This is a genomic window from Acidobacteriota bacterium (assembly GCA_022340665.1).
Lineage (GTDB): Bacteria > Acidobacteriota > Thermoanaerobaculia > Thermoanaerobaculales > Sulfomarinibacteraceae > Sulfomarinibacter.
Genome location: JAJDNM010000029.1, coordinates 1 through 57,671, shown reverse-complemented (window position 1 = coordinate 57,671; position 57,671 = coordinate 1). Strand labels below are relative to the sequence as shown.

Here is a 57,671-nt window from a genome sequence, read left to right as displayed (position 1 = left end):
GCCAACAGGTGTTCGAGTTCGCGCCGAAGACGCTGACCCGACAGGCGTTCGAAAACGCCCTCCTCGAGGGCCGTGGCAATCAGGTTGCGGGTGTCACTGGCGATGTCGAAACCGAGCCGGCGCGCGTATCGCACGGCACGGAGCGCCCGGGTCGGATCGTCGATGAATGAGAGTGAGTGGAGCACTCTGATCTCCCGACGTTGGATATCCTTGCGGCCGCCGAAGAAATCGACGAGATCGCCGTAACGTTCACCCGAGAGCGCAACCGCAAGGGCGTTGATGGTGAAATCACGACGGTAGAGATCCTGGCGAATCAAGGAAGTCTCGACCTCAGGGAGCGCTGCGGGCGTGCGGTAGAACTCGGTGCGTGCCGAAGCTACGTCGACCCGGAGGCCGTCGGGGAGTGTGACGACAGCGGTCAAAAACGGCGCATGCGGATGGTGGCGGCCGCCCAGCATCTCCGCCAGTGCTTCGGCGAACGCGATGCCGTCGCCCTCGACGACCAGGTCGATGTCCTCGTTCGCTCGTTGGAGCAGCATGTCACGGACCATGCCGCCGACCAGGTAAACCGAGACGCCGAGGCGGTCGGCGACCTCCCGGGCCGCGGACACCAGACGCTGGACCCAAGGGGGCGAGAAATCTCGCAGAAGGCGGGTGATGGGCTGGCTGACGGGGCGGGTCCCCGCCATTCGGTGGTCAAGCGTGGAACCGGTATCGTATTGCTGCTCGAAAAGACGGCGGAAGAGCTCCATCCGGGTGACGATGCCGGCGGGTCGACCAGCATCTTCGACGACCACGAAACGGTAGGAACGTTCAAGGAAGATGTCCCGGAGGTCATCGAGCGGGATGGCTGCCGATACGACCGGTAGCTCAGGCTGCATCACCGAGCGCACGGGTCGGTTGCCCATCTCGTGGCTGAGGGCGTAGTCCAGGGTTTGTCGTGTTACGAGGCCGATCAACTCACCGGTTCCGCTGTCACGGACGGGAAGGGCATTGACTCGAAGCTGGTTGATCCGGTTCTTGGTCTCCTCGACGTTGTTTGTGTCATCGATTGAAAAAATCGTGCGGACGGCGATGTCGATGGCGGTCGCCGGCGGCGGCATTTCGACTGCGAGTGTTTCGAGCAACGTTTCCCTGAGTTCAACGGGCATCATACCGGTGACTCGCGCCGACGCTGCAGTCGGATGGCCACCGCCCCCGAACCGCTGAGCCACCTTCCCGATGTGAAGGTCCGGGAGACGGGACCGCAGGATCAGATTGATGTTCGGCGGTCGTACGAGCATGACTGCACCGACAGCGATCTCGAAGATCTCGACCCATCGGTGTACGACGAATGCTGCCTCCTCGTGGTATTCATCCACCTCGATCATCGACAGCGCGACGGGGGTCCCCGCCACCATGACTTGCTCGGTGGCCTCGACCATCCGGTTGAGCAGCTCCAATTGCTCGGGTTGGAGAGCCTTGAGAACCCACCGTCTCACCCATCCGAGCGAAGCGCCCCGTTCGAGAAGCCATGCGCTGATGCGGAGATCATCGGCCGTGGTCTCGCGGTAGGAAAGACCACCGGTGTCCTCGTAGATACCCATGAGAAGGAGAGTCGCTTCGTCCTCGGTCGGTTCGATGCCGCGCTCGCGAAAGAGTTCGGCGACGATCGTACAGGTTGCGCCGACCGGGCGTTCGAAAACCTGATCCGCGTCGAGATCGTTGTCGTCATCCTCCGTGTGATGGTCGATCACGGTGATCCGACATCGGTTTCGCTGGATAAGATCGTGGACCTCACCGAGGCGCGACGGGCTGCGGGTATCGACCACCACTACATGCTCGATACCTGCGGTCCGTGCAGCTCGCAGCTTGAACTCAGGGTAACTGAGGTCCGTATCAGCGAGGAAACGCCGCACTGCCGCCTCCTGAGAACCCGGAAAAAGCACCTTGGCGCCAGGATACAGTCGAACCGAGCACACGGCTGCGGCGAACGCATCGAAATCGGCCGAGAGGTGGGTTGTAATGATCTCCACGCGCCCATTGTATTGAAGTCGGAGCGGCTTTACGGCTCGACGGCGATACGGCCGATCGGCTTTCCAGCGATGTGGTGCTGTAGAGATGGAGCGACGCGCGTAGATTTTGCCGGATGACCTCACCCGTAATGCTGTTTGGCCGTGGGTGGGTGGAGGGTGGAACCAGTCGAGCCGATGTAGAACCCAAAAAGGTGTCTCAACGTAAGTCAATCATGCGCTTGGCATCTCTTGGCCTGCTGATAGCGTGCGTTGCCGGGTTGGCCGACGCCGAAATACCGCCACTCACGGTTCCGGTCGGTGTGATGGTCGAAGGCATCGAATGCGCGTCCAATCCGACCCAGACGTACACCCTTTACGTCCCTTCGACATATTCCAGTGATCGTTTGTGGCCGGTGCTACTGGTCTTCGACCCACGCGGGCGATCCCTGCTCGCTGCCGAGCTGTTCAGGGATGCTGCCGAGGCCTACGGCTGGATGATCGTCAGCTCCGACAACACCCGATCCGACGGACCGATGGAGCCCAATACCATCGCCCTCGAGGCGCTGTGGCCGGAGATCCACTTGCGCCTGCCGACGGATAGTAGCCGAATCTACGCCGCCGGCTTCTCGGGTGGGGCCGCAGTCGCATATTCGCTTTCGAGGGCGACGCAAGGGTTGGCGGGGATTCTGGCGTGCGGCGGGCGGCATTTTCCAGAGATCCTCGAGGGTGACGACGTGCCGATCTTCGCTACCGCCGGCTCGCTCGACTTCAACTACAGGGAGATGCACCTCCTCAACGAGTTTCTCGAGGCCCAGGGCAACCCGCATCGCCTGGCGATCTTCGAAGGCTCACATTCCTGGATGCCACCCGAGTTGGCACGGGAGGCAATCGAGTGGTTCGAGCTTGTTGCCATGCAACGGGGTGAGCGAAGCGTCGATGCAGAGCTGGTGGGCACGCTGTTAGCCAAAGACATGGAGGCCGCGAATCTGTTGGTTGACGAAGGTCGCGATTATGACGCTGCGCGGAGGTATCGCGAGATCGATCGAACCTATGGGGGTCTTGGGGTGTCGACGAATGCTGGCAGCCGCGCACGGAAGATCGAGGCCGAAGCGACCTATCGGGATCAGGCCAAGACCATTAAGAAAATCCGAAACTTCGAGCGCCGCTGCGACGAGCGGGTCAGTATCGGCCTGCATGCCCTTCGCAGCTCGGAAATTCCACAGCGCGTTGCCCAGCTCGCCCAACGGTTTCAGATAAGGCAGCTGCAGCACGAGGGAGAGCAAAAGGACGCCAGAGGGCTCGCAGCTCAAAGGTGTCTCAACGCGCTCTACGGCGGAGTCTCGTTCTACCTGCCTCGGGATACTGCGGGCGAGGGTCGGTACGCACATGCGGCCACGTCGTACGAGCTGGCGGTGATGATCCGCGATGACAACCCGGTCGTCTGGTACAACCTCGCCTGCATGCGAGCTCTTCTCGGACATGACGAGGCGGCGATGGAGGCACTCGCGCGAGCGTTCGAGACGGGATTCAATCAATTCGAGCTGATGGCGACCGACCACGACCTCGACGGCCTTCGCGATCGCGAGGATTTCAAGCGGCTCGTCGCACCGGTTGGTGCCGAATAACCACAGAGGCACAGAGACTCAGGGTCCACCCACCCGCCCAATTCGAATTTCGAATTTCGAATTTTCCACCCGCCCACCCGAGAAAACGCAGAGCCACCCCTCCGCCCGCCCACCCAAAGTCGCAGAGACGCAAAGAGAGCACGTCGGTTCTGATTCTCTCCCTCTTCATGGTGGTGGGTGGGCGGGGGACTTTGCGTCTTTGTGCCTTCGCGTCTTTGCGTTAAGAAGCGACAGAAACTCTGTGCTTCCTCTGTGTCCTCTGTGCCTCCGTGGTTTTTCGGGTGTCTACGCTTCGCGGAGGATCTTCAGAGCCCGTTCCCGTTGCGCGAGCGATTTTGCCTTGCCCTGGAAGATGGAACCTCGGCCACCGCCGTGGCCGCCGAGGGCCTCTGCGACTGCCGGCCCAGCGCCTTCGGCCTGCAGCCCGGACTCTGCGCCTGTTGCGACGACGAACAACACGCCGTCTTCGGTCTCCGAGGTGAGAAGAACACGTTTCTCTGGTGCCTTTTCGGCGACGGCGCGTGCCACCGATTGCAGAAAGGCCATGTCGCGTTCCGACCAGTGGGCATCAACCGTTGCCGACGATTTCAAACACAGGCTTTGGGCAGTGGAATCCGCGAGCGCGGCGGAGAGTCGGCGATTTGTGCGAGCCAGGGCCTTCTCGCGTTCGAGCCGGAGCTGAACGACATCGGGCAGCTCTTCGTCTCCCGTGTCGAGCAGTGTCCTCAGGCGCAGGTTGCGATTCTCGTGCGCGGTCAAGCGTCGACGCACACGGTCGCCGGCAACGAAGAAAACCCGCGTGCCGCCTCGCATCGGTTCGGTCCCGAGCAGGCTGAGCGAGCCGATCTCGGCGGTCGATCGGCAGTGGGTGCCACCGCAGGTGTTGAGGTCGAGACCCTCGATATCCACCAGACGAACCTTTCCCGAGAGTCCCTCCGGTAGAAGCCGCGATCTCACTCCAAGACGCTCGAAATCTGCCGCCTCGGCACTGCCGTATGTCACGCGACGGGCAGCCCTGATCTCCTCGGCGACTTTTTCTTCCAGGTCTCTGAGATTCTGCCGTGTGAGGTCCGGTACATCAAGTTCGATGTCGCTTGTTTCGGCTCCGAGGTGAAACGCGGTGGTGCGCCAGCCGAAATCTCGAAGGGCGACAGCGGTCAGCACGTGCTGAGCCGTGTGCTGTTGCATATGGTCCCACCGGCGCCGCCATTCGATTTCGATCCGCACCGGTCCGGGTTCGACCGGTTTGTCGAGGAAGTGGCGGATTTCACCGTCACAGGTCTGGACGTCGAGGACCTTGGCACTTCCGAGGTGCCCGCGGTCCGCCGGTTGCCCGCCGCCCTCCGGGTAGAAGATCGTTTCCGACAGCACGGTGTAGGGACGACCATCCTGGGCATCGGCTTTCACGACCTCAGCCTCGAGCTCGGTAAGATACGGGTCTTCGAGGTACACACGAAGCGTCATCAATGCCCCTCCCGCTGCACGATCGCTCTCGGACCGAGCGCGAACCCGTTGCGCCGGGGATCGCCGACACCAGAATATTTTCCGGTCGCGGGTTGGTAGAGTACTGCGTTGACACCGCCGAAAAACGGGGCATCGTTGACGGGACCGGCCAGGTAATCGAGGCGGAACATGTGTTCGAAGCCGAAGCTCTGGAGCTCGTCGGCGTCGGCATGGGAGATCGGGTCCGCGATCTCAATACAGATCCGGTCCGGTTCGTGAGCACTGTTCCACAGTGCGCGTGGAGCCGTGACGGCGTCCCGGATTCCCATCTGTCGGTCGAACACGTTGCTGATAACCTCGACGACCGAACCGGGGATACGGTCGGATCCGGCGCTGCCGAGAATCAGCAGTGTTCCCTCGTGGCGAACGATGGTCGGTGCCATGTTGGACGCGTAGAGCGCCCGCGGGCGCAGATAGATGGGGCTGGCCTCATTCTCGAAATCGAAGAACTCGAGGCAGCTGTTGTATGGGAACCCGAGGCCTGGAGTTGCGACTTTCGCACCGTACTGGCGGCACAGGGTCTGAGTCATGGCGACCGCGTTACCCCAGCGATCCGCGACCGAGATGTGGGTGGTGTGGTTGCCCATCCTGGCCGCGGAACCGGAAGATTGAACGAGATCCTCAGGGAGTGCCCGGCCGGGAGTGATCAGGCTGGCGCGTTCCCTCGCGTAGGCTTTGGAGAGCTGGCCGGCAAGGCTGGAAGCGTGTTGCGCTGGGCCGGAGGCGGACCTCAGGAAATCGGCGCGGGCCAGCCGAGAGGCCTCGATCATTACGTGCAGGCGTTCGACCGACGGCGTGCGTAGCAGATCGAATTCTAGTTGTTCAATGATGTTGAGCATCGCCACGACCTCGCCGCCGCCTCCGGGCCACGGGTAGGACAAGACTTCCGCGCCGCGATACTCCGAGGATAGCGGCTGCAGCTCTGCCGCCTTGGTCGACACGAGATCGATCGGACGGAGGTATCCGCCGAGGCTCGAGAGATCAATCAGCATGCTCCGTGCGATGCTGCCGCGATAGAAGGAGTCTGGGCCCTCTGCAGCAAGCACTCTCAGGGTGGTGACAAGATCGGGACGGCAGACCAGATCGCCCGGTGTGCCCACTCGTTCCCCGGCGTCAAGTGCGACGAATCTGAGGTAGCGAGAGGCCATGATGTCGTCGAGATAGCTGTTGGCCCACGAGATAGAATTGGGGCTGAGGCGATATCCATTCACAGCAATCTTGATTGCGGGCGCAGCCACCCGTGCAAAGCTCATGGTGCCGTGCCGCTCGAGAGCGTGGCTCATGGCAGCGAGAGCCATTGGAACTGCCACTGCCCTGGCGCCGAATCGTTCCTCGGAAGCCTGAATTTCTGCCAGCGCTTTGCGGTCGGCTCCAACGGGCACGATGGCCGAGCCATCTACTGCGATCGACCGGCCGTCGGCGAACGAGATCAGGATATAGGTCATTCCGCCAAGCCCGGATCCACCCGGATCTGCGACCCCGAGAGCGAGAGCCGCCGCCACCGCGGCATCGATCGCGTTGCCCCCGGACTCGAGAATTGTGACGCCCGCTTGGGTCGCTTCAATCGACCCGGTGGATACCATGCCTAGGTCCGAATGGGCCTCGGGGGCGTAGAGGGGCGCGACGACCGAGGAGTCGTCACTTCGACCGCCGTGAGCGCAACCCCCGATCGGTAACCCAACGGTCAGGGCAAGGGCGCCACGGGCGAGGAGGTTGGCTGCCTTTACGGATGCACGAACTGCGCGAATCATCGGGTGCTCATTGTTCCACACTGAGGGTGTCGTGTCAGTGGGGGACGCCCTGTCCTGCCACGACCCGTGGCCCGAGTGCAAAACCGTTGCGTCGGGGATCTCCGACGCCGGTGAAGCTCAAGGTCTGAGGGTCATAACCGACAGCATTGACGCCACCGAATTTGGCCATTGTGTCGTCGTCGGGCGGTGGAAAGCGAAGCACGGTCATCGCTTCGTACCCGATTTGTTCGAGGTCATCGACATCCTGCTCGGAAACCCGGCCGGCAACCTCGACAAATGCCCGCCTGCGGGACATACCTCCCCACAAAACCCTGGGAGCACATACCGCGTCGCGTATCCCCATGCCGCGGTCGACAACATTGCTGATGACTGCGCTGACCACGGTGGAAATCCTGTTGCTCCCGGGTGTGCCGAGGGCGGCGACCAGCACCCCATCATGCAAAACGATGGTCGGCGCCATGTCAGTCGTGCACGGGCTGTTGGGCTGCAGATAGCCCGGGCACTGCGGTTTGTCGGCGTTGTAGTTTTCGAGAAAGCTGTTGTAGGGAAAACCGAGACCAGGCGTAGCGATTTTCGCGCCGAATGAGCGGCTGAGAGTCTGGGTGAGGGATACGATGTTGCCCCATTGGTCGGCAACCGAAACCTGGGTGGTGCTCTCACCGGGCTGGTCACATTCCGGAGGGATCGGGGTCGCCAGCGACTCCGCGGGGATCATTCGCGCCGGGGTGATCAGCTTGACGCGTTCGCGAGCGTATCTCTTGCTCAAGGGGTGGGGGCCAAAATGGTTCCTGAGATTCGCGGCCACTCGGGAGTCGGCCGCGGCAATCCGAAACGACTCGATCATGACGTGGAGCCTCTCGACCGAGTCCGCGGCCAGGAATTCGCTCGGATACGTTTCGAGCAGGTTGAGAGCGGTCACCACACCTGCACCTCCGCCCGGTGGCGGAAAGGTGTAGACGTCGAAGCCCCGGTAGGTCGTGTGAAGTGGCTGCACCTCGCGGATGCGGACGGTCGCCAGATCCGATCGACGGAGGAAACCGCCCCCACGAATCATGTCTTCCTCGATTCTCTGGGCGATATTCCCGAAGTAGAAGCTGCGGACGCCTTCCTCCGCTATGGCACGAAGGGTTGCGGCGAGATCCGGGCGGCAGTGCCGATCTCCGCGCTCACCAATCGTGCGTCCATCCTCCATTGTGAGGTAGCGCACATAGGGCGGCGAATCCATGATGTTGTCGTAGTACTTCTTCGTCCACATGACCTGGATATCGGTCAGCGGATAACCGTGCTCTGCGGCTTGGATGGCGGGCTCGAGGAGGGTGGCCATCGGCATGGTGCCGAATCTTTCCCTTGCGTACTCGAGCGACGCGAGTGTGGTCGGGACGGCGATGGCCTCGTAACCGTATGTTCGCCCGCTCGCTTTGAACCTCCTGAATCTCTCGATGTCAATTTTCAGGGGCGCCTTCGAGGTCCCATCGACCGCAAGGGTGCGGCCACTCGCCAGGTGGACCAGCATGTTGGTTGCGCCGGCGATGCCGGAGGCGTCGAAATCGACGACGCCCAGCACCAGAGCCGCTGCAACCGCCGCGTCGATCGCGTTGCCTCCCCGCTCGAGGACGTCGACCGCGGCCCGGGTGGCCTCGGGCGAGCCAGTAGCTACCATTCCGAGGTCCGACCGTTCTTCGATTGCGCAGAGTTCCGGCGGTAGGCGATTGATTGTACGGGCGGACGTGACCATTGGCACCGCGGCCACGCCTGCCATGGCTACGGCGACGAGCATCCAGGTTTGTCGTACCCCTGACGATTTCAACCTTGGTATCAACTTTCTGTTTGTTGCTCCGGCACCACTGTCGATCATGGTCACCGGGGCGATCGATATTGCCGCGAGGCCATTGTACGACCACTTCTTTCTGACAATCGACGGGCGGATCTCTTGACAAAGTGCGCATCAGAATGTATTAGTATCCTATGACAATAATTCACTAGGACACTAGTGCAAAGGAGCAGCGATTGACTCTCCAGATTCAACTCGACGTCAAGAGCGGCGTTCCTTTCTACCGCCAGATCATCGATCAGGTGAAGGCTGCGATCGCAACCGAGACGATTGCCGCCGGAGACCGGTTGCCGACCGTCCGTCAGCTCGCCGTCGACCTCTCAATCAATCCGAACACGGTCAGTCGAGCGTATACGGAGCTCGAGCTCACCGGTCTGGTGGAAACACAGATGGGGTCCGGTACCTACGTGGGGAACCGGCCGGTCGAACAGAACGACCTCGAACGACGGAGGGTGCTCGACCAGCTCTGCCAGGAATTCCTGTCGCGGGCCTCGACCCACGGCTTCAACCTCGATGACGTTCTTCACAACCTCGAGCAGCGCCGGAAGCGCTGAGAAAGGGAGGCGACTATGCATAAGATGGGCCAGATGAAGCTCGACGTACTCGAGCGGTTCGCAACCTCGTTCCGGGCCGATTTCAGGTTTGCTCCTCTCAACATCATGATTCTCGTCGTGCTGTGTTTTCTGGGACTTGTCGTCCATTTGGCGGTAGTGCCGTTCAGCCTCGAGGCGGTGATATCGATGATCGGCGTGGCGATCGTTCTCGCCACGGTTTTTCGCCTTTTCCAGGTCTGGGAGTCGGTCGTCATTGCCACCACGGGGGCGGCACTCTACGTCTATCTCCAGCACCGCCCTGACGCGTGGATCCTGGTCACCTCGGTGGTTGTCGCCGGCCTGGTGAGCCCGTGCATTCAGATGGCATATCAGTGGGAGAAGGCGGTGGTCCTGCGATTCGGTCGATTCCGGGGTCTCAAGGGATCGGGCCTCTTTTTGATCTTCCCGGTGATCGACAAGGTCGCGAACTACGTTGACCAGCGGATCCGCGTTACCGACTTCAAGGCCGAAACGACCCTGACCAGGGATACGGTGCCGGTCAACGTGGACGCGATCGCATTTTGGATGGTTTGGGACGCGCAAAAGGCGGTCCTCGAGGTGGAAGATTTTGAAAGCGCGGTCACACTCTCAGCTCAAACGGGCCTCCGTGACGCCATTGGCCGGCACGAGCTCGGTGACATGCTCTCCCACCGCGACCGGCTGGGTAAGGAGATCCAACAGGTGCTTGACGCAAAGACCAATGCCTGGGGCATCACCGTCCAATCGGTGGAAATCCGCGACATCATCATTCCAAAGGAGCTCGAGGACGCCATGAGCCGGCAGGCGCAGGCCGAGCGCGAGCGGCAATCGCGGATCATTCTCTCGAAGGCCGAAGAGGAGATCGCCGAGAGCTTCGAGAGGGCGTCAGAGCACTACAGGCGCAACCAGGCGGCGCTGCATCTGCGGGCGATGAATATGGTGTTCGAGGGCCTCAAGAAGAAGGGTTCGATGATCATTGTTCCGTCGACCGCGGTCGAGACCATGGGCCTCGGAGCGATGGGAGGATTGACAGCGTTCGACCGAATTCTGGAAAGCGGAGACCGGATGAGCGACGAAGCACCGACTTCGTTGGAGTCCGAAGGTGATTCCGGGGAGGTGTGACATGCTCGTCGAAATTCCGCCGGAACATCGCCGGCAGACGGTCTATGCGGGAGTGATCCTGCTGATCATTCTGGCGGCGGTGGTGTTGATCTGATCGATCAACTCGACAGGACGCTGTCCTGCGAAATTTCAGGACTCCTGTTGCCGCTCCTGAACGGAAGCGCGCGGAGAACCGCTGCGCCGATGTCCTCGAGCGAGGTGTACCACACTGGAAGAGCGAGCAGGGTGAAGACGGTTGACGTCGCCAGCCCGCCGATGACCACGACCGCTATCGAATCGATATACGCACCTGCGACTGTGGCTCGTGAAACCACCAGCGGGATGAGGCCAAAAATGGTGGTGATGGCTGTCATGATGACCGGGCGAAGGCGATCTCCGCAGCCCTCGATAAGCGCCTGGCGCCGTTCGACGCCGGCGGATCGAAGTGAGTTGACGTGGTCGACGAGCACGATACCGTTGTTGACCACAATGCCAATCAGGATGATGATCCCCATAAAGGCGATCGGGTTGAGGTCGAAGCCTCCCAACCACAGGCTCCAGAAGGCGCCAAAAAATGCGAGCAACAGGGTAATCAGAATAGCGAAGGGCTGGGTGAAGGACTCGAATAGAGCGGCCATCAGAAGGATCACGGCCACCAACGACAGCACCACTCCGCGGAGCATGGTACCCAGGGCCTCGTCGCGGTCGTGTCCCCACTGGCCGAAGTCCCACGAGTAGCCTTCCGGTACGGCAAAACCCTGCATCCGTTCTTCGACCAACTTCTTTGCCTCTTCGGTCGTCACGGCGTCCTTGTCGAATTGCGCCGTCACCCATTGCGTTGTCTGACGGTTTTCTCGCCGGATCCGCTCCGGAGTCCGGGCCACCGTGATCTCGGCGACCGAGCTCAACGGAACGTAGCCGCCGGATCGGCTGGGCACCGGCAGGTCGGCGAGCGCATCGATGCCAGGTTGCGCCTCTTCGGGGAGGCCGAGGATCATCTCGATCTCGCCGTCGGGTCCCTGAAGGCGCCTCAGACGCCGGCCGCGAAACGCGAAACCTACGGCGTCGGCCACGCTGCGGGGACTGACCTCGAGGCTGTTCGCGGCGTCGGCATTGACGATGAGCCGCAGTTCCTTGGTGCCGCGCATGGTCGGCCCCCAGATCTCCTCCAGGTGGTCAAGACCCCGCATGCGCTCTTCGACGTTCATCGAGAGTTCTTCGAGAAACTCGGGGTCGTCTCCGTGGAGTGCCACCGAAACCATGCGGCGATCCTCGCCACCGCCATGACGCCACCAGTTGTCGCGATCGCCGACCTCGAGAGTGACACCAGCTATCTCGGGGATCCCGTCACGGAGCTGTGTTCGCAGGCGCTCGATTGTCTCCGGATTGGCCGTGTCTTCGGGCAGGTAGACGCGGGTCATGCAGAAACCGTGTTCCGTATACCACGAGTAAACACTGTCAAAACCGAGCTCCTCTTCGCGGCTGTAGACCCACTCCTCCACTTGATCAACATAGCCCTCCAACACCTCCTTGGAGACGTCATCGTGGACCTGAAGGAAAATCGATACCTGGCGATTCTGCTCCGGCATGTCTCCGGTTTTCTCGATCTTCATCAGAGGCCAGACGGCCGAGCCCGCGATCACGAAGAGGCACGCGAGCGTGGTCACCCTGTGATCGAGGGTCCAGTTGAGCACTTGCCGATAGGCGGGCACCACCTTCCTGACGACGATGCCGGGTTTCGGCTCCTCGGCTGGCGCGAACCGGGCCGCGGCCAGCGGAATGAACGTGAGCGAGATGAACAGCGAGCAGGCAACCGCGAGGCAAATCGTCAATGCCACCTCGCCCATCATGATGACCATGGTGTTGCGCTCGGAAACGAAGAGCCACGACCAGACAAAGATCGATGTAGCGGTGGAGGCGACCACCGCCAACGCCACCTGCCGCGTGCCGAGCCGCGCCGCAACGGGCGCGGCTTTGCCCATGCTTTCGTAGCGGTGGATGTTTTCGATCACCACTACGGCGTTGTCGACCAGCATGCCAACCCCAAGCATCAGCCCGAGCAGGGTCAGCACGTTGAAGTTGGCCCCGAGCGCGTACATCGCGCCGCATGTCACGAGCAGAGAAAACGGGATCGCCGTAGCGACGATCAGCGTTGTGCGAAAACGACGCAGGAAGAAATGGAGGACGGCTATTGCCAGAATCCCGCCGTAGATTCCCGCATTGCGAAGGCCCTCCAGGGAGTTTCGGATTGCGTCGCCCTGGTTCTCCCAGATCAGGAGATTGATTCCCTCGAGCTGAGGGTCATTCTTGATCTCGTCGATGCGCTCGAGAGCCTTGTCGACGACTTCGATCGTGTTGGCGCTCGGTTCCTTGTAGACATCGATGCCGACCGCGAACGAGCGGTCCAGGTGCCGCCCGTAGTCAAGGCGCGGCTCCCGCAACTCGACGATCGCCACGTCTGCGATGCGAAGACCGTCATCACCAACCCGCAACGCGCCGATTTCCTCAGCCGACTCGAATCGGGTCAGCGTACGGACCTCGTAGCGAACCACGTCGCCGCGAATCACGCCTGCATCGACATCCTGATTGGCTGCGTTGACCGTATCGAGCACTTTTCCCGCGTCGATACCATGCCGCCTGAGGGCGTCGAGGTCGAGGTCGATCCGGACCTGTTGCTGTTCGACGCCGTACAGCTCGACGCGAGCGACACCCTTGATCCTTTCCAACGGCCGACCGATGCGGCGGTCGAGGAGGTCCCATGACTCCGACAAATCACGCTCGGCGGAGATGCGTCCCGCCAGAACCTGGGCCGAGCCGCCGTCGGTGTCGCCGCGAATCGAAATATGGCCGATGGTGTCTGGCAGCTCGGGGCGGGCACGGTCGATGGCCTCGCGCACTTCCATTTTCTTGATGTCGACGTCGACGCCCCAGTCGAACATGACTTCCATGAAGACCTGACCGGCCGAGGTGTTGGCCAGGATCCGTTTGACGTCGGGGATAGTCGCGACCTCTTCCTCGATCGGTTCCACGACCTCGCGCAGTGCTTCGAGGGGGTGGGATCCCGGGAACGGAATCTGGATATCGATCTCGGGCTCCTTGACCACCGGCATGAAGTCGAGGGGCAATAGGAAGACCGACACCGTACCGAGGACCGTCAAGCTCAAGAGAAGCATCAACGTCGCGACGGGGCGGTCGAGAGGAATGTCGGTCAGGCGCATGGCGGTTTCCAAAGTACTGAATTCCGAATTCTGAGTTCTGGAATACCACCCGGCGCCCCGAGAAGTTCGAGGCGACCGGAGTACCAACTCCGAATTCCGAATGCCGAATTTCGCAATCTCATGCTGGAGCCTCTTCTTTCTCTTCCACCTTCCCCCGGACGGGCGCCTTGCCAACGACCTTGTAGATACAAGGTATGACGATAAGTGTCAGCACCGTCGCGACAGTCAGGCCGCCGATCACCGTGATGGCGAGCGGCGCACGAAGCTCATCGCCTGCTCCAAGACCGAGGGCCATTGGAAACAGTGCGAGCACGGTCGTAGCCGTAGTCATGAGGATTGGCCTCAGACGTTCACTCCCCGCGCCCACGAGCGCGTCATCGACCGCCTGGCCCTCTCGGCGTCGGCGGTTGACTGCGTCGACCAACACGATGGCATTGTTGACGACGATGCCGGCCAGCATGATGGCTCCTATAAGCACCAGGACACTGATCGAGGTGGACGTCAGAAGGAGCGCTACCACCACACCGACCACTCCCAGTGGCACTGCCATCAGGATAACGAATGGATGGATCAGGGACTCGAACTGCGATGCCATGACGACGTAGACCAAGAAGGTGGCCAGTGCCATCGCCAGCCACAATGAACGGAAGCTGACGGAAAGCTCTTCGTTCTGACCCGCGAGCTCGGGCCTCGCGCCCGCCGGCAACACCAGACTCGAGACGGCGGCATCGACCGCAGCCAAGGCTCCGCCGAGGTCACGAGTGGTCGGCAGCGCGGTCACCTCCGCAACCCGCGCGCCCGAGTACCGATAAATTGCAGCAGGACCGCGACCGACAACGACCTCGGCTACCGCGGACACCGGCACCGTTGTGCCTCCGGGGAGGAGGATTCGAAGGGCCTGGACTCCAGAAGCCAATGACCGGAACCGTTCGCCGGCGCGAAGTCTGATGTCGATCCGCTCCTCGCCCTCTCGGAACTCACCGACGACGTCGCCTCGAATCTTGGTTCTCATCGCAGCGCCGACGTCGTTGGCTGAGACGCCGAGCGCGGCAGCTCGTTCTCGATCGAGCTCGACCAGAATTTCCGGGCTCCCGGGCTCGGAGGTAGTCGCCACGTCACGGACCTCGGGCAGTTCCTCGAGAACCTCCCGAACCGCTTCGGCAGCCTGGTCGAGTTCAACCAGGTCGTCCGAATACACCTGCACCGCGATCGGCGGCCGGACCGACAGAACCGCCGGTCGCACGAGCTCGGCGTCTGCACGTGGGAAGCGGGCGATGACGGTGCGTACGCGTTGCACGGCAGCTGCCTCATCTTCGGCATCGGCATCGCCCGCCATCCGGAAGTTGATCTGTGCGAGGTTTTCGCCCAGGGTGCGTCGGCCCGACGCCGCCGATGGCAGGCTGCCCACCATGGAAAAGACCGAAGCGAAGGCGGGGTCGTTCACCAACATGGCCTCGATCTGATCCACCATCTCAGCCGTGGCCTCGAGAGTTGCACCTTCGGGCAGCCGTAGCTGGAATGCAAACTCGCCCTGGGCAAGGTCGGGGACCAGGTCCGTGCCGAGATAGGGAATGGCCAGCACCGATGCTGCGAACATCGCTACTGCTGCTGCCAAGACAAGCCATCGCCGTTCGAGTGCCGATGTCAAAGCGCCAGGATACGAGCGAGCGACAACATCGAAGGCGCGTCCGAGGGGAGCAGCGGCGACCTCGAACGTTCGGCTGAAAACCCACCAACAGAATCCGATCGCCAGTGCCGCGAGAAGGATGAGGAATCGAAGGGGAAAGGCAGCGACAGTGACGATCTTGCTGGTCAACGATTGTCCATCACCGATCGGATCGAGCTGGAATCCGGCAAAGTGAAAAGTGAAGGGCAGTGGCGCGTCATCGCTCTGGCGGCGTCCGGCGAGGCGTCCGGCGCTCTCGAAACCCTTGCGGGCTGTGAATCCCGAAAGTGCGGGAATCAGCGTCAGTGACACGACCAAGGAGGTGGCTAACGAGAGACAGACGGTGATTGCCTGGTCCCGAAAGAGCTGCCCGGCGACTCCCTGGACGAAGACGATGGGAAAGAACACCGCAATTGTTGTCAGGGTGGCCGCAGTGACCGCTCCCGCTACCTCCGAGGCGCCGGTGATGGCGGCTTGCGCACGCTCGAGGCCCTCGCCGCGGCGGCGATCGATGGCTTCGAGAACCACGATCGAGTTGTCCACCAGCATGCCGACGCCGAGGGCGAGTCCGCCGAGGGACATGATGTTGATCGAGACGCCGGCTCGGTCCATGAAGAGAAAGGTGGCAATCACAGACACCGGAATTGTGAGGGCGATGATCGAAGTCGCGCGGAGGTCGCGGAGGAAGAAGTAGAGCACGAGAATTGCCAGTACGCCACCGATCCAGGCCGCCGACCACACCATGTTGATCGCCGACGTGATGTAGGCGGAGAGATCGGTAAGCGTTTCAATGTGGAGGTCCGGTGGCATCTCGCCGCGGAGCTCTTCAAGCCTCTCCTCGACCGCTCTGGCGACCGCGACAGTGTTCGCGGTCCCCTGGCGGTGCAAATCTATCTCGACTACCTCACGTCCACCGAGCCGAGTGATTTCATCGCGATCGCGGTGTCCGCGAAAGACGCGCGCCACGTCCTCGACCCGTGTCCGGCCGGTTGCAGTTTCGCGTACTACAGTTCGCCGAATCTGCTCCAGGTTCTCGAACTCGTGCATGGTGCGGACGAGGTAGATCGCGTTGAAGTCACGAAGCGTGCCCCCGGGCTGATTCACGTTTTCTTGCCGCAGGGCCAACGCGAGATCGGCCGGTGTGAGTCCGAGTGCAGCCAGTCGATCCTCGTCGGCCTCGACCACGACTTCTGCGTCCAGACCACCGCGAACCTTTGCTGCGGCGACGCCGACCACCGATTCGAGCCGTGGTTTGAGCCAACGATCTGCCAGCTGACGGAGCTCGTCGAGATCTCGATCGCCGTAAAACCCGAGCCGCATAATGGGTTCGAGCGAAGGGTCGAATCGCAGCACCCTGGGGATCTCCGCTTCGCGGGGCAGTTCCACCAAGCCGAGGCGTTCGCGGACTTCCAGGCCCGCGGTATCCATCGACTCTCCCCACTCGAACTCCAGGACGACCTCGGAAAGGCTCGAACGTGACTGCGAACGCATCTCGCGCACTCCGGGGATGACTCCCACCGCTTCTTCGATTGGTCGTGTGACGAATTGTTCGACGGTCTCCGGCGCAGCATCCTGATACTCGGTCTGGATTGTGAGGGTGGGGTAGGAAAGGTCCGGCAGCAGGTCGACGGGCAGGTTTTGGACTGCCAACAGGCCAAAGGTCGAGATCGCCAGGGTCGCCATCAGGACGGTGACCGGCCGATTGACGGCAAAGCGCGGCAGCACGGCTCAGATCCCGATCAAGGTCGAGGAACCACCGAGCATCAGCCTGCCTGCTTCACGTTCTCAGACGCAGACTGGTCTTCGGTCATGAGGCGGATTTTGGCTCCATCCGAAAGAGCGGGGGCGCCGACGACGATCACCTGATCGCCATCGGCAAGCTTCACGTCGTCATCTTTGGAACCAGTGATTTCGACACGGTCTCCGGTTTCGAAACCAAGCTCGACTTCAATCTGGTCAACGGTGGTGCCGTCGCCGGAGACTCGGTAGAGGTGCCAGCGGCGCCCTTCGGCGACCAGCGCCGACCGCGAGACGACCAGGGAGTCGGCGTGGGTGTCGGTGACGATGTCGACGCGGACGAAGGCTCCGGGCCTGAGCCCGGAATCTCCTACCACAGCGACGGTGACCTTCACGGTGCCCGTCGCAGGGTCTACAGCGGGTGCGATTCGTTCGATGATGGCTCGCGCCTGGGAGCCAGTTGCATCCGCAGTCAAAAGGACCTCCTGGCCGGGGGCGAGGCGAGTGACGTGGCGCTCGGGAATGTTGATGTCGGCATAAAGTGGATCGAGGTCGGCGAGGTCGTAGACGGGAGTGCCGTCCGACACGGTGGCGCCGACGTCGAGATGGCGGGTCACCACGACCCCGGCTATCGGCGCGCGGATTACAGTACGAGACAGCTCGAGCTCGGCCAGTTCGAGAGCGTGGGCGGCGTCCTCTGCATCTCGCCGGCTCGCTTCGTACTCGTCGACGCTGACCAGGCCCTGCTCGTAAAGGCCGGAAAGCCGCTGGTGGTCGCGGCGGGCCGTCTCCTCGGTGGTACGGGCGCGAGCAGCGGCAATCTTCTGTTCATCGTCCTCGAGAAATGCGAGCGCCTGTTCCACGACGACCCGATCGCCCTCCTCTACGGCGAGGCGGCGCACGACTCCACGCGTCCTGGCGATGACGGTCGCTCGGCGATCGGCTCGCAGAGTCGCAGAGGTCGAGTAGAGTGAAGAAATCGGCTCGCGGGATATCAGCCCGGCACGTACGGTGATTGCCGGCTCTTCCTGGCCTTCCTGTTCGCTATCACCGTGCCCGTTGGCCCCGTGGCCGTTTGCATCGCCACCGCAACCGCCGGCGGCGATCGCCACGACAAGAGCAAGAAAGGCTGGCGCACCTCGAACGAACAGAGGTGTTGATCTGGGTTGGTTCATCACCGTGTTTTCCTTTGGTTCACGGGTCGATTCGTATCGCTCCCGGCAGCCCCACGGACAGTACGGTAAATGTCCATCGGAGTTGCGTTATTCCTCCGCCCGCCCACTCGGCAGACGGTTCCATGGGTTCTCCCTCTCACGTGCCGACGCAAAGACGCTCAAGCTCATCATTATGCCTGTTCCGGGTACTGGCGATTCCCCGTAACGCCGTTTTTCCGAAACGCCTTCTCAAAAAAGAACCCGGCCGAAGCCGGGTTCTGGTTGATCGAAAGAAACGGGCGATCAGTACATTCCGCCCATTCCGCCCATGCCGTCCATGCCGCCAGGCGGCATCCCGGAATCTTTCTTCTCCTCGGGAATCTCGGCGACCAGCGCCTCGGTGGTGAGGAGCAGACCGGCGATCGAGGAAGCGTTGAGGAGGGCATTCTTGGTGACCTTGGCCGGATCGATGACGCCAGCCTTGATCATGTCGGTGATTTCGCCCGTAGCGGCGTCGTAACCGATCGCCTTGCCCTTGCCGCGGATTTCGCGCACGATCACCGCGGCCTCGTCGACACCGGTGTTGAGGATGATCTGCCGGGTCGGCTCCTCGAGCGAGCGCAGGAGGATCTTGACACCGGTCTGGATGTCGCCCTCGGTCTCGTCGACCAGCTTCTCGACGTCGTCCATGGCGCGCAGCAGCGCGACGCCGCCGCCGGGCACGATGCCCTCTTCGACGGCCGCCTTGGTGGCGTGCAGCGCGTCTTCGACGCGGGCTTTCTTCTCTTTCATTTCGGTTTCGGTCGCGGCTCCGACCTTGATCTGCGCCACGCCGCCGACCAGCTTGGCCAGGCGCTCCTGGAGCTTCTCTCGGTCGTAGTCCGAAGTGGTCTCGTCGATTTGCCGCTTGATCTGGCTGACGCGACCGAGCACTGCCTGGTGCTTGTCCTCGTTGTCGTCGTCGACCACAATCGTGGTGTCGTCCTTGTTGACGACGATCTTCTTGGCGTTCCCGAGATCTTCCCAGGTCACGTTCTCGAGCTTGATGCCGAGATCCTCGGAGATCATCTTTCCGCCGGTGAGGATCGCGATGTCCTCGAGCATGGCCTTGCGGCGGTCGCCGAAGCCAGGGGCCTTGACGGCACAGATGTTGAGGGTGCCGCGAAGCTTGTTCACCACCAGGGTGGCGAGCGCCTCGCCCTCGACGTCTTCGGCGATGATCAGGAGGGGCTTGCCCTGCTGAGCGGTCTTCTCGAGGATCGGCAGCAGGTCCTTCATGTTCGAGATCTTCTTTTCGAAGATGAGGATCACGGCGTCCTCGAGCACGCACTCCATGCGCTCGGCGTCGGTCACGAAGTACGGCGAGAGGTAGCCGCGGTCGAACTGCATGCCCTCGACGACCTCGAGGGTCGTCTCGAGGCCCTTGGCCTCCTCGACCGTGATCACGCCGTCCTTGCCGACTTTTTCCATCGCCTCGCGAATGATCTCGCCGATCTCTGAATCAGCATTGGCGGAGATGGTGCCGACGTGGGCTACGGCTTCTCCCTCGACCGGCTTGGCAAGCTTGCTGATGGTGTCGACCGCGACCTTGGTGGCCTGGTCGATGCCACGCTTGAGGTCCATCGGGTTGGCACCCGCGGTCACGTTGCGCATGCCCTCGCGATAGATGGACTGGGCGAGAACGGTCGCGGTGGTCGTGCCGTCACCGGCCACGTCGGAGGTCTTCGAGGCGACCTCACGGACCATCTGCGCGCCCATGTTCTCGAGTGGCTCGGGGAGTTCGATCTCCTTGGCCACCGTCACGCCGTCCTTGGTGATGGTCGGCGAGCCGAACTTTTTCTCGAGCACCACGTTGCGGCCCTTGGGGCCAAGCGTGACCTTCACTGCGTTGGCGAGCTTGTTGACACCCGCGAGCAACTTGCTGCGGGCCTCCTCGCCATAAACGATTTGTTTTCCAGACATATTCGCCTCCTACTTACTTTTCGATGATGGCGAGGATCTCGTCTTCACGGACGATGGTGTGTTCCTCGTCGTTGATTTTGATGTCCTGTCCCGTGTACTTGCCGATCAGGACGCGATCGCCCTTCTTGACCGTCATTGGCAGGCGCTTGCCGTCGTCGTCCATCTTGCCGTCGCCGACCGAGACGACCTCAGCCTCCTGGGGTTTCTCCTTGGCGGTGTCGGGGATGATGATTCCGCCGCGCACCTCTTCCTCGGTTTCAACCCGCTTCAAAAGCACTCGATCACCCAAAGGTTTGACCTTCATGTGACTCTCTCCTTTCGAGTTATTGCGATGTTTTGGCACTCTCGTCGTGAGAGTGCTAGCGTGAATATAAGGGTTATTCGCGCGGATGTCAAGACCCAATATTGATATTCCTTATAAAAATAGACTAAGATTTCGAAAACCCGGCATCGCAACTGTTTTTGAGTGTAACTGGCTAAGATATTCCTGAAAACCTGAGAGGTCGTTGACCGTACACGATGACAGGCGACGACGCATCGGAAATCGTTCAACTGTTGCCTCAGACTCGGCGACGGAGTATTTTTGGCGAGAGTGAGACCAAGAACGACGGACTCGGCTGCGCACGAGAGACTCTCGGTCGGCAACGCGATGCGTTCCGGCGGCAGGCTCCGCGATTTCGGGGGCGGCATTTTCGGAATTCGGCGGGGTGAGGGCGGGTTGGCGTGGCTGTTCTTTTTTGAATTCCTGATCCTGACGACGGTTCACTTCGCGAGCAAATCCGTCCGGCAGGCGACCTTCATTGATTCCCTCGGTGCAGAGAACCTCCCGTGGGTCTATCTCGCGGTCGCCGCAGTCTCCCTTCCGGTCCTGGTGCTCTATTCGCGCGCGGCCATGCGCGTGCGTCTGCCGATGCTGATCCTGGGCGGCACCCTGCTGCACGTCATCGGGCTGGTCCTTTTCTTTTACCTCTTCAGCATCGGACGAGGATGGGTCGCGGCGCTCTACTACGTGTGGCTGGGGATGGCGTTCGCGATCGCCGTGTCGCAGTTCTGGACGTATGCGAACCAGGTCTTCGACGCAAGGCAGGCTCGGCGTCTGTTCTCCTTCATCGGTGCGGGCGGTCTGCTCGGAGCCACATTGGGCGGGCTGCTGGCTGCGGCGGTGACCCGCGTCGCGGGCACTCGCTACATCCTGCTCGCCGCCGCGGCGCTGCTGCTCGTCCTTCCCATCCTGCTGGTCCTCATCGAGCGGCGCCGGGCACACCCTGACAGGCCTCCACGGTCGATTCGCAAACTCCGATATGACGAGGCGCGTGGCGGGCTCAGCACCCTGAGAGGTTCGAGGCTGCTGGCAATGATCGCCCTCCTGATGGCTGCCTCGGTCATGATTGGCCAACTCGTCGGCTGGCAATTCAACTGGTATGTCGAACTGCACACCAAAAACCTCGACCAGCGGACGTCGGTCTTCGCGTACGCCTTCATTCTGATGGGTCTTGTCGGCTTTCTCTTCCAGCTGATCTTCACTGGCCGCATCCACCGGGTCCTGGGGGTGAGCGTCGGAATGCGCGTGTTGCCCGGCACGGTGGTTCTGGCTCAACTGGCGGTGGTGCTGGCCATCGTTTTCTCGCCGGCCACGCTCATCGTCTATCCGCTCGTGTGGATCCTATTCCTCGGCGAAAACAGCCTCCGACACTCGGTCGATCAGGCCACCCGGGAGCTTCTCTTCATGCCGGTCGCGGAGGAATTGCGGATCAAGGCGAAGGCGTTCATCGATGTCTTCATCCAGCGGTTCAGCAAGGGCGCCGCGGCGATTCTGATCCTGGTAATCCTGACCTTTCTGTCTGCCACCTGGGTGAGCGTGGTGACTCTGTTTCTCGCCATCGGCTGGCTGGCACTGACGATCCGCACCCGGCGCGAGTACGTGACCGCCTTTCGAGAAGGCCTGAAATCCGGCGTCATCCAGACCGATGCGACGATCGATTCCAGTGACGTGACAACCGTGACGACTCTGGTCGAGGCACTCGGAAGCTCGGATCCGCGCAAGGTCCTCCACAGTCTCGATCTCCTGTCGTCGAGCGGTGAGGGACGACTCGTCCCGCCGGTGCTGCTCCATCATGACAGCGCGGAGGTGCGCCGCAGGACACTCGACATCCTGGCTGAAACGGGCCGCGAGGATGCAGCCGATCTGGTGGAGCGCGCCCTCGGCGACAGCGATGCCGAGGTCCGCACCGGCGCCATGCGGACCCTCGCCCAGCTCCGGAAAGAGTATGCCGCCAGCCTGATGCTGAAGCACCTCGAAGAGAAAAACCCGCGTCTAAGGGCGTCTGCCGTTGCCGGCCTTCTCGGGGGAGGAGAGGGCGAGGCCCGGGAGAAAGCCGAAAACGTGCTTTCCGAAATGGTCGCGGATGACAATCCCTGCGTCCGGGCCGAGGCGGCCGGCGCTCTCGGCCAGGTCGACGATCCTACGGCGAGTGACATCCTGGTTCTGCTTCTTTACGATCGTGACCTGAAAGTGATCCAGGAAGCGATTCACGCGGTTCGCCAGCGGGTCGCGCGTAGCGGACCGAATCCCCTCTACGCAACCATCCTCATCTCCTTGACGGGAAATCGGAGACTCAAGCACGAGGCCCGCGAGGCGCTGGTGGCCCAGGGCGTCGTGGCTATCGAGCCGCTACTGCTCTTCATGCGATCTGACGACGAGCAGATCTGGGTTCGCCGGGCGGTACCCAAGACGATCGCTCTGATCGGATCTCAAAAGGCGGTGGATGTCCTGCTGGAGAGCCTTGACGCCTCCGACTCGATGCTGCGCACGAAGATTATCGAAGCATTGAGCTATCTGCGGTCCCGCTATCCCGACCTCAAGTTCAGTCGGCGGAAAATAACCCGTGAGCTCAGCAAAGAGGCCTCGCGCTATCTGCAGAATCTCGCCGACCTATGGGCGGTGTCGTCGCTTCATGAAGCGCGATTGGACGGGCCGCTGGCCGTTTGGAAGGTCGATGGCCGCGTGCCGACGCTGCCGCAGCAGCTGCTCGCTCAACGATTGGTCGACTCGGTCGGCAACATCTTCTCTCTACTCGAGCTGGTCGAGAACCCGGAGGATGTGCGGGCCGCCCAACGGAGCCTCCTCACGGGCAACAACAAGCTTCGGGCGCGCTCGCTCGAGTACCTCGACAACACGCTTTCAGGTTCATTGCGCCGCGATCTGTTCGCGGTGATCGATGATGCCCCGCTGGAGGACAAGCTCAGGCGTGCACATCAGATATTCGGGACTCAGGTTCAATCTCCGGAACAGGCACTTCATCGGATGATCCAGATCGACCCGCGGCGCGACCCGAGCGCCATCGGCATCATCCTCGCGGCTCTCTACAACGTGTGGGACGAGGAGATCGAAAAGCTCTACCCGGAGGTGGCGGCGCTGGCAGAGGAAACGGAGGACCAGATGGTCAAGGAGACTGCCGCCTGGGTTACAAACAAGGTCAAGGCCGGCCCGAGAACCCGGGGAGTGATCGCGAGGGGAGGAGACACCGATATGGGCCAGATGGCACAGATCGAGATGATGGTCTTTCTACAGGGGGTCGATCTCTTTGCCCACTGCAACGCGGAGCAGGTCCTCAGGTTGGCGGCGATTGCCAGCGAGCACACCTATGACAAGGACGAGGTAATCTTCCGCCGCGATGAGCCCGCCGACAGCCTCTTCTGTGTGGTCGAAGGGAAGGTGCGGCTGGGTGCCGACGAGGAACACGGGGTGGTGATCGGGCCGAGCGGACGTTTCGGTGTTCTCGATATCCTCAGCGGTCACACCCGGTCGGGCGATGCAGTTGCGACCACCGAATCACGAATGCTGATCATAGAAGCCGAAGACTTCTTCGATCTCCTGTCCAACAATATCGAGATCGTCAGAGCCCTTTTCCGATCCGTCATAGCCCTCGGTGATGACGCGAACGAGAGATTGCTGTAGGGGCTGAACGGCAGAACGGGTTCCGTCACCCGCCCACCCAAGGCGAAACGGCTATACGGCCATACGGGTTCCGCCGTCCACCCAGGCACCGCCATACGGCACGGGTTGTTGACAAACTCATTGCCAAGATCGATTGATTTGCCGTCAAGCCGTCAAGCCGTCAAGCCGTCAAGCCGTCAAGCCGTCAAGCCGTCAAGCCGTCTGGCCGTTTGGCTTTCTCTGCCGCAACGCGGTATTTTGCCGCGGTCGGACTTTCCATCAGTTGAGCACATGCGATAATTTGCCTCGATAGGAAGGGGGTGGATTTCCATGCAAACACCCGATCCGATTCGCTGTACCTACTGCGACACGATCCAGGGATGGTCGGCCGAACAAACCGATCGTACGATGATGGGCGAAGTCCATACGTGTCCGAGTTGCGGCCAGACGACCCACACCTGGGATGACCGCACGAGCCACCAACTCGAGGCCGAAACAGGCATGAGCTGGGTCGAGACGGAACCACTTTATTAGATCGGAAAGCTCGACCGGCAAGAAAACCGGACTTGCAGATTTTACTCGAACGGCAGCTCGATTGATCGAACGACGTGGAAGTGGATGTGATCGTCGGCCGGCGCCGACTCGCCGAATACCCGTTCGAGTCGCGGTGAAATCTCCTCCGGATCGTCAACCGCCACAACGACCCGAAGGCGGTTGAAACAGCCGGTGGTTCGGTCGACCATGGCCGCCGCGATGACTGCCGGCAGAGCTTCGTCGGCACGACCGTTCGGGCCGACGACTTCGAGCACATAGACCAGGAGCCGCCCTCCGACATCGATCCTCGAAATTCGGATGTCCTCCTCTTGATCGAACTCAGTGTGAGTGCACTCGATCCACTCCAAGACGTCATCCGGACAACCGCATCCGAGAGTCGATCGGATGAACGTGCGCAGGCGGGCGATCTCGCTGGTCACTCCATCAATTGTAGCTCGCCGACGAAGAGCTCGTGCACCGGAATCGACGCCGGGCGTGGTGGACGTGGCATGAGGGAATTTGCGATCATCGAATTTCAGGATGTGTCGTGCATCAGCCTGGAGACGAGCGGTTTGTGGACGAAATCACGCCGCGGGTAGGAGAATTAATGCGACAATAGGGTGGCGCCAGGCACGGGCGAGACTCATGATGCGCCGACATCGGATCGAGTTCGTGTCAATGACGGGATGGGCTGCCGGTCGGATCGGCGGCGTAGTGGAGGAAGTGTGGAGCCCAAAAACACGAAGGTGTTGGCTGCTGGCATCGATCGTGTGACATTCGAGCAGCTGGCACCAGTGATGCAGCGCGACGCCGTGGAGGTCGATTGGGTGGCAACGCCCGAGGAAGGGGTCGACCTCGCATCCGGGAACCGGTACGACGTCATCATCATGGATGCTGCGGTGCCAGCCGACTGGCCGCTTGAACTGGTAGTGAAGTCGTTCAGGGCCAAGTCTTCGACCAGCCGCACAGCGGCGATTCTTGTCCTGGCTGAACCAGATCAGGTCGACGTGGCGCGCGCTCTGAGAAGCCGAGGGGTGAATCGCGTCATGCTGGCGACCGACCCTCCGGAGATCATCTGCGACCAGGTAGCAGCACTTCTCGAGGTCGCGCCTCGAGTTCACGTCCGGCTGACGACCAACGTAGAGGCCGCACTCGGTGAGGCCGGAAGAGAGTTGTTCTGCCAGACCGTTAATCTGTCGTCGACAGGCATGTTGATCAGAACTCGCCATCGACCCACGCTCGGCACCCCCGTGGAGTTCAAAATCAACCTCCCGGAAGAGCTGGGTACCATTTGTGGTCGTGGTGACGTCGTGCGCCACGCGACCAAGGCTCACGGCGGCGTCGAGGGCATCGCCATCCGTTTCGTCGACTTTGCCAACGGCGGTACCAGCCAGTTGCAGAAGTATCTCGAGGGACTGACGACCGAGCCGGATCCCGAGCCTGAGTTGGTCAATCCCCGGCTGAGGCCGAGCAAACCTTCGGTTGCCGGCTCCTCTCAAAACGGGGGAAAACGCAAGCGAGCCGCAGACGACATCATCATCGAGTATGAGTGAGCGCTCGTGAGACCGGTCCCGGTCGGCCAGTCGTTTCTGCTGGAATCGCCATTCACCACACACGAGCCTTCGGGAATGCTGAGGATCAGGACGGAATTCCGACCTCGAAAAAGATTGCCAGGTAGTGGAGCGCGCTTCCAGCCAATACAAACAGGTGCCACACGGAGTGGCCGTAGGGAAGCCGGCGCCAGCCATAGAACGCCAGCCCGAGGGTGTAGGTAACGCCACCCGCGACGATCAACACGAGTGTCCGCGCGTCGACTGCAGCGACCAGAGGTCGGATCGCGATCACCACCAGCCACCCCATCGTGATGTAGAGGGTGATTGACAACCATCGCCATCGACCGTGTGCGAACGTGTTGAGGAGAACTCCGATCGTGGCCAGAGCCCAGATCGTCGCAAACAAAGACCAGCCCCACGCACCACCCACAGCAACCAGTGCCAGCGGTGTGTAGGTCCCCGCAATGAGAAGGAAGATCGCCGAGTGGTCGAAGACGCGCATCACTTTCTTTGCCCGCTCCTCCCGAAGGGCGTGGTACAGCGTGGATGCCGCGTAGAGCAGCACCAGGGTCGAGCCGAACACGGCGCACGACGCGACTCGCAACGCCCCTCCCGTGATCGCCGCGTAGGTGACGAGGATGGCGAGGCCGCACACGCTCAACAACCAGCCCACACCGTGGCTGATGCTGTTAGCGATCTCCTCACCACGAGAGTACTGGGCTGGTGCCGGTCGGGTTGTCAATTTGGGAGCTCGTTCGTCAACCTCGACCGGCGGCATCTCCGCTGTGGTTTTGAAGATCGCCTTATCTGTTTTCACGTCGCCCCCGTCGATCGAGATGTTGGTGCGTCGATGCCCGGCGCACCACAAGAGTCTACCGCAGATGAGGCGTGCCGGTTCGCGACCCTCCGGAATCGGAGAGAAATGGGAGATCTGCCTGCTGGCGATGTCATCGGCGAAATCGGGGCGGTTCATGAGCAGCGGTGGCCCGAGTTCGATTCAATAGAGGCTTGATCGGCATCAACGGTATGATGGTAGGGAGTGCCGAAATGATGGTGAAGGCAACGTGATCGACAAGAGGTCATTGGTTCTGGTGGCCGGAATCGGCAAGGGTCCTTTCGAGTCCCTCGCGCCGGTGCTCGACCGGCAGAGGCTCGAGGTCGTGAAGGTGGAGCGACCCGAGATGTCGGTAGATCTGGCGCGCGCGAAGTCCTTCGACCTCTTGATCTTCGACGCCGTCGTCAGGGAGGGCACGCTCGGGCAGGTCGTCGAGAACCTTCGTCACGAGACGTCGGCGAGCCGCCAGGCTTCCCTTCTCGTCCTGGCGACTCAGGGAAATGTCGATCTGGCGTACGGGCTCATCGACCGTGGCGTCAATCGGGTCATGCTCCTCGAGGATCCGCCCGAGCTCATCGGTTTGCAGGTGGCGGAGTTGCTTCACATCGCTCCGAGGGCCAATTTGCGATTCTCGACCCACCTCCGGACCGCGGTGTCTGGCGATGGTGTCGAGGTTCTGGGGGAGGCCGCGAATCTCTCCGCATCCGGGATGCTGATAGAAACGAAAACCCCGTTCGAACCAGGAGAAAGGGTCACCATCACGCTTAACCTGGGCGGAACGCATGGCTCGGCCACGGCCGAGGCGCTGGTCGTCCGTCAGGCGGTCGCGGAACGCGGAGGTGTCGACGGGATCGGGGTCCAGTTCCTGAACTTCGCCGGCGATAGCAGAAAGAAGATCGATGCGGTCCTCGATCAGGCCCTGACCGACCCCGAGATCAACTGACCTTCTTGATCACCACCAGGCTCGTATCGTCTTGCGGAGACGCGAAATTCACCATCGCATCGTGGATCGCGTCGACGATCTGCCGCGGTGGCATTTCCTTGACACTTCGAATGGACTCTTCGAGGTGCCGGGGTGCGAACAAACGGTCGCCATTCGCATGCTCGGAAAGGCCGTCCGTCCCCAGCAGCAGAATGTCGCCGGTGCCCAGGAGGCTCACCTCGTTGACGTCGAATCGCATGTTGCGGGGCGATCGCGCGTCGCTTGCGCTTTCATCGATGTCCCCCTCGCTCGGGAACACGCCGATCGGGAGGACGTTTTTCATGCGCTCCGGGTCGATTTCCACCAACCTGTCGTACCTTGCCGAAAAGATGAGGGGCTTCGGATGGCCGGCTGAAATGAACCTGAAGGTACCGTCATCGCAGATCTCGCCGTAGATCATGGTGATGAACTTGTTGACGCTCGATGATTTGGCGAACCTGGAATTGAGGACCTCGAATAGCTTGGCAGTGACGTGCCCTTCTGTCTCGAGTTCGTAGAGAACTCCAGTGAGAAACGCCTGATGGAGCATCGCGGCCAACAAGGCGTCGGTCATTTCGTGCCCGGACACGTCCGCCACCAAAATGCCTACCTTCTCGCGGCAGCGATCGAGGTTTTCGGCAACCTCGGTGTTCCCGGTCGCGAGGGCCCTTTCGATGCGCGCATCGAGGTTGTAACGGTCTTTGAAGTCGAGGACGATGATGTGATCGCCACCCAGGATTCCGTTCAGTGGAAAGGACCGGCCGGAGATCTCGATGTTGTTCAGACCCACACTCTCCGGGATCTGGTTGACATAACTCATCATCGATTTGAAGTTCGCCAGCTCGCTTTCGAGCAGATTGACCCGCCGTTCATCTATTGTCGCTACAGACGTCATGTGTTTCTCCCTGGCCAGCGACCGACCATCGGCACGCTTCGGCCATTCGTCGTTAAACGCGCTTCGGGACCTGCCTATTCCAGTGTCCGTCGTCTATTTGCAGCACGTCGCCGAAAACCCGCCGAGCCAACCGTGAAGACACGTCAATTGGCTGAAGTGAAGACGGGGTGAACTCCGTGTTGACAATCCTTTGCAGAAATTGGGTAGAATGCGAATTCACAGATCGACAGGCGCCCAGAATATCAACCCAAAACAGGAAGTACTGGAGGATTTCACAATGAAGAAGATGCTCACGATCTGGGCATGTATTGCCGTGATTGGCGTTCTGGGGTGTTCGCGCCCCGAAACCGTGGTCGAGATCGAGCAAGAGCCTGCCGTTGATAACGTGGCCGGGAACGCCATCGCCACGGTGCGACATGACGTGATCTACGTGTGTGGATGCGGGCCCGGTTGCGACTGCAATTCCGTCAGTGCCGACAAGGGCACCTGTAGTTGCGGGAGCGAGCTCGTGGCCGCTCACGTGGTGATGGTCGAAGGTCACGACGCCAAGATCTGCACCTGTGGTAACGATTGTCGTTGCGAGATCGACGCCGAGGACACGTCGAAATGCTCGTGTGGCTCGGCGGTCAAGACGGTCAGTCTCGAGGGCAAGGGTCTGTACTTCTGCAACTGTGGGGGCTCGTGCACGTGCAACTACGTGTCCGCCGAACCCGGAACCTGCACCTGCGGTATGGAGCTGATCAGCTAGTCGGCATTATTCATGAGGTCGCGTGGCGAAGGGGGCGATGTGAGGAGGCTGCGGGACTATTCCAATCTCATCGAAACGCTCGCGGATGATCTGGTCACGCGTTCTCCCCGTTCCGCCGCCCTGGCCGAGACTGCGAAAGAGACTCTCGTCGACGGTGGCAGCCACGCGATCCGTTTGATGGAGCCGTTTGCCCCGCGGATCGTGGCCGCGCAGGGGGCACGGGTCACGGATTTGGACGGCCACGATATTCTCGATTTCTGGCAGGGCCACCTGGCCAATGTGCTCGGGCACAACCCGAAGGTCGTGACATCGGAGCTGGCCAGGGCGTTCGCAGATGGCTTCGGCCTCCAAACGGGGATGGTGGACAGCCTCCAGGGCGAAGTTGCGGAAATCCTGTGCCGTCGAACCGGCGCGGATCAGGCGCGTTTCACGACCTCGGGAACTCTGGCAAACATGTATGCGCTGATTCTCGCGCGAGCCTTTACAGGCCGTAGCCGGGTCATGAAAGTCGGTGGCGGATGGCACGGCGGACATCCCTGGGGGCTCAAAGGCGTGCATTTTCAGAGTACGGGTGACCTGGGTTTCCAGGGCGTCGAATCCGAAGGCATCCCGGCATCCCTGACCGACGAGGTCATCGTGACAACCTTCAACGATCCCGAGCGGCTGAGAGACGATTTCGCTCGCGACGGAGACGAGCTCGCCTGCTTCGTGGTCGAGCCGTTGATCGGCGCTGGGGGTGTGATTCCCGCGACGCCGGATTTCCTGAACGAAGCCCGCGATCTGACCCGGCGGCACGGTGCGGTTCTGATCCTCGACGAAATCATCACCGGCTTTCGTTTCCATGCCGCCGACCTGGGGGCGCTGTACGGGATCGAGCCCGATCTGGCGGTCTTCGGAAAGGCGATAGGAGGCGGTATGCCGGTGGCGGCCGTGGCCGGCCGGGCGGACATCATGCAATACCTCGGAAGGGAACAGCGACGCCGGGTTTTCTTCTCGGGCGGCACCTATTGCGCGCACCCGTCGTCATTACTTGCGGCCAAGACCGCCATGAACTACCTCATCGAGCACGAGGACGAGGTCTACCCGCGGCTCGGAGAACTCGGCGAGAAAATGCGCTCTGCCATGGTACGTGGCTTCATGGACGAAGGGGTTCCGGCCCGCGCTACGGGGTCGATGGACGCGCTGTCGACCGGAAGCTCGGTCGGGATGGTGCATTTCCCATATGACGAGACGACGGAGCTGGATCGGCCCGATGCGGTGCACGACCCCGTGGTCTGCGATCTCGTGCTCAGGGATCGGGTGCTCGCGTCCGCGTTGCTGCTCGAAGACGTGCACCTGGTCCTCGCCCACGGTGCGGTGTCGGCCGCTCATTCCGAACCGGACATGGAACAGCTGGAGGATGCCTGCCGTGCGGTGGCGCGCCGCGTCAAGCCGTTCCTGTAAATCCGGGAAAACAGTGCCGTACATCTGTCAGAGGTGACACTGATGAAGTCCCTGCGCGCACCGCTGGCGGTCGAGCACGGCCAACCGTGAGAAAATCATGAGATTTTCATGAACACCCCGAAAAATCCATGCAACACATTGACGACGAGGGTGAAAACCCTCGACCTATTCCTCTGGGCGGAGTCTCTGAACAGCGCGTGACGAGGCTCCGCCCCATTTCATGCGCTTCAAGACTCGAGACCCTCGCCCGAATTATTCATGAGGTCTCGTGGCGAGGGCGGGGAGGCGCCCCTGCCCAGGCTTCGCAATCCGCCCGGTTGCTACCTGGCCCTTCCATAGCTGCCGTCGCCCGGTTCGAGCTTCAGGAGCTCACGAAGGTAGGCGGGCCGCATGACCGACCGTTCGTGCATGTTTGCGAGGGAGTGAACGCGACGGAGAAGGTCCATGTTTGTGGCCAGTCGGCTGCGCCCGGAGTCGTACCAGACGTTGTCCTCGAGCCCGACCCGCACGCCGCCGCCGAGGGCGATGGCCAGGGCGTTCATCTGGAGCTGAGCGGTACTGAGGCCAGCGGCGCTCCAGAGGGTGTGCGCGGGCAGGTCGCGGATCATCAGGCCGAGATGGAGCGGGTCGGGTTGGGCCGAGGCGATGTTGCCGAGTAACAGGTTGCAGTAATGTGGCGGTTCGATCAGGCCCTTCCGCTCCAGGTATTTGGCGAAGTTGATCATGCCGAGGTCGAATGCCTCGAGCTCGGGCACAATCCCCCGGCGTTTCATCTCCTCGGCCAGCGACACCACCATCTTCGGATCGTTCACGCTCGCGTGCTGGACAAAGTTGAGCGAGGCCAGGGTCAGGCTGCCCATGTCGGGTTTGAGATCTCCGGTGAGCTGCAACGGCTCGGCCCGTTTCTCGAACTCCTTGAAGTTCCGCCCGCTGAGTGAAACGCAGAGAATCAGATCGGTCGAGAAATCGCGGATGGCCTCGATGATCGGTCCGTACACGTCAGCTCGATAGGTCGGCTGCCCGCTTTCGGGATCGCGGGCGTGAAGGTGGACCATGGTGATTCCGAGCTCGGAAGCCTGGTGAACTTCTTCCACGATTTCGTCGATGGTGACCGGGACATGGGGGGTCATTTCCTTGGTGGGAATCATGCCCGTGGGTGTGAAGTTGACGATCAGCTCCATGTTCTTCCTTTCACGGGAAGTTACCCTGCAGAGACGCACAGTGTACTCGGTCCTCGGTGGCGATGGTAATCTCGTGCGATCGAAAATTGGACCTGGACGTGCCGATGATTCGATACCAGATTCTCGGACAGAGCAATCACGCGGTTGCGATCCTGCTCGATCTCCTCAGGCAGAGGGAGGCGAGCGACCGCCCGGTTGTGGTGGACATCGTCAGCAACATCCCGCCGGAGGAAAACCACTCGCTCGCGTACGGATACGAGACGGACGGTGTCTCGACCCAAGAGGTCTGGCATGAGGACTGGCAACGGCACCCCGATGCCGGGCTTCTCATCGGCTCGATCGGCAGGGCGAGGGAGACGATCGCAGAGTTCTTTCTCGAGCGTTTCGGCATCGACGCGGAGGATTACGAAAACGCTATCCACCCGCGGGCCAACCTGCCGACCGAGATGCGACTCGGACACGGGGTCCACGTCGGTCCCGGTGCGACCGTCGCGGCACACGCCGAGCTCGGCGATTTTGTCGTGGTCAACCGCAATGCCAGCGTCGGGCACCACACCGCACTCGGGGACTTCGTGACACTCAACCCGGGGTGCCAGGTGGCCGGAGTGTGCCGGCTCGAACGCGGTGTGACGGTCGGCATTGGTGCCTCGATCGTGGACAGCGTGACGATCGGTCGCAACAGCGTTATCGGAGCCGGGTCGGTAGTGACGAAGGATGTGCCTCCCGGGGTGGTGGCCTACGGTGTGCCCGCCCGAGTGGTCCGGGGCCGCTGATGTCGGTCAACCAATCGACAACACCCCGTCTCATCGAGTTCGCCTCGTTCGGAAACTCGTCGACTGGAGTCCTCACCCTGGCGGAGCTGACGAACGATATTCCCTTCCGCGTGCGGCGGGTATTCTGGACCTGCGGCACTCCTCCCGACGTGACACGAGGGCACCACGCACACCGCCAAACCCAGACCTTGCTGCTGGCGGTGAGCGGGAGAATCGAGGTCGCAACCGAGATGGTATCCGGCCGGTTGGAAGACTTTCTGCTCGACCGGCCGGAGGTCGGCCTTTTCCTACCTCGAATGTGCTGGCGCACGATGAAGTACACCGAAGGGGCGGTGCAGCTCGCATTCGAATCAGAGGAATATCTGCCCAACGACTATATTCGGAGCCTCGAGGAGTTCCGTTCATTGCGAAGCCAGTCGGAACCGGTGTAATGCGACAAGAAACCGGAGTCGTGGCCAGGCTCAAGCGCCTTCCGCATTTTTCAGTGGTCGGGGCAGTCGTGACCTGCATCGCGACGGGCACGAACATCGTGCTGCTCAAGTTCTTCCGAACCCCGTTGATTGTGACCTGGGTGTGCGTCTACTGCTTGGCGATCAATGTGTCGTACTTCCTGAACAGCATTTTCACATTTCAGAGTGCACTGTCCGTCAAGAGAATGATTCTGTATTACGGTGTCTACCTGTCGTCGATGGGCGTCGGAGTCGTGCTGCTGAGGATCTACCGGGCGGTGTTGCCCTTCGAGAACTGGGTCCTGCCGCTGCTGGTGCTCCCGGTCACGGCGATGTGGAACTTCGGTTTCTCGTCAGCCTTCCTGAAACGGAGAGAGGTGTGATGTCGGGCACTCGATCGAAACTCACGGAGAATGAATCCGGGTTGTTGTCCATCGTCCTGCTCTCGTTCCAAAGCGAGCAACGTCTGCGGCCCGCGGTCGACGAAGTCGTCCGGACGATGGAAGCGGAGCAGATCCCGTTCGAGCTCATCATCATGGATGACGGTTCTACCGACCGGTCCTTCAATCTGGCCCGTCAGCTCGCCCGGGAAGACGCTCGCCTGCGCGCGTTCCAGCTGAGCAGGAACTACAGCAGCCCGTACTCGCAGTTCGCCGGCCTGTCGGTTGCCCGTGGCGCTTGTGTGACGTCGCTGCCGGACGACCATCAATGCCCCTTGAATGTGGTGGTCGAAATGTACCGTTCGTGGGAGCAGGGCAACAAGGTCATCGTGGCCCACCGCCGGTCTCGCGACGACGGCCGGTTGAACGATTTCTTCTCCAGCCTCTACTGGGGCGTCATGAACCAGTTTTCGGATGTCGCCTTCCCACCTGGGGGGTCCGATCGCTTTCTGGCCGACAGGGAGGTGGTGGACATTCTCAACTCGAAGATCCACCCGATCAACACCACGCCGGTGCTCGAGGTCCTGCGGCTCGGGTTCTCACCCGTCTTCCTCGCATACGACAGGCCGGCTCCGCCCGGACCATCGAGATGGACCCTGCGCAAGAAAGTTCGCATGGCGGCCGCGACTTTCTTCGGATCGTCCTCCTACCCGCTGAGGCTGATCACCGTGCTCGGGTTGGGCATCTTCGTCTCCTGTCTCTTCTTGGTTGTTCTCATCGCCTGGGCGAGGATCTTCGCCGATTCGAGCCTCTTCGGTTTCCAGACCCACGGCTGGGCGACGACGATCATCGTCATGATGATGTTCAACGGATTGATCCTCCTCAGCATCGGGATCGTGGCCGAGTACATCTGGCGGATCCACGAGGAGGTCAAGGGAAGACCCGGTTTCGTGATCCGTGAGGTGGAAGACGAAAGGAAGCCCGACGACGCGGTGAAAACAGACGGTTCATGATGCGGGTCCCGTTTCACTCCCTGGATATTCTCCACGATCAGCTGGAGGAGGAGGTGAGCGCCTTCTTTAAATCCTTTTACGACTCGCGGAGGTATGTCCTGGGGGAGAGGGTCGAGGAATTCGAACAGGCCTACGCCCGCTCGAGCGGAACCCGATACTGCGTTGGAGTGGCGAATGGCCTCGACGCCCTCTACCTGGCCCTCGAGGCGCTCGGGATTGGCGAGGGTGATGAAGTCATCGTACCCTCGAACACCTACATCGCGACCTGGATGGCCGTGTCACGCACCGGCGCCGTCGTGATCCCGGTGGAGCCCGATCCGCGGACCTTCAACATCGACCCCACACGCATCGAGGAGGCCGTCACCGACCGAACCAGGGCCGTTGTCCCGGTACATCTCTACGGCCAACCCTGCGATATGAATGCCGTTTCCGAGGTCGCTGATCGGCACCGGTTCGTCGTGGTCGAGGACAACGCGCAGGCGCAGGGAGCCGTTTGTAGCGGCAGGCCGACCGGCAGCATCGGCCGCATCAGCGCGACAAGCTTCTACCCGACGAAAAACCTCGGTGCCCTGGGAGATGCCGGTGCGGTGACGACCGACGACCCGGCCCTGGCAGAACACGTGCGATCGATGGGCAACTACGGATCGGGCGAGAAGAACCGTCACCATCTGATCGGCGTCAACTCGCGGTTGGACGAGCTTCAGGCCGGCATCCTTGGCATCAAGCTCCGTTACATCGGGCGGTGGATCGAGGAGCGGCGGCGGATTGCGGCGTGGTACCGGGAAGACCTCGAGGACGTGGACGGACTGCTCCCGCCATTCGTCGGCCCCGGGTTCGACCACGTCTACCACCTGTACGTGGTGCGGACACGGCGTCGCGACGAGCTCCGGGAGCATCTCGAGCAGCATGGCATCGAGACGATGGTTCACTACCCGGTGCCCCCGCACCTCCAGCAAGCCTACGCCGGCCTCGGCTTCGCCAGCGGCAGCTTTCCGATCGCGGAAGAGTTGGCGGAGACCTCCCTCTCTCTGCCGATTTTCGTCGGCATCACCCGGGAGCAGGTGCGGGCGGTGACGACCAGGATCGCAGAGTTCTTCGGCAAAGGCTGAAGAGACCGGCATGATCGTCGATCCGCCCTCTGCCACCAATCGGCGAACGCTTCGCTGGGTGCGTGGTGTCGCCCTGCTGCTTGCCGCCTTCGGCTGCTGGATCCGCTTCGATGGATTGGGCTCGAAAGTCGTCTGGTGGGACGAAACACACACCGGCCGCGCAATCGCCGGCAGTTTCTGGGGTGAGATCATCGAGGATGTTTTCGATGGCGAGGTACACACCAGGGACGAGATACTGGTTCACCAGTTCCCCCGGGATGATCGGTCGGTCGTCGACACGATCTACGTGCTGGTGTGGGAGGACCCGAGACAAACGCCTCTCTATTTCGTCCTCGCTCGAGCCTGGGTGAAGATGCTCGGCTCCTCGGAGGCCATTCTGAGGGGATTCTCGGCATTTCTCGGCATCCTCGGCCTGCCGCTCGTATTCCTCCTGAGCCGGGAGCTCTTCGGACGATCCCTCGAGGGTTGGATCACCGTCGGCCTGATCGCGGTATCGCCGCTGCATTTCGTGTATGCCCAGGAGGCCAGGCAGTACATCCTCTGGGTTGATCTCGTGATCCTCTCGAGTTGGTTGCTGCTGGTCGCCTCACGACGCACGCGGGAACGAGACCGGCCGGCGTGGCTATGGTGGATCCTCTACACCGGCGCTCTCGGCCTCACCCTTATCACCCACCTGCTGACAGTGTTTATTATGGCAGCGCATTTTCTCTTCGCTGTCATCAGCGAGAAGTTCCGCCTTTCGTCGGTCGTCAAGCTGACCGCGGCTGCCCTCGTGCTTGTTTCCCTGCTCTTTTCGCGTTGGGCGTGGTCGATCTTCCTCGATTCCAGGGATCGACCCTGGGTCGTGTGGGCCGCCACCGACGTGCCGTTCTGGGGTTGGCTCCGACGGGTCGCCGGATCCATCGCCAGGACCTTCGTCGATCTCCCGGACAACATCGTGAACGCGGGATTCTCCTCCCGGGTGCTGATCGTCTTCGTACTGCTGTTCGTGCTGGCGAGCGTCGCCGTGCTGATCAGATTTGCGCCGCAGCGGGCGCGCCTGTTCGTGGTTCTCCTGGGCCTCTCGTGCTGGCTGCCGATGATCGTCGTCGATCTGTCTTCCGGAGGGTGGCGGGCGGCGGTCAGTCGGTACCACCTGCCGACGACATTCGCGCTGGAGCTCTGCGCTGCGTTCGCGATCGCTTACCTTCTATCCAACAAACAACGGGCAATTCGCCTCGGAGCCGCAGTGACGGCGGCGTTCGTGCTCGGCTGCGGCATCTATTCGAACAGCTTCTACCGGCAGTCCGAGACCTGGTGGAACAAATTCTCTGGGCGCGACCTGCTCACAACTGCGAAATTGGTCGATCGCTACTCGTCGCCGCTGGTGGTTACCAGCATGGACGACCCAATGGGCATGTTCACGTCGTTGGCTTTCGCCCACGCGGCGAGCGATCGGACGGGCATTCAGATCGTCGTCGAGCCAGAGATGCCGGTGATTCCGCGCGAGTACGAGAATGTGTTCGTATGGAGAGTCTCGGACGATATGCTGAACCGCCTTGCCGATAGCGGATGGGTTTTGCAGCAGCTCGCCGCCCCGGATCTCTATCGACTGAAACGTCCGAAGGTGGAAGGTGACTCGTGATCTGTGGTTTCTTCGCCGGTGCGCTTCTTTGATGCCAATAGATTTCTCCGCTCGCTCACGATGTTCGTTCGGTCGAAATGACGAGGGCGGCGATGCTGAATGTCGCTCGGTCGAAATACCGGTGATGAAAACTGTTCCGCTCACTCGCTCAGGTTGATGGATGGCGTTCCAGCTCGGGTTGAATTTGACCCCTGAGGGAAGGACTGTGTGCTCTCAGGGGACCCTGCTTGACCACGGTGCGGTGTTTCCCAGCTCGAAGCCATCGCCGAACAGCACGTCGATGGTGGCAACGACCGTCTCGCTCACCGTGTCGATCACCGAAATGGTTCCGTCGTTGGCGTTGTACACATAGGCTCTTGCTGCCCCGTCGTGGATCGTCAGAGTGAGCGGGCCGTCGCCGACCGGGATGGCCGCCGGGTGCACGTTGTGAGTGGCGAGATCGAAGACCGAGACGGTGTCGTCGCCCTCGTTGGTGACCAAGGCCTTGCCCCGCGGGAGGTCGAGCGCGATCCACTGAGGCATTTCGCCGACCGCTACCGTGCCGATCACGGTGAGGTCCGTCGCTGCGGTGTCGATGATCTTCACGTCGTCGGCGTCCAAGCGGGTCACATAGAGACGGTCGGTTGATTCGTTCAGCGCGATGCCGTGCGGCAGGCTGCTCATGGCGAGCGTCCGGAGAACCGCCCCGGTGCCGGTGTCGACCTCGATGATGCCGTCCTCGAAATCCGTCACGTAGGCGACGTCGTCAGCCGCGGAGACGGCGATGTTCTGGGTCCGGGTGCCGACCATGAAGGTGTCGATCTCGGACTTCGAGTCGGCATCGATCACGTGCAGGTCGGTACCCCAGGCGCCGTTGCTGAAATCCAGCGCGAAAACCCGTTGCGCCGCCTCGTCCACGCCGATAGTCGCTGGAGGGGAGGCGAGGGTGATGGTGTCGTCGATGCCGTGACCAGTCGTTTCGATGACCGTCACTGTGCTGTCGGTCAGATCCGCCACGAAGGCCCGGCTGAGTGATGCCACCACGCCGATCTCGGCCGGATTCGAGCCCGTCCGAACGAAGGCGATCAGCTGATCGGTGTTCGCGTCGATGACCGCGACCATGCCTTCCAGAATCCTCGACACGTAGACGGTCGATGGTGTCACGGCGGCCTCGGCGCCGTCGGATGCCACGGCTGCCGCGGCGAGGCAGGTCACGCAGAGGATCCTAAAGGCGACAACCAGACGGCGATTCTGATTCATGAGCTCGTCCCATCCATTGTGGTCATCCTGAGAATGCTGAATTCCACGGTAGACATGCCCTGACGTGAAGTCAATCGACCCGGGGCTCACCTGCACCTGTCGATGATCCGGCGCTCGAGCTTTCGCGGGTCGTTGATCGTGGCGTAGAACGAGTCGATGTACTTCAGAGCTCGTTTCCTTACCTTGGGGTCCGGGAGCCCTTGGTTGGTGAAAAGCCTCTCGAGCTCGGATCTCTTCTCGTTGAAGGAGGTGATGGCGGCGGGAAGGAACTCGTTGCTCGCGCAGAATCCCCGGTACGTCCTCTGGGTGACGCTCCGGATCGGCAGGGACGCGTCTGGCAGGGCGTACGGCGCGTCCACCAGACCAGAGTGGTCGAAATCGAACGGCAGCAGGGTATTGAAGCGGTCGGCGTCAGAGCCGAGCACGGCCACGTTGTGGCAACAGCGCCTGCCCACGGGGCCCTCAACTGCCGACCAATCGGTGTTGCCGATCATGTACTGAAAGAGGGCGAACCGCGCGAGCCGGGAGAGTTCCAGGGTGTCGACCGGTTGTGACTCGATATCGAGCCACTCCATCCGGTACCGTTCGGCGACTGCACCGATGTCCTCGACGAAGAAGGAGAGGCTGGTTTGCTCGGATGCCGCGCTTTCGGAATCGAGGAAGTGCGTCTCCACCAGGCGCACCCGCAACGCCGGTTCCTCGATCACCGCGTAGCTCCTGTAGGCCAGGTACTCGAGCAGGATGAACCTGTCCCAGGCGGATCCGTGGTGACACGGCGTCACCAGCCGCACGGTGCGCAAGCCCTGAAACGGGGTGCCGCGAGCCTGCATCTCGTCGGGCTCGATCTTGAGGAGGGGTAGGTCGCACTCCTCGAGCCGGCTGAGTCCGTACTTGGAGAAGACGATTGGAATCGTCGTCCCGTCGCCCAGCTCCATCTGGCCTGGCACCACGGTGCCGGCCGACGCGGAGCGGACGAGGCGATTCAGCGGTCCGCGAATGGTGAGCTCGAAGAATTCTTCGCTGTCAAAAAGCGATTGCACCGCCGACGCGGGCAGGGTCGAGAAGATGAGCACCGCGAGCGCCAGAGCCGCCCCGGCACGGGCGCTTCCACGCCTCACCGAAAAACTGCTTTGCCTCGCCATGGATCCCTGGCCCGATTGTATCGGTGCTGACTTCGGCAGAAAAGTCCTCAGGCGAGTCGGCGAGTTTCCGAGGAGGGCTTCACTCCTCCCCGGCAAAGCGTTGTACGCGGGCCGCCTTGCTCGTCAGGAAAGACATCATGGCCGGCACGACGAACAGGGTCAGCAAGGTTCCGACGAACAGTCCGCCGATCACCGCGACTCCCATCGGGATGCGGCTCTCCGCGCCGGCGCCGAGGCCGAGCGCAATCGGCAGAATGCCGAGCACGGTCGAAAAGCTGGTCATCAGTACTGGCCGGAAGCGGGCCGTCGCCCCTTCGATGATCGCCTCGGTCACGGGCACGCCGGCCGCCTTGCGCTGGTTGGCGAACTCGACGATCAGGATGCCGTTCTTGGTTACCAGGCCGATCAACATGATCATCCCGATCTGGCTGAATATGTTGATCGTCTGGTTGAAGTACCAGAGCGCGAAGAGGGCACCGGCGAGCGCCAGCGGCACGGTGAACATGATGATCATGGGGTCGCGGAAGCTCTCGAACTGTGCGGCCAGGACCAGGTAGATCAACACCAGCGCCAACACGAATACGAAGAGCAGGCTGCTGGCACTCTCGGCGAAATCTCTCGATTGACCGGCGAGGGTGGTCGCGAAGGTCTCGTCAAGCACCTCATCCGCGATGCGATCCATCGCATCGATTCCGTCGCCAATTGTCGCCCCGGGCGCCAGCGCGGCCGACACCGTCGCAGACTCGTATCGGTCGAAACGGTAGATCTGCGGCGGGCTGCTGGTCTCCTCGATCCGCACCAGCTTGTCGAGCAGAACCGGAGGCCCACCCTCGGTGGTGACGTACAGGTTGCGGAGATCAACCGTCTCGTCGCGGGCGTCGCGCATCACCTGTCCGATGACCTCGTACTGCTTGCCGTCCATCACGAAGTAACCGAGCCTCTGCTCGCTGAGAGCGAGCTGCAGGGTCTGAGCGATGCGAAGCGCCGAGATGCCGAGGTCCTGTGCCCGTTCTCTGTCGATCGTGACTCGGAGCTCCGGCTTGTCGAACTTGAGGTTGACGTCGACGTAGGTGAAGGTCGGATCGGCTGCTGCAGTGGCGAGGAACGGAGGCAGGGCCTCTTGTAGCTTCTCCATGTTCGGCGCCTGGATCACGAATTGGACGGGCAGGCCCCGACGCCTTCCAACGGCGATCGTCGGCGGCTGTGTAATGTAGGTCTGCGCCTCCGTCAGGTACCCGACCTGGACTGCGAGGGCGTCGGCGATCTCTTGCTGCGTCCGTTCGCGTTCGTCCGGTTCTACAAGGCGGATTCGGCCGAAACCGGAATTGACCGCGGAGGAGGCGCCGAAACCGGGCGAGGTAATGCTGATGATGTTGTCAGCCTCCGGGACCTCTTCGGCGATCAGGTTGCCGAGCCGGTCCATGAAACGGTCCATATAGGCGAAGGTGGCGCCTTCCGGGCCACGAACCGAGATGCTGATCTCGGAACGATCTTCAAGCGGCGCCAGCTCGCGCGGCAGTATCTGGAGAAACAGGGCTGATACACCCAAGCACAACAGGATGATCGGAATCGCCAACCAGCGCCGATCGAGCAGGGCTGTCAGTCGATGTCTGTAGTTGGTGACCAGGCCCCGGAAAAACGGTTCGGTAGATCTGTAGAGCCAGGGCTGACGCGAGCGTTTCTTGAGCAGGCGAGTCGCCAGCATCGGTGTCAACGTCAGGGCGACGAACGAGGAAATGATGACCGCTCCGGCGAGGGTCAGCCCGAACTCGCGAAACAGCCGGCCGACAAGGCCGCCGAGAAACATGATAGGCATGAACACCGAAACCAGCGCGACGGTCGTCGCCACCACCGCGAAGAAGATCTCCTTGGTGCCCTCGACGCCGGCGCTGAACGGCTCGTGGCCGGCCTCGATCTTGGCGTAAATGACCTCCACAACGACGATCGCGTCGTCCACCACCAGACCTATCGCCAGCACCATCGCCAGGAGAGTCAGCACGTTGAGTGAAAACCCGGCCACGTACATGACGAAGAACGACCCGATCAACGACACCGGGATGACGACAACCGGTATCAGGGTTGTCCGCCAATCACGGAGAAAGAAGAAAATTACGAGCATCACCAGGCCGAATGCGATGAAAATGGTCTGCTGGACCTCTGCCACCGACTTTCGGATGTAGCGGCTGGCATCGAATGCCCACGAGACCTCGATATCCGAAGGCAGTGATTTTTGAATAATCTCGACCCGCCGCTTGAACTCGTCAGCAATCGCGACGTAGTTGGCGCCAGGCTGCGGGCGGACGACGACGATGACCATCGGGATGCCATCCCGCTTCAACACGGTCCGTTCGTTGCGCGGGCCGAGCTCGGCGTGGCCGACGTCCCGCAGGCGCACGATGCGGTCGCCCTCGCTCTTGAGGATGAGATCGTTGAAGGCCTCGGGCGTGTCGAGGCGGCTCATGGTCCGCACCGGAAGCTCGACCTCGACCCCTTCGATACGGCCGGAGGGCAGCTCGACGTTTTCGCGCGCCACCGCGTTGCGCACGTCGATCGGCGACAGGCGATACGCGGCGAGCTTGTTGGGATCGAGCCACAACCGCATGGCGTAGGTCTTCTCGCCCCAGACGTCGACGCTCGCGACGTTGGGGATCGTCTGCAAACGTTCGACGAAGGCGTCCTGAGCGATGCGCCCGAGCTCGAGCAGGTTGCGTTGATCGCTTTGCACGCTGACGCCGGCGATCGGGCGCGCATCTGCATCCGCCTTGCGAACGATCGGGGGCTCGGCGTCGGGCGGCAGATCCCGCGCGGCGCGCGACACCTGGTCGCGGACGTCGTTGGCGGCTCTTTCGAGGTCGATCCCCAGATCGAACTCAGCCTGAACCGTGCTGCGTCCGTCTCGGCTGGTCGAGGTCAGGGTGCGGATGCCGTCCACTCCGTTGACGGCCGCTTCGATCGGCTCGGTGATCTGGCTCTCGATGACGTCGGCCGAAGCACCGCGGTACGAGGTGGAGACCGATATATTCGGTGGATCGAGGGACGGATACTCGCGTACACCGAGGAAGGAGAAGCCGAGCAATCCGAAGAGAACGATCGTGATCGACATCACGATTGCCAGCACCGGGCGGCGGATGCTGAGGGTGTAGAGCGTCATGGTGACGAACCGGTTTCGGTCTCGACCTCGTCGATCTCGACCTCGGCTCCGGGTTGCAGCTGCAGGAGGCCGGTCGTGATCACGATGTCTCCCTCGACCAGGCCGCTGGTTACCTGAACCTCGTCGTGCGAGCGTATACCCGTCTCGATGGACCGCGGCTGGGCCAACCCATCCTCGTAAACGAAGACCTTCTTGCCGCCGAGCTCGGGTATGACCGCGATCGATGGCACCGTCAAAGCATCCGCGACCGAGCGCAGCACCAGGTCGACGTTGGCGAATGCACCCGGGACCAGCGTGCCGTCGCTGTTGGGACATCGCGCACGCACCCGAAGCGATCGGGTCGAGGCGTCGATACCCGGCTCGACCGCGTAAATCGTTCCTTGAAACGTACGGTTGGAGCCCTCGACAGCAAACGAAATCCCGTCACCCACCTTCATCAGCGCGGAGTACTTCTCGGGCACGGTGAAGTCGAGCTTGACGGGATCCAGGTCCTTGAGCGAAGCGATGCGGGTCTGCGGGGAGAGGAAACTACCCGGGCTGACCCATCTCAGACCGATGATGCCGTTGAACGGAGCACGGATCTCCGTCTTGAGAAGCTGGGCCTCGATGAGCTGGAGCTCGGCCCGCAGGACATTCAGCTCGCCGAGGGCCACATCGTAGGATTCCCTCGAGATGACCCCGTCGTCGAGCAGCTGCTTCTGCCTGGCTTCGTCGCGTTCCGCCAGCTCGACCCGGTACAGCGCCCGCTGGCGTTCGGCGAGCAGCTCTGAATCGTCGATCTTCAGCAGCAGCTGACCTTCCGCGACCCGAGACCCCTCCTCGAACTGGATGCTCGAGACCTTGCCCGAGATCTCGCTGACGATCTCGACCTCCTCGTTGGCGCGCACGGTTCCGGTCGTCGAGAGCCGCTCGGTGAGCTCGGTCGGTTCCACTCTGTAGGCCCTGACACGCAGGGCCGCGTCGGTGGTCGAGACCTCGCCGGGTGTGGAGGAGGTGCGGCGAAGATCCAGCAGCTTCGGTGCCGCGATGACCGCGGCAATCGCCAACGCTACCAAAACTCCGGCGGCTCGACGTGGAATTGAAATCATGACGGTCTCCGATCCCTCTGGTCCCTTCACGGTCTCGACCGAAAGATCTTTATACCACGTGGTCGGACGTCGCGGCCGGTTGTGAGGCGCGAAGGCATCGCCGCCTGCCGCACGACCCGCCGGGCAAATTCGGTCACGGGTGCGAAAGGCGGGTTGCCACCGCCGTCGGCGGTCAACCGTTGCCGACTGTGAAAAGCGGGAGTGAGCGGAAGCCATCCAACCGCTGCTCACCGTCGCGACCGAGTCGGAATCGTGCCTGGCGCCGGAATCGGAAAGAGTCGAACTCAGAGATCGGCGCCCGTCACCCTTGCAGTTTCTTGCGGCTCCTGCCGCCGTCCTCGTTCTGTGTGGGTGCGGTTTCGGTGTTGCGACCACCCTCGGAAACACCTTTCGTCAGGCGAATCTCCAGCGGATTCAGGTTGTCTAGGTGGACGTCCCGCTGAGGGAAGGCGATGACGATTCCGTTCTCGCGAAACAGCTCGTCGATCCGGAACCGTACAATCGAAAGCGCGCGCCGGCGATCCATCGGACGTTTCATCAGGATCCAGAACAGGGCTTCGAAAATCAGAGCGCTGTCGCCGAAATCCTCGAAGATGACGACAGGCTCCGGTGGAATGATGACCTCATCGAGCTCCCGGACTGCTTGCTGGATCAGCTTCTCGACCTGGCGGGTCGGCGATCCGTAGGCGACACCGACCCGTAGGCTGATCCGCACCATGTTGTCCATATGGGTCCAGTTGATGACGTTTTGCTCGAGGAATGCCGAGTTGGGAACGATGATGTGGAAGTTGTCGAAGCTTTTAATCCTGGCGCTGCGCGCGCCAATGTTCTCCACCTCTCCGAGCGTGTCCCCGACCTCGATCAGATCGCCTACTTTGATCGGCCGCTCGACCAGCAAAATGAGACCGCTGACGAAGTTGTTCACGATCCTCTGACTGCCGAAGCCAACTCCGATTGCGATCGCTCCGCCGGCCAGGGTGAAAACGGTGAGCGGGATCTCCGAAACCCACAGCGCGAACACGGTCAGGATCGCCACCACCACATAGAAGAAAAGAGATTGAAAGGCTGCGGAAGAAGCCGTCCCGAGGCCAATGCGGGTGAACAATCGCTGCGAGATCTTGCGAATGACGACCCTGGCGATCGGTATGCCGATCACCAGCACCAGGAGGGCGATCGTCACTTTCCCGATCGTCAGGGACCGTCCGTCGATGGTCGTCAGCTCGTAGGTCCAGATCGCCGTGACCCACTCCAGCCCTTCCTGGACCTTTTCCCAGAATTCTTGGGTCGGCGCACTCGACAACGCCATCGCTTCACGCGCGGCGAACGACGCGGCGAGGCCCGATTCCTGAACGACCGAAGAGCTCATGGAAACCGCAACACAAATTGGTCGCTTCGGCTTCCACCTCGACGTCGAATGTTCGATCGTGTACGCGAGGATGCGGCACGCTCAGGGGGAGGACAGGGTTCGAGTCAGGAGAGTACCGCGGACTCGCGATCACGTGTGCCGGTACTCGCAACCGCCTGTGTGAGATCCAGCGGTGGACGCACGCCGACCTCGCAGTCGTCCTCGTTCATCGAGCAGGGCTCCCTCTTTTCCACACAGGCGGCGACGCGTTCCGGTGTGCCGAGGTCGGTCCACCCACAGGGGGGGACCGCCAGGACGTGGACCCTGTCGTCGCACTTCTGCAGGATACTGCGGGAAAAATCCGCCGCCGGAATCTCTTCGTACAGCTCGGGCAGAAGTTGGCTGCGGGTTTCCCGAAACCCGTACTCGAGGACAGGCTCGAAGCGGTCGACCAGCCACGGCACGGTCAGGCGGAACCTCGATAGCAGGAACTCGACCGAGGAAACGAAGGTGAAGCTACTCCACAGGGCGCCGTTTCGCAGGAGTTCCTTGGCAGAGCGTTCGTCAGGCTTTTCTACGAACGAGGTGACCAGTCGAACGGCTTCGCCGCCACCTTCCGCGGGTGTGATCCATCCATAGTCGGTGACCGGAGCATCGGGCTCCATGCCGAGAAGAACGAGCAACCGGGGCCGTTCCCTCACGTAGGACAACGCCTCCATCAGAGAGAGATGGAAGGTTTTCTCCTCATCGAAATGCTGGTCGGACGGTGTCACGACGACCGTCGCCTCGGGATTCCGCCTGTCGATCTGCATCAACGGCAGCAAAACACCGCACGCGGTGCCCCGGTCGCACGGCTGAACGACCACGTTTTCGTCCTTCAAGGCAATCAGCTGTGGCTCCCACCATTGCTGGTGCTCTTCTGCCACCACCACGATCACCCGGTCCTGCGCAACGTGGTTGGTGGTCCTTTCGATCGTCTCTTGGAGCAGCGATTGGCCGCCCCCGAACGAGCAGAACTGCTTCGGGACCACCACCCCGTTCTCGTCCGTGGTCAGTGGGCTCAGCCGGCTGCCGTTGCCTCCGGCGAGGATGACGGCCCAGGTGTCGTTTCTGTCTGGCATGGTGACCTCCCGCTGGTTGAGCGCGGGCCGCCCGAGCGGCCGTCGCGGTGGATGGATCGGCAAGGCCGGTAACCAGAAAAGATAATGCGACTCCATCGCATCTGCCAGTGACCCGTGTCACTCGCGTCAACCGTTTTTCTCAACACATGCCTGCCGGCGTTGAGCCTGGTGAGAAGACCGGGCTCACTGAGCGAATACAACATGGTGTGGAAGGATGTTGGGCTATCCGAGATATGAAGGATCGGCATCGGTGGAGTACTGCGTACGCTGCACCCGATGCACGCCTATGGGTTGGTGCTGGACCAATCCCCGGTCGAGCCCGACTCGAAATCGTCGACGAAAATCGTCGATATGTCGAAGCGACCGAACCACATGTTGAAGTCTTCCACCGGGTCGCTGATGATGGCCGACACGTACAGGTCGTTGTTGTTGCCCACCGCCACTCCAATGCCCGTGTCGTATCCTCCGGCCGGTCCGTCGAGCGTCACCCAGGCCTCGAGGTTGATCGAGGGGCCGAAGCGGGCGAGCCAGATATTCGTGCCGCCGGTGGTCTCGGTGTAGGTGCCGGTCTGATAGAGGCGTCCGGACGGGCCCAGCTCCATCACATAAGCGACGTCCTCGCCGTCGGCTGGACCGTTGATCGTGAGCTGGTCGAGGATGGTCAGGTCGGTGTCGAGCTTCGCCATCCAGATGTTGTAGCTCTCGTCGGTCTCGATCATCGTGCCGGTGAGGAAGATCGTGTCCGTTCCATCGAACACGAGGCCGTAGCCCTTGTCCTCATCGGTCGTCGGTCCGTCGACTGTGACCTCGTCGACAAAGGTCAGGTCATCGTCGAATTTACCGAGCCAGATGGCGTAATCGCGGCTCAGATCGTCGGTCATCGAACCGCTCACGAAGAGATGTCGAGTGTCATCGAAGGTAAGGAACCGGGCCTTGTCGGTATCGCTGACAGGCCCGTCCATCGTGATCTCCTTGACCAGGTCGAGATCGGTGTCGTAAATGGCGAGCCAGATGTTGGCGCCCTGACCTGACTCTCTCACCGTCCCGCCCAGGTAGAGGTTGCCACTCACACTGTCGTACAGGATGCCGTAGCCGTCGTCGTCGTCGCCACTCGGGCCCGTGACAATGATCGAATCGACCAGACCCAGGTCTGAATCGAACTTGCCGAGCCAGATGTCATGCCCTTGACCGGTCGTGGTCATATAGCCAACGAGGTACACATTGCCGCTCGGGTCGAATGCCATCGTGTAACCCTCGTCGTCACCGTTCGCCGCTCCGTTCAACCTGACGCTGTCTTGGTACACGAGGTCCGCACTGTACTTGCCGAGCCAGATATTCCGGCCCTGACCGGTGACGGTGACGTAGCCGGTGGCGTAGACGGTCCCGTCGGCGGCGACGGAGATGCCACGCGCTTGGTCGTCGCCGTTCTCTCCGCCGTCGACCGTCACAGAGCTCTTGAGTTCGAACCCGCTTCCTGTACCGGAGACTACTGTGAGCGCGGTTTCAGCTCGGGCTGATAACGGCGCCACCAGGCTGGTGACGAACAGGACAGAAACGACCACGCATCTCGGCCACATGAGAGGCCTCCCGACGGTGACGATAGGGGTTCTTCCGGCCATGATACCCGAAGACTGGCAGCGAATTGGCACCGATTTCGATTCCGATTTGTGGTACGGCACACGTCACAACGAGGCTGAAAAAGAGGCTGAATCTCTCAACGATGGGAGAAATGCCATGTGGGAATCGCGTACGAATCCTCGACTCGAAGCGGACCTTCCGGTGTACGAGGGAGGGAATGATAACCCCTCGACAGCACATCTCTGTAATCGGAGATCGACTGACGCAGCCATGGAGATTCCTGAAGACACTCGCTCCCAAGACCGCCGCCTGCAGCGCTGGCTGCTGGCCGGTCTCGGCATCGTGATGGTGGGCGTCGGTGGTGTCGGCGTCTTCCTGCCCGGCCTGCCCACGACCGTCTTCCTCCTCGGCGCGTCCTGGTGCTTCGCCCGCAGCTGCCCCTGGCTCGAGGAGCGGTTGATTCGAGTGCCGCTCTTCCGACCGTTTCTCGGCTATCTGGACAATGGCGCGGCCATGCCTCGCTCGGCGGTGGTGACAACGCTGGTGATCATGTGGATCGCCATCGCCGCGAGCGTTGTGAGCGTCAACCTCGGTGCCGATACGCGCCCGGTCCTGGGCAGTTTGATCATCGCCCTCGGCCTTGTCGGGAGCTTTTTCGTGCTCCGCATAGGCCGCCGACAGCGTTCGCACGCGGCGGAGGTCCGGGGGACGCCTGACCCGAAGACCTGAACTCGATCTGACCGCAGTCGGCGTCAATGAAGGTAAGGAGAGCGCGCTGGGTACCGGCAGATGGAAACCTCAGAGCCTGGCCGAGGTTGACCCACAGGGAGGCACGGATGAGTTACGAGTTCTATCGAGTCCTGCATATTTTCGGAATTGTTCTGCTGTTTGTTTCGCTTGGCGCTCTGGCGGCCATCGGCGGCAGCACCGACCGTCGGTTGCGTAAATATGCCGCGATCATTCACGGGGTAGCGGTCGCGGTCATCCTGACCGCCGGTTTCGGGCTGTTGGCGCGGCTCGAGATGTTCGGTGGTTTTCCGCTTTGGATCTGGATCAAGCTCGGCATCTGGCTGGTACTGGTGATGGCCGTGCTGCCGCTGCGACGAAAGCCTGAGCTCGCGCCATGGCTCTTTCTAGCGTTTCCCGTGCTCGGTGGAATCGCCGCCTGGCTCGCGGTTTACAAGCCGTTCTAGCCCGCGCTCCCATTGTGTGATCGCGGTGTGGCGGGTTGCCCGCCTGCGCGGAGAATCCTCGACAGGTCCCGGCTAACCGAACAACGGCGCGAGGAAGAGCGCAAAGGTCACCAGGAAGCCGACGCTCCACACCGCCGAGCGGAGCGACGCCCAATCAGCGAGGTAGCAAATCACGTAGCCGACCCGCGCGATGACGAACACGATGGCCAGAAGATCGATCATTCGCGCCGGGCCACCGCCGAGATGAGCAACCAGCACGGCCGCTGCGAAGGGCGCGAAGCTCTCGAAGCCATTCTTGTGCGCCGCCACCGAACGCGCCCCCCAGCCTTCGAGCCGAGCCTGCTGCGCCCTCGGAAGGCGATTGTCATACCCCCCGGCGCGCTGCATCGCGACCGCCACCGGCAGCTTGGTGAAATAGACCACCAGCCATGCCACCACGATGGACCACATATGGATTTCCATTGTCCGCTCACCTCCATTTCATTCGGCCCGGCGCAGCACCGCCAACGGTCGCGCCGAGAGCGAGCGCGCGCTGGCCGCCAGGCCCGCAGCCACGCTGAGGGCGACAGTCAGGCCAACCGACGCCAGCAACGCCGCCGGTGACCACGCCCACGAGATTTCGAAACCGAAACGGGTCACCAACCACGCCAGAAAGACGCCGCCAACCGTTCCGATGACTCCCGCCACTAGACCGATGAGGGCGTACTCGACGGCGAAGACCGTCACCACTTCCGCCCGCCTCATCCCAAGTGTCTTGTACAGGGCCACCTGGCGGCCTCGGCGCACCGCCCCGGCCGCCACCGATCCCCCGAGGATTGCGATCCCGGCGAGGACCGTGAACGCGCCGATGAAGCGGACGCCGAAGCCGAGCTGTCGGAGAATGCCAACCACTCTCTGCAGGACCTCACGCAAGCGCAGCATGGTGACATTGGGGAAAGCGGCTGCCAGTTGGTCCTGGGTCGATGCCTCCACCTCCGCCGGCAGCCGCGCCGAGGCGATGCGAAACCCTGGTGCGCGATCGAGAACCCCCGGCTCCACCACCAGGAAGAAGTTGATCGAGAAACGCCCCCAATCCACCGACCGTAGGCTGCTCACCACCAGCTCCAGCGGCACCCCCTGCACGTTGAGCACCACGGTGTCGCCGACCCCGACGCCGAGGTCCTCCGCATAGTCGCGCTCCACACTGACCTCTGGCCGTCCAGGCATCGACCACAGTGCGCCGTCGAGAATGACGTTGTCCTCGGGCAACGTTTCCATCGACGTGAGCCTCTGCTCGCGGGTCAGCACCCAGCGACGGTCGCGCGAGCCCTCGTCAGCCGTGTCTACCAGCTCTGAGACCGGCACGCCGTTGATGGCCTGAATGCGAGCCATCACCACCTCCACGGATTGGAGGTCTTCAGCGCCGGATTCCTGCAGAATGGAGCGCACTCCGGACCACTGCTCGGGCTGAATGTCGATCAGGAAAGCGGTCGGTGCCTCGTCCGGAAGCTCGGCGTCGAGCTGGGCGGTGAGGCGGCCCTGGATGAGGTACATGCCGAGCACGGTCAGCACCCCGAGGCCCAGCGCCACCACCGCGCCCAGGGTGCCCGACCCCGGCCGTGCGAGCGCCGCCAGCCCGTGGCGCAGAAAAACCGCACCAAGATCGCGAGGCACGCTCCCCACCGCACGCATAACCAACCACGCACCGAGCGCGAGCAGGCCGGTGGCCACGATCATCCCGAGCGCGAACTGAAGTCCGCGCCCGATCGATCCCGACTGGACGGTGGCGGCGGCGGCGATGCCGACCGCGAGCACGGCCATCAGACCAACCGCCGCCAGCCGACTCACCGGCAGCGGATCCGCATCGCTGCGCAGCACCCGTGCCGGCGGCACGCGCAGGACGTCGATCATTGGACGCAGAGCGAAGAGCACCGCCACTGCAACGCCGAGAGCAATCCCGCGGATCATGGCCTCCGGCTGCCACCCGACGTCTACCGCCACCGGCAGCAACTCGGTCAGAAATCCCGGCACTGCCTTCGCCACCAGGGCCCCGATCAGCGCACCGGCCACGCTCCCGGCGAGAGCGAGAGCGGCCGTCTGGCCGAGAAAGAGTCCGAAAACCTCACGTGGCCGCATCCCGATCGCTCGCAGCACGGCGATGGCATCGAGTCGGCCGGCGAGCCAGGCGCGCACCGCCTGCGCCACTCCGATGCCACCGACCAGCAGTGACACCAACGCCACCAGCCCGAGGAAGCGTTCGACCCGGTCGAGCCCCCGCCGCAGGTTCGGCTGGGCCTCGATGTAGGTTTCGATGCGGATGAAGGCAGAGTCCTCGCTCGCACTGCGTAGAGCGGCCGCGGCCGCCGACACCTCCTCCTGGCTCACACCGGGATCGAGCTTCACCAACAGGCGGTACTCGACGCGGCTGCCGACACCGGCCAGGGCGCTCCGCACCAGACCCTCGGCGGACATCAGCACCCGCGGTCCGATCGCGAAGGAGACCCCAAGCCGGTCCGGCTCGCTGATGACCGTGCCGGCGATCTCGAATATCGCGTCTCCGATGCGCAGGTGATCGCCGACTCCAATGCCGAGGCGGGTGAGCAGCTCGGGATCGACCAGCACCCTCTGCGGGTTCAGGAGGGCGGTGATCGGGCCTGGCGGGTCAATAACCAGTTCGCCGTAAAAGGGGTAGTCGGCGCCCACCGCCTTGAGCTCGCAGAGCAGCGACGACCCCGGAACGTCGCCACCGCCTGGCACCGACACCACGCTCGGAAGCTCGCTCACCTCGGTCCAACGGGCATTGGCCATGGCGCCGACCGCGGCGACCATTTCGTCCGGGATCGGGCGGCGGCTCGAGATGGCCAGATCAGCCGCAAGCAGTTGCTTCGCCTGCCCCTGGATGCCGTCGTCGAGGGCCCGGGAGAGGCCGGCCACGGCGACCACCGCCGCGACGCCGACCGACAAGCAGGCGGCAAAGAACAGCAGCCGCCCGGCTGAGCCCTTGAACTCGCGCAGGGCGACGACCAGCCAGGTCGTGAGCTTCATGTCCGTTCCTCGTGCGCGATGCGTCCGTCGTGCAGGTGAATGCGCCGGTCGGCCAGCGAGGCCACCGCCGGATCATGGGTCACCAGTACCAGCGTCGCCCCTTCTTCGGCGCGCAGCGACACCAGCAGGTCGAGCACTATCCGGCCGGTAGCGCCGTCGAGGTTGCCGGTCGGCTCGTCGGCCAGCAGGAGGGTCGGCTGCGGCGCGAAGGCCCTGGCCAAGGCGACCCGCTGCTGTTCGCCACCCGAAAGCTGGGAGGGATAGTGGTGGCCGCGTTCACCGAGCCCGACCGCGGCCAACAGATCTTCGGCGCGGCTGCGGGCGTCGGTCCGGGCCAGCAGCTCCATCGGCAGCATGACGTTCTCGCGCGCGGTGAAATTGCTCAACAGCTGGAAGGATTGGAAGACGAAGCCGACCGAGTGCCGGCGAAGGATGGCGAGACGATCCTCGGACAGATGGTCGATGCGCTCTCCCTTCAGCCACACTTCGCCGGTGCTCGGGCGGTCAAGCCCGGCCATCAGGGCCAGCAGAGTCGATTTGCCGCTTCCCGACGGACCGAGGATGGCGAGGAACTCGCCTCCGCCCACCTCCAGATCGATGGACTCGAGGATATCGAGCATTCTGCCGCCCGAGGGCAGCCGGCGCCCGACTCCGCGGAGCTCGAGCACGTTATTTGAAGCCGGTTGATCATGCACGGAAGGTCCCCCTTCGTTAGACAGTTACAATCTCACGATGATGATGATCATTTCACGTTTTCACGCCGCTCGGGTGGCGGCGGCAATTGGCTTGGTCGCCGCCGTCGGCTGCTCCGCCCCGCCGTCCGACAGGCGGCCCGCGACGGCCACGCCCACTGCAGCGGCGCCGACGCCGACCTCGGCAACGACCATCGCGGTGCTCGGTGATAGCCTCGGTGCCGGCTACGGCCTGCCGGAAATCGAAGCGTTTCCGGCGGTTGTGCAACGGCTGCTGCGCGAGCGGGGCCACGACGTGCAGGTGCTCAACGCCAGCGTCTCCGGCGATACCACCGCCGGTGGTGTCAACCGGCTCGAGTGGGTCCTCCAACAGACGCCCGAGATCCTGGTTGTCGAGCTGGGGGGCAACGACGCCCTGCGCGGCCAACCGCTCGAGAACATCGAGGCCAATCTCCGACAGATCGTGCGGGGCGCCGGCGAGCGTGGTGCGCGAGTACTGCTGCTCGGCATGGATCTGCCCACCAACTATGGGCCCGACTACAGTCGGGAATTCGCGTCCATCTACGAGCGTGTTGCGCTCGAAGAGGGCGCGACCCTCGTGCCCGGTTTCATGCGCGAGGTGGGGCTCGACCTCGATCTCCTGCAGCCGGACGGCCTCCACCCCACGGCCGAGGGCCAGCTACGGCTCGCAAGGAGCCTCGTCCCGCCCCTCGAGCGGATGCTCGAGGATCGCGACGACTTGACCTGACCCCCGATTCGAATTCGTATGGGTGCCGGGCTTTGGAAACTTGGGAATCAGGCAGATGGGGATCGCGCCTGCTGACTTTCTAAGTTTCTAAAGCACTGTACTTAAGAGGTTTAAGCGATCCACGTGTGGCTGAGTGTGCCGATAACGATTTCTGACTCACCGAAGCCGAATCAGGTCACCGGATTCGTCTGTGGACAAACCGCAGCCTGGGAACCAACTACCTTGGGTAGAATCAAGGGAAGGCAAAATTTTCGTGCACATCCTGTTTCCTGCTCAGGTCGTGATGGAACTTCGATAGAGATGTGTACTGTGTTCCACCCGGCCAAATCGGAGGTCGAACAATCGATTGCTATCTGCATCAGAGCGATCGGGTGGTCCTCATCGCCGGGGGATCTGGAGCCCAACCCGAGGGTTACGGCATCCCCAGCGGGACGAGACGCCGGCCGACATTTGCCGTCGAATTGATCGAGGGGACACACATGAAATCTGGCGCTCCGTTCCGTTTCCGTTCGCCATCCCTGATCGCGACCGTGATGGTGTTCATGGGTCCTGCGGCTCTCTTCTCGGCCGACGAGCGTTTCCTTCCAAGGAGCGCGCTGCCTGGAGTTCGGTCCATTGACACCATCGAGCACTGGAAGATGCCCTGGGTGGATGTCGAAGCTCTGCGGGCCGAGGACGTCGAGCGCGAGAATTTGGGCGTGCCGGTCGCTCCGCGCTTCGCGAAGAATATCCTCGTCGACTTTTCGCCGGACAACAGCGGTACCTGGGAAACCCTTGACGACGGATCGAGGCTGTGGCGGCTCCGCGTCTCTTCGCCCGGGGCCCTCAACATCAGCCTCGGCATGGAGCAGTTCGATCTTCCGGCGGGCACCGCCTTCTGGGTCCACGCTCCGGATGGATCGGGGATCCAGGGGCCGTATACGGCAGCAAACCGCAACGCCCTCGGCGGGCTGTCGACGGCAGTGGTGTTGGGTGACGAGTTGGTGGCCGAGCTCCATGCCCCGGCAGATGCCCCGATCGGTCTCCGAATCAGTTCGGTCAACCACGGTTACCGGGGGTTCGGGGAGCGCCGGGGAGGTGCCTTTTCGGCCAAGCGCGGCAGCTGCAACGTCAATGTCGTCTGCCCCGAGGGCGACCTTTTTGCAGACCAGATCCGGTCGGTCGCACGCTACACCTTTTCCGAAGGAATGGCCTCGTACCTCTGCACAGGGCAGCTGATCAACAACACCTCCGAGGAAAAAACGCCCTACCTGTATTCTGCCGGGCACTGCGTCCAGACGGGCACCGCCGCGGCGACGGTCGTGGCGTACTGGAATTACCAGACTGCAGCGTGCGAGGAATGGTCCGGGGGCAGCCTCAGTCAGAACCAGAGCGGCGCCACCCTGATCGCTCACTCCTTTAACTCCGACACCGATTTTCAATTCGATTTCGCGTTGCTCATGCTGGACCATGTCCCCGACGACGCCTTCAACGTTTTCTACATTGGCTGGGACAGGAGCGGTCAGATCCCCGACAGCACCGTCACGATCCACCACCCCTCGGGTGATCAGAAATCCATCAGCTTCGACAATGACCCACCGGCGATTACGACCGTCGGCGGATCGACCTCGCCGGGAAACGGGCGGTTCTGGAGAATCCACGACTGGGACGTGGGCACTACCGAGGGAGGTTCGTCGGGCGCGTGCCTTCTCGATGAATCCTCAGGCCTGTGCATCGGCGACCTGAGCGGCGGCTACGCGGCGTGTGGCAACGATCTCCCCGATTGGTTCGCGCGGCTCCATAGCCAATGGACGGGCGAGGGTTCTTCCGAAACGCGACTGTCGGACTGGCTCGATCCGGCAGGTACAGGCGCCCTGTATGTCAACGGCGCCGATCCGTCGATCTTCGCTGATGGGTTCGAAACAGGTGAAACCACAAAGTGGTCGAACACGGTCCCCTGAATCTCACCATTCGCCGCGTCGGCAACGGCCCACCTTCATGGGTATGGGGACTGAATTGCGACTCTGCTCTGTGCGAAGCGGCGACGGGTTGCATTCGGAGTCCCGAAAGGCGGGCGGAAGAGAAGAAGAATGGCACGAGGAGGAGGATTAGGAAACGCCAGCGCCCATGAAGAAAGTCAAGAAAGTTTCTCCTGACACCGATTTGACACCGATTCCATGTGACTTTTCAACAACCCTGTTCGATTAGCGAAAAGCACATGGCGAAAATACTGAACTTTCAATGAGGCCCTGTTCTTGGTAGAGTCTGTTCAGAATTTAGCCTGAGACAGAAATGGTGGATCCTGACCAATTTGAGGAGGGGTCATGACTCGTACTGTTTGGCCGATGCTCAGTATTGTACTCGTGGTCTTCGGCGGCAGTGCGGCCGCCCTCGATGTCGTGAGCGATCCTATCGCCGTGTGGGACGACGATGTGTACAACCGGGTCACCGATGTTGTTTACAACCCGCAGCACGATGAGTACCTGATTCTATTTCATAACATCCGGGCCGTTTCGAGCGATATTTACGCCCGCCGGGTGGCCAGCGATGGCACGGTTTTGTCCTGGTTCGCGGTGGTCGCGGGCGCGGGCGAGAAACACATTGACGCACAAGCATCTTATTGCCCAACTCAAGACGAGTACCTGGTGGTCTGGACCAGACAGCAGGACACCGGCACCAAAGACGACGTCCTGGCCCGAACCGTGTTCTGGAACGGCAGCTCGATGGGTCCGATTTTTTCGGTGGTCGCGGACGCCGATCATCAGAGGGCGCCCGATGTGGCGTACAACCAGTTCGATGACGAGTACCTCGTGGTCTATCACAATCATTGGGGGGGTGGGCTGGAGGATGTCGCAGCGCAGCGTATTCGAGCCTCGGACGGGGCGTTCCTGAGCTGGGCCAACATCGCCACCGGATCCGTCGACCGTCATTACCCCCATGTCGCCTACTTCGCCGAGACGAACAGTTTCTTGATCGCCTATACCCTCGATCAGAAAGGTATTTACGCCAAGGTTGCGTCGGCCAATCTGGCCGGGGTGAGCGTGGCGCCGGAGATTGTGATCCGCTTCGATCCAGGACTTCCGGGACTTGTCATCTCCTTTCCTTTGGGGGTCGCTGCCGGCCCGGGCGGGTATCTCGTGGCGTGGCAAGAGAAGTCCTCCTTCACGTCTGTGCGGGCTCGGCGAGTGAACCCTGCCGGTGAGCCACTGGGTCCGGCAGACGGGTTCCTGGTCAGCGACAGTATGAGTGCGTGGAGCTGGGGAGACACGGTGGGCGCCAGCTCAGGCCTCTACGGAAATTTCGTTTTGGCCTGGGCCGCCGATTTGCCGACTTTCGATGACGTGGAAGGAGCGGTGGTAGGTCCAGATGCCGACGTCGTTTCGGCGGGACCACTGATCGTGAGCAATGAGGCGCACAATCAAACGTCGCCCGCCCTCGACTGCGCCGCGTCCGGGGCGTGCATGGTGGCATACGCGGACGATGACGACCAAGGGACACAAACTGACTTCGAAGTAAGAGCGCGGTTATTTCGGCCAGTTGTGTTCAGCGACCGATTCGAGACAGGAAATCTGTCGCCCTGGTCAAGTTCAGTTCCCTAGCGCGAATTTTTGTGAAACCTCTCCGGCAGCGCCCGACGCGGAATCGCACGGCTCTTGTAGAACGCGGCCCGGCGCTGCGCGCGGGCGCCCCTGTGATAGCCTGCATATCTCACCGGCTGTCTACTGCGGCCGGCGATCCGCCGCACCCAGCTGTGCTTTCTCATCTCCGGGTGCTCGACGTACCGTCGAGTACGCCTCCGCGCCCGGAGAATCGGAAACCCAG

General features: G+C 62.1%; 43 protein-coding genes and 1 pseudogene (1 of these 44 running past the window's edge). 20 read left to right on the top strand and 24 right to left on the bottom strand.

Annotated features, from left to right (window positions below; translation table 11 throughout):
* Positions 1 to 2,015, bottom strand: partial view of a DHH family phosphoesterase gene (locus LJE93_04410; protein ID MCG6948145.1) — the 5' portion only. It extends 625 nt beyond the left edge of the window; 2,015 of the gene's 2,640 nt are visible here — the first part of the coding sequence; it begins with the start codon at positions 2,013 to 2,015; its stop codon lies off the left edge, out of view.
* Between the two features lie 212 nt (positions 2,016 to 2,227).
* On the opposite strand from LJE93_04410, the gene LJE93_04405 reads away from it, so the two are divergent.
* Positions 2,228 to 3,619, top strand: coding sequence for a hypothetical protein (locus tag LJE93_04405; GenBank protein MCG6948144.1), 1,392 nt, complete (start codon positions 2,228 to 2,230; stop codon positions 3,617 to 3,619).
* 285 nt (positions 3,620 to 3,904) lie between these two features.
* Here LJE93_04405 and LJE93_04400 read toward each other — a convergent pair whose 3' ends face one another.
* From LJE93_04400 to LJE93_04390, 3 genes are read right to left on the bottom strand one after another with little or no spacing between them, the layout of a single operon-like run.
* Complete coding sequence (locus tag LJE93_04400; protein ID MCG6948143.1) at positions 3,905 to 5,083, bottom strand: alanyl-tRNA editing protein; 1,179 nt, start codon at positions 5,081 to 5,083, stop codon at positions 3,905 to 3,907.
* A complete protein-coding gene (locus tag LJE93_04395) occupies positions 5,083 to 6,873 on the bottom strand; it encodes a gamma-glutamyltransferase (protein ID MCG6948142.1) in 1,791 nt (596 codons plus the stop codon). Before LJE93_04395 ends, LJE93_04400 begins: the two co-directional genes overlap by 1 nt.
* Positions 6,874 to 6,907: 34 nt before the next feature.
* Positions 6,908 to 8,650 carry a gamma-glutamyltransferase gene (locus tag LJE93_04390; protein MCG6948141.1) on the bottom strand — a complete coding sequence of 581 codons (1,743 nt, stop codon included), beginning with the start codon at positions 8,648 to 8,650 and terminating at the stop codon, positions 6,908 to 6,910.
* A 230-nt stretch (positions 8,651 to 8,880) separates the two neighbouring features.
* Here LJE93_04390 and LJE93_04385 point away from each other — a divergent pair.
* Both LJE93_04385 and LJE93_04380 read left to right on the top strand, forming a co-directional pair.
* Positions 8,881 to 9,135 (top strand): annotated as a pseudogene (locus LJE93_04385) (GntR family transcriptional regulator).
* A gap of 138 nt (positions 9,136 to 9,273) precedes the next feature.
* The gene (locus tag LJE93_04380) at positions 9,274 to 10,398 is read left to right on the top strand and encodes a slipin family protein (protein ID MCG6948140.1); all 1,125 of its coding nucleotides are present in this window, start codon (positions 9,274 to 9,276) and stop codon (positions 10,396 to 10,398) included.
* Between the two features lie 98 nt (positions 10,399 to 10,496).
* Here LJE93_04380 and LJE93_04375 read toward each other — a convergent pair whose 3' ends face one another.
* The 5 genes from LJE93_04375 to LJE93_04355 all read right to left on the bottom strand — a co-directional run bounded on the left by LJE93_04375 (position 10,497) and on the right by LJE93_04355 (position 20,418).
* Positions 10,497 to 13,595: an efflux RND transporter permease subunit gene (locus LJE93_04375; protein MCG6948139.1), complete on the bottom strand. Its 3,099-nt coding sequence runs from the start codon at positions 13,593 to 13,595 to the stop codon at positions 10,497 to 10,499.
* A gap of 118 nt (positions 13,596 to 13,713) precedes the next feature.
* Positions 13,714 to 16,986, bottom strand: a complete 3,273-nt coding sequence (locus LJE93_04370) for an efflux RND transporter permease subunit (protein MCG6948138.1) — start codon at positions 16,984 to 16,986, stop codon at positions 13,714 to 13,716.
* A 38-nt stretch (positions 16,987 to 17,024) separates the two neighbouring features.
* On the bottom strand, positions 17,025 to 18,173 hold the full coding sequence (locus LJE93_04365) for an efflux RND transporter periplasmic adaptor subunit (GenBank protein MCG6948137.1): 1,149 nt from the start codon (positions 18,171 to 18,173) through the stop codon (positions 17,025 to 17,027).
* A 282-nt stretch (positions 18,174 to 18,455) separates the two neighbouring features.
* Positions 18,456 to 20,114 carry a chaperonin GroEL gene (gene groL, locus LJE93_04360; protein ID MCG6948136.1) on the bottom strand — a complete coding sequence of 553 codons (1,659 nt, stop codon included), beginning with the start codon at positions 20,112 to 20,114 and terminating at the stop codon, positions 18,456 to 18,458.
* Between the two features lie 13 nt (positions 20,115 to 20,127).
* Complete coding sequence (locus LJE93_04355) at positions 20,128 to 20,418, bottom strand: co-chaperone GroES (GenBank protein ID MCG6948135.1); 291 nt, start codon at positions 20,416 to 20,418, stop codon at positions 20,128 to 20,130.
* 288 nt (positions 20,419 to 20,706) lie between these two features.
* Between LJE93_04355 and LJE93_04350 the strand changes: the two genes are divergently transcribed.
* Entirely contained in the window at positions 20,707 to 24,072 is a 3,366-nt protein-coding gene (locus LJE93_04350) for a HEAT repeat domain-containing protein (GenBank protein ID MCG6948134.1), read from the top strand.
* 309 nt (positions 24,073 to 24,381) lie between these two features.
* On the top strand, positions 24,382 to 24,585 hold the full coding sequence (locus LJE93_04345) for a hypothetical protein (GenBank protein MCG6948133.1): 204 nt from the start codon (positions 24,382 to 24,384) through the stop codon (positions 24,583 to 24,585).
* Between the two features lie 41 nt (positions 24,586 to 24,626).
* On the opposite strand, the gene LJE93_04340 is transcribed toward LJE93_04345, so the two are convergent.
* Positions 24,627 to 25,025 carry a hypothetical protein gene (locus tag LJE93_04340; protein MCG6948132.1) on the bottom strand — a complete coding sequence of 133 codons (399 nt, stop codon included), beginning with the start codon at positions 25,023 to 25,025 and terminating at the stop codon, positions 24,627 to 24,629.
* A gap of 285 nt (positions 25,026 to 25,310) precedes the next feature.
* Between LJE93_04340 and LJE93_04335 the strand changes: the two genes are divergently transcribed.
* Positions 25,311 to 26,138 (top strand): PilZ domain-containing protein, encoded by an 828-nt coding sequence (locus LJE93_04335; protein MCG6948131.1) that lies wholly within the window; start codon positions 25,311 to 25,313, stop codon positions 26,136 to 26,138.
* A gap of 85 nt (positions 26,139 to 26,223) precedes the next feature.
* On the opposite strand, the gene LJE93_04330 is transcribed toward LJE93_04335, so the two are convergent.
* Positions 26,224 to 26,955 carry a hemolysin III family protein gene (locus tag LJE93_04330; protein MCG6948130.1) on the bottom strand — a complete coding sequence of 244 codons (732 nt, stop codon included), beginning with the start codon at positions 26,953 to 26,955 and terminating at the stop codon, positions 26,224 to 26,226.
* Between the two features lie 247 nt (positions 26,956 to 27,202).
* Between LJE93_04330 and LJE93_04325 the strand changes: the two genes are divergently transcribed.
* Positions 27,203 to 27,916: a PilZ domain-containing protein gene (locus LJE93_04325; protein MCG6948129.1), complete on the top strand. Its 714-nt coding sequence runs from the start codon at positions 27,203 to 27,205 to the stop codon at positions 27,914 to 27,916.
* On the opposite strand, the gene LJE93_04320 is transcribed toward LJE93_04325, so the two are convergent.
* Entirely contained in the window at positions 27,909 to 28,829 is a 921-nt protein-coding gene (locus LJE93_04320; GenBank protein MCG6948128.1) for a serine/threonine-protein phosphatase, read from the bottom strand. The genes LJE93_04325 and LJE93_04320 overlap by 8 nt on opposite strands.
* A gap of 277 nt (positions 28,830 to 29,106) precedes the next feature.
* Here LJE93_04320 and LJE93_04315 point away from each other — a divergent pair, with 277 nt between their 5' ends.
* A complete protein-coding gene (locus LJE93_04315) occupies positions 29,107 to 29,577 on the top strand; it encodes a solute carrier organic anion transporter (protein ID MCG6948127.1) in 471 nt (156 codons plus the stop codon).
* A gap of 39 nt (positions 29,578 to 29,616) precedes the next feature.
* Positions 29,617 to 31,020 (top strand): aminotransferase class III-fold pyridoxal phosphate-dependent enzyme, encoded by a 1,404-nt coding sequence (locus LJE93_04310; protein ID MCG6948126.1) that lies wholly within the window; start codon positions 29,617 to 29,619, stop codon positions 31,018 to 31,020.
* A 320-nt stretch (positions 31,021 to 31,340) separates the two neighbouring features.
* On the opposite strand, the gene LJE93_04305 is transcribed toward LJE93_04310, so the two are convergent.
* A complete protein-coding gene (locus tag LJE93_04305; GenBank protein ID MCG6948125.1) occupies positions 31,341 to 32,201 on the bottom strand; it encodes a 3-keto-5-aminohexanoate cleavage protein in 861 nt (286 codons plus the stop codon).
* Positions 32,202 to 32,305: 104 nt separating this feature from the next.
* Here LJE93_04305 and LJE93_04300 point away from each other — a divergent pair, with 104 nt between their 5' ends.
* The 6 genes from LJE93_04300 to LJE93_04275 are packed head-to-tail and all read left to right on the top strand — an operon-like array spanning position 32,306 to position 37,549.
* The gene (locus LJE93_04300; protein MCG6948124.1) at positions 32,306 to 32,974 is read left to right on the top strand and encodes an acetyltransferase; all 669 of its coding nucleotides are present in this window, start codon (positions 32,306 to 32,308) and stop codon (positions 32,972 to 32,974) included.
* Positions 32,974 to 33,405, top strand: coding sequence for an FdtA/QdtA family cupin domain-containing protein (locus LJE93_04295; GenBank protein ID MCG6948123.1), 432 nt, complete (start codon positions 32,974 to 32,976; stop codon positions 33,403 to 33,405). The genes LJE93_04300 and LJE93_04295 overlap by 1 nt, the downstream gene beginning before the upstream one ends.
* Complete coding sequence (locus LJE93_04290; protein MCG6948122.1) at positions 33,405 to 33,806, top strand: GtrA family protein; 402 nt, start codon at positions 33,405 to 33,407, stop codon at positions 33,804 to 33,806. The genes LJE93_04295 and LJE93_04290 overlap by 1 nt, the downstream gene beginning before the upstream one ends.
* Positions 33,806 to 34,816 carry a glycosyltransferase gene (locus tag LJE93_04285; GenBank protein ID MCG6948121.1) on the top strand — a complete coding sequence of 337 codons (1,011 nt, stop codon included), beginning with the start codon at positions 33,806 to 33,808 and terminating at the stop codon, positions 34,814 to 34,816. Before LJE93_04290 ends, LJE93_04285 begins: the two co-directional genes overlap by 1 nt.
* Positions 34,816 to 35,925 (top strand): DegT/DnrJ/EryC1/StrS family aminotransferase, encoded by a 1,110-nt coding sequence (locus LJE93_04280; protein MCG6948120.1) that lies wholly within the window; start codon positions 34,816 to 34,818, stop codon positions 35,923 to 35,925. The genes LJE93_04285 and LJE93_04280 overlap by 1 nt, the downstream gene beginning before the upstream one ends.
* Positions 35,926 to 35,935: 10 nt before the next feature.
* Positions 35,936 to 37,549 (top strand): glycosyltransferase family 39 protein, encoded by a 1,614-nt coding sequence (locus tag LJE93_04275; protein MCG6948119.1) that lies wholly within the window; start codon positions 35,936 to 35,938, stop codon positions 37,547 to 37,549.
* Positions 37,550 to 37,762: 213 nt separating this feature from the next.
* On the opposite strand, the gene LJE93_04270 is transcribed toward LJE93_04275, so the two are convergent.
* The 7 genes from LJE93_04270 to LJE93_04240 all read right to left on the bottom strand — a co-directional run bounded on the left by LJE93_04270 (position 37,763) and on the right by LJE93_04240 (position 48,212).
* The gene (locus LJE93_04270) at positions 37,763 to 38,788 is read right to left on the bottom strand and encodes a YncE family protein (GenBank protein MCG6948118.1); all 1,026 of its coding nucleotides are present in this window, start codon (positions 38,786 to 38,788) and stop codon (positions 37,763 to 37,765) included.
* 86 nt (positions 38,789 to 38,874) lie between these two features.
* Complete coding sequence (locus LJE93_04265; GenBank protein MCG6948117.1) at positions 38,875 to 39,930, bottom strand: hypothetical protein; 1,056 nt, start codon at positions 39,928 to 39,930, stop codon at positions 38,875 to 38,877.
* 79 nt (positions 39,931 to 40,009) lie between these two features.
* Positions 40,010 to 43,081, bottom strand: coding sequence for an efflux RND transporter permease subunit (locus LJE93_04260; GenBank protein MCG6948116.1), 3,072 nt, complete (start codon positions 43,079 to 43,081; stop codon positions 40,010 to 40,012).
* The gene (locus tag LJE93_04255) at positions 43,078 to 44,169 is read right to left on the bottom strand and encodes an efflux RND transporter periplasmic adaptor subunit (GenBank protein ID MCG6948115.1); all 1,092 of its coding nucleotides are present in this window, start codon (positions 44,167 to 44,169) and stop codon (positions 43,078 to 43,080) included. The genes LJE93_04260 and LJE93_04255 overlap by 4 nt, the downstream gene beginning before the upstream one ends.
* A gap of 301 nt (positions 44,170 to 44,470) precedes the next feature.
* Positions 44,471 to 45,535, bottom strand: a complete 1,065-nt coding sequence (locus LJE93_04250; protein MCG6948114.1) for a mechanosensitive ion channel — start codon at positions 45,533 to 45,535, stop codon at positions 44,471 to 44,473.
* Between the two features lie 104 nt (positions 45,536 to 45,639).
* Positions 45,640 to 46,635 (bottom strand): NTP transferase domain-containing protein, encoded by a 996-nt coding sequence (locus LJE93_04245; protein MCG6948113.1) that lies wholly within the window; start codon positions 46,633 to 46,635, stop codon positions 45,640 to 45,642.
* Between the two features lie 284 nt (positions 46,636 to 46,919).
* Positions 46,920 to 48,212, bottom strand: coding sequence for a hypothetical protein (locus tag LJE93_04240; GenBank protein MCG6948112.1), 1,293 nt, complete (start codon positions 48,210 to 48,212; stop codon positions 46,920 to 46,922).
* Between the two features lie 271 nt (positions 48,213 to 48,483).
* On the opposite strand from LJE93_04240, the gene LJE93_04235 reads away from it, so the two are divergent.
* Positions 48,484 to 48,942 (top strand): YbaN family protein, encoded by a 459-nt coding sequence (locus LJE93_04235; GenBank protein MCG6948111.1) that lies wholly within the window; start codon positions 48,484 to 48,486, stop codon positions 48,940 to 48,942.
* Positions 48,943 to 49,049: 107 nt separating this feature from the next.
* Positions 49,050 to 49,406, top strand: coding sequence for a hypothetical protein (locus LJE93_04230; GenBank protein MCG6948110.1), 357 nt, complete (start codon positions 49,050 to 49,052; stop codon positions 49,404 to 49,406).
* A gap of 72 nt (positions 49,407 to 49,478) precedes the next feature.
* On the opposite strand, the gene LJE93_04225 is transcribed toward LJE93_04230, so the two are convergent.
* The 3 genes from LJE93_04225 to LJE93_04215 are packed head-to-tail and all read right to left on the bottom strand — an operon-like array spanning position 49,479 to position 53,125.
* Positions 49,479 to 49,868 carry an MAPEG family protein gene (locus tag LJE93_04225; protein ID MCG6948109.1) on the bottom strand — a complete coding sequence of 130 codons (390 nt, stop codon included), beginning with the start codon at positions 49,866 to 49,868 and terminating at the stop codon, positions 49,479 to 49,481.
* An 18-nt stretch (positions 49,869 to 49,886) separates the two neighbouring features.
* Complete coding sequence (locus LJE93_04220; protein MCG6948108.1) at positions 49,887 to 52,430, bottom strand: FtsX-like permease family protein; 2,544 nt, start codon at positions 52,428 to 52,430, stop codon at positions 49,887 to 49,889.
* Complete coding sequence (locus LJE93_04215; protein ID MCG6948107.1) at positions 52,427 to 53,125, bottom strand: ABC transporter ATP-binding protein; 699 nt, start codon at positions 53,123 to 53,125, stop codon at positions 52,427 to 52,429. The genes LJE93_04220 and LJE93_04215 overlap by 4 nt, the downstream gene beginning before the upstream one ends.
* A gap of 37 nt (positions 53,126 to 53,162) precedes the next feature.
* Between LJE93_04215 and LJE93_04210 the strand changes: the two genes are divergently transcribed.
* The 3 genes from LJE93_04210 to LJE93_04200 all read left to right on the top strand — a co-directional run bounded on the left by LJE93_04210 (position 53,163) and on the right by LJE93_04200 (position 57,448).
* Complete coding sequence (locus LJE93_04210) at positions 53,163 to 53,870, top strand: arylesterase (GenBank protein ID MCG6948106.1); 708 nt, start codon at positions 53,163 to 53,165, stop codon at positions 53,868 to 53,870.
* 479 nt (positions 53,871 to 54,349) lie between these two features.
* Positions 54,350 to 55,810, top strand: coding sequence for a hypothetical protein (locus LJE93_04205; protein MCG6948105.1), 1,461 nt, complete (start codon positions 54,350 to 54,352; stop codon positions 55,808 to 55,810).
* Positions 55,811 to 56,173: 363 nt separating this feature from the next.
* On the top strand, positions 56,174 to 57,448 hold the full coding sequence (locus LJE93_04200; protein ID MCG6948104.1) for a hypothetical protein: 1,275 nt from the start codon (positions 56,174 to 56,176) through the stop codon (positions 57,446 to 57,448).
* On the opposite strand, the gene LJE93_04195 is transcribed toward LJE93_04200, so the two are convergent.
* Positions 57,445 to 57,671, bottom strand: a 227-nt coding sequence (locus LJE93_04195) for a hypothetical protein (protein ID MCG6948103.1), incomplete at its 5' end; no start/stop codon positions are given. The genes LJE93_04200 and LJE93_04195 overlap by 4 nt on opposite strands.

What these genes read in the sequence shown, in the direction of transcription:
- LJE93_04220 (MCG6948108.1), bottom strand. Translation starts at nt 52,430, where the DNA reads ATGAAGCTCACGACCTGGCTGGTCGTCGCCCTGCGCGAGTTCAAGGGC.
- LJE93_04295 (MCG6948123.1), top strand. Translation starts at nt 32,974, where the DNA reads ATGTCGGTCAACCAATCGACAACACCCCGTCTCATCGAGTTCGCCTCG.
- LJE93_04405 (MCG6948144.1), top strand. Translation starts at nt 2,228, where the DNA reads ATGCGCTTGGCATCTCTTGGCCTGCTGATAGCGTGCGTTGCCGGGTTG.
- LJE93_04290 (MCG6948122.1), top strand. Translation starts at nt 33,405, where the DNA reads ATGCGACAAGAAACCGGAGTCGTGGCCAGGCTCAAGCGCCTTCCGCAT.
- LJE93_04230 (MCG6948110.1), top strand. Translation starts at nt 49,050, where the DNA reads ATGAGTTACGAGTTCTATCGAGTCCTGCATATTTTCGGAATTGTTCTG.
- LJE93_04300 (MCG6948124.1), top strand. Translation starts at nt 32,306, where the DNA reads ATGATTCGATACCAGATTCTCGGACAGAGCAATCACGCGGTTGCGATC.
- LJE93_04225 (MCG6948109.1), bottom strand. Translation starts at nt 49,868, where the DNA reads ATGGAAATCCATATGTGGTCCATCGTGGTGGCATGGCTGGTGGTCTAT.
- LJE93_04210 (MCG6948106.1), top strand. Translation starts at nt 53,163, where the DNA reads ATGATGATGATCATTTCACGTTTTCACGCCGCTCGGGTGGCGGCGGCA.
- LJE93_04275 (MCG6948119.1), top strand. Translation starts at nt 35,936, where the DNA reads ATGATCGTCGATCCGCCCTCTGCCACCAATCGGCGAACGCTTCGCTGG.
- LJE93_04315 (MCG6948127.1), top strand. Translation starts at nt 29,107, where the DNA reads ATGAAGAAGATGCTCACGATCTGGGCATGTATTGCCGTGATTGGCGTT.
- LJE93_04240 (MCG6948112.1), bottom strand. Translation starts at nt 48,212, where the DNA reads ATGTGGCCGAGATGCGTGGTCGTTTCTGTCCTGTTCGTCACCAGCCTG.
- LJE93_04245 (MCG6948113.1), bottom strand. Translation starts at nt 46,635, where the DNA reads ATGCCAGACAGAAACGACACCTGGGCCGTCATCCTCGCCGGAGGCAAC.
- LJE93_04265 (MCG6948117.1), bottom strand. Translation starts at nt 39,930, where the DNA reads ATGGCGAGGCAAAGCAGTTTTTCGGTGAGGCGTGGAAGCGCCCGTGCC.
- LJE93_04345 (MCG6948133.1), top strand. Translation starts at nt 24,382, where the DNA reads ATGCAAACACCCGATCCGATTCGCTGTACCTACTGCGACACGATCCAG.
- LJE93_04250 (MCG6948114.1), bottom strand. Translation starts at nt 45,535, where the DNA reads ATGAGCTCTTCGGTCGTTCAGGAATCGGGCCTCGCCGCGTCGTTCGCC.
- LJE93_04365 (MCG6948137.1), bottom strand. Translation starts at nt 18,173, where the DNA reads ATGAACCAACCCAGATCAACACCTCTGTTCGTTCGAGGTGCGCCAGCC.
- LJE93_04235 (MCG6948111.1), top strand. Translation starts at nt 48,484, where the DNA reads ATGGAGATTCCTGAAGACACTCGCTCCCAAGACCGCCGCCTGCAGCGC.
- LJE93_04355 (MCG6948135.1), bottom strand. Translation starts at nt 20,418, where the DNA reads ATGAAGGTCAAACCTTTGGGTGATCGAGTGCTTTTGAAGCGGGTTGAA.
- LJE93_04280 (MCG6948120.1), top strand. Translation starts at nt 34,816, where the DNA reads ATGCGGGTCCCGTTTCACTCCCTGGATATTCTCCACGATCAGCTGGAG.
- LJE93_04320 (MCG6948128.1), bottom strand. Translation starts at nt 28,829, where the DNA reads ATGACGTCTGTAGCGACAATAGATGAACGGCGGGTCAATCTGCTCGAA.
- groL (MCG6948136.1), bottom strand. Translation starts at nt 20,114, where the DNA reads ATGTCTGGAAAACAAATCGTTTATGGCGAGGAGGCCCGCAGCAAGTTG.
- LJE93_04375 (MCG6948139.1), bottom strand. Translation starts at nt 13,595, where the DNA reads ATGCGCCTGACCGACATTCCTCTCGACCGCCCCGTCGCGACGTTGATG.
- LJE93_04270 (MCG6948118.1), bottom strand. Translation starts at nt 38,788, where the DNA reads ATGAATCAGAATCGCCGTCTGGTTGTCGCCTTTAGGATCCTCTGCGTG.
- LJE93_04395 (MCG6948142.1), bottom strand. Translation starts at nt 6,873, where the DNA reads ATGATTCGCGCAGTTCGTGCATCCGTAAAGGCAGCCAACCTCCTCGCC.
- LJE93_04260 (MCG6948116.1), bottom strand. Translation starts at nt 43,081, where the DNA reads ATGACGCTCTACACCCTCAGCATCCGCCGCCCGGTGCTGGCAATCGTG.
- LJE93_04305 (MCG6948125.1), bottom strand. Translation starts at nt 32,201, where the DNA reads ATGGAGCTGATCGTCAACTTCACACCCACGGGCATGATTCCCACCAAG.
- LJE93_04255 (MCG6948115.1), bottom strand. Translation starts at nt 44,169, where the DNA reads ATGATTTCAATTCCACGTCGAGCCGCCGGAGTTTTGGTAGCGTTGGCG.
- LJE93_04390 (MCG6948141.1), bottom strand. Translation starts at nt 8,650, where the DNA reads ATGCTCGTCGCCGTAGCCATGGCAGGCGTGGCCGCGGTGCCAATGGTC.
- LJE93_04205 (MCG6948105.1), top strand. Translation starts at nt 54,350, where the DNA reads ATGAAATCTGGCGCTCCGTTCCGTTTCCGTTCGCCATCCCTGATCGCG.
- LJE93_04285 (MCG6948121.1), top strand. Translation starts at nt 33,806, where the DNA reads ATGTCGGGCACTCGATCGAAACTCACGGAGAATGAATCCGGGTTGTTG.
- LJE93_04400 (MCG6948143.1), bottom strand. Translation starts at nt 5,083, where the DNA reads ATGACGCTTCGTGTGTACCTCGAAGACCCGTATCTTACCGAGCTCGAG.
- LJE93_04200 (MCG6948104.1), top strand. Translation starts at nt 56,174, where the DNA reads ATGACTCGTACTGTTTGGCCGATGCTCAGTATTGTACTCGTGGTCTTC.
- LJE93_04380 (MCG6948140.1), top strand. Translation starts at nt 9,274, where the DNA reads ATGCATAAGATGGGCCAGATGAAGCTCGACGTACTCGAGCGGTTCGCA.